The organism is Fictibacillus sp. 7GRE50 (assembly GCF_015903875.1).
GTDB classification, from domain to species: domain Bacteria; phylum Bacillota; class Bacilli; order Bacillales; family Fictibacillaceae; genus Fictibacillus; species Fictibacillus phosphorivorans.
Window position 1 is genome coordinate 518,798 of sequence record NZ_JACZDW010000003.1, and the last position, 57,671, is coordinate 576,468.

At 38.6% G+C, this 57,671-nt stretch carries 65 protein-coding genes (2 of these 65 running past the window's edge); 21 read left to right on the forward strand and 44 right to left on the reverse strand.

The window, feature by feature from the left end:
- On the reverse strand, positions 1-562 hold the 5' portion of the coding sequence (locus tag IHV12_RS13800) for a patatin-like phospholipase family protein (protein WP_197191209.1). The gene continues 233 nt to the left of window position 1, outside the view; only the first 562 of its 795 coding nucleotides appear in the window; the start codon lies at positions 560-562; the stop codon falls past the left edge of the window.
- A gap of 126 nt (positions 563-688) precedes the next feature.
- Between IHV12_RS13800 and ylbJ the strand changes: the two genes are divergently transcribed.
- A complete protein-coding gene (ylbJ, locus tag IHV12_RS13805) occupies positions 689-1,906 on the forward strand; it encodes a sporulation integral membrane protein YlbJ (protein WP_197191210.1) in 1,218 nt (405 codons plus the stop codon).
- On the opposite strand, the gene coaD is transcribed toward ylbJ, so the two are convergent.
- Positions 1,903-2,391 carry a pantetheine-phosphate adenylyltransferase gene (gene coaD / locus IHV12_RS13810; protein ID WP_197127631.1) on the reverse strand — a complete coding sequence of 163 codons (489 nt, stop codon included), beginning with the start codon at positions 2,389-2,391 and terminating at the stop codon, positions 1,903-1,905. The two genes, ylbJ and coaD, sit on opposite strands and share 4 nt — an antisense overlap.
- A gap of 22 nt (positions 2,392-2,413) precedes the next feature.
- Positions 2,414-2,968 (reverse strand): 16S rRNA (guanine(966)-N(2))-methyltransferase RsmD, encoded by a 555-nt coding sequence (rsmD, locus tag IHV12_RS13815; RefSeq protein ID WP_197191351.1) that lies wholly within the window; start codon positions 2,966-2,968, stop codon positions 2,414-2,416.
- Between the two features lie 338 nt (positions 2,969-3,306).
- Here rsmD and IHV12_RS13820 point away from each other — a divergent pair, with 338 nt between their 5' ends.
- The gene (locus IHV12_RS13820; RefSeq protein ID WP_197128211.1) at positions 3,307-3,684 is read left to right on the forward strand and encodes a DUF7147 family protein; all 378 of its coding nucleotides are present in this window, start codon (positions 3,307-3,309) and stop codon (positions 3,682-3,684) included.
- 130 nt (positions 3,685-3,814) lie between these two features.
- Here IHV12_RS13820 and IHV12_RS13825 read toward each other — a convergent pair whose 3' ends face one another.
- Positions 3,815-4,090, reverse strand: a complete 276-nt coding sequence (locus tag IHV12_RS13825) for a YlbG family protein (protein ID WP_066245799.1) — start codon at positions 4,088-4,090, stop codon at positions 3,815-3,817.
- Between the two features lie 69 nt (positions 4,091-4,159).
- Between IHV12_RS13825 and IHV12_RS13830 the strand changes: the two genes are divergently transcribed.
- The gene (locus IHV12_RS13830) at positions 4,160-4,480 is read left to right on the forward strand and encodes a hypothetical protein (RefSeq protein WP_197191211.1); all 321 of its coding nucleotides are present in this window, start codon (positions 4,160-4,162) and stop codon (positions 4,478-4,480) included.
- A 2-nt stretch (positions 4,481-4,482) separates the two neighbouring features.
- On the opposite strand, the gene IHV12_RS13835 is transcribed toward IHV12_RS13830, so the two are convergent.
- The 4 genes from IHV12_RS13835 to ylbD form a co-directional block, all read right to left on the reverse strand.
- Positions 4,483-4,917, reverse strand: a complete 435-nt coding sequence (locus IHV12_RS13835; RefSeq protein WP_197127629.1) for a YlbF family regulator — start codon at positions 4,915-4,917, stop codon at positions 4,483-4,485.
- A gap of 114 nt (positions 4,918-5,031) precedes the next feature.
- Positions 5,032-5,457 carry a hypothetical protein gene (locus IHV12_RS13840; RefSeq protein WP_197127628.1) on the reverse strand — a complete coding sequence of 142 codons (426 nt, stop codon included), beginning with the start codon at positions 5,455-5,457 and terminating at the stop codon, positions 5,032-5,034.
- Between the two features lie 64 nt (positions 5,458-5,521).
- Positions 5,522-5,824 (reverse strand): YlbE-like family protein, encoded by a 303-nt coding sequence (locus tag IHV12_RS13845; RefSeq protein ID WP_197191212.1) that lies wholly within the window; start codon positions 5,822-5,824, stop codon positions 5,522-5,524.
- 15 nt (positions 5,825-5,839) lie between these two features.
- Positions 5,840-6,244: a YlbD family protein gene (gene ylbD / locus IHV12_RS13850; protein ID WP_197127626.1), complete on the reverse strand. Its 405-nt coding sequence runs from the start codon at positions 6,242-6,244 to the stop codon at positions 5,840-5,842.
- A gap of 172 nt (positions 6,245-6,416) precedes the next feature.
- Between ylbD and IHV12_RS13855 the strand changes: the two genes are divergently transcribed.
- Entirely contained in the window at positions 6,417-6,896 is a 480-nt protein-coding gene (locus tag IHV12_RS13855) for a PaaI family thioesterase (protein WP_197191213.1), read from the forward strand.
- Between the two features lie 73 nt (positions 6,897-6,969).
- On the opposite strand, the gene IHV12_RS13860 is transcribed toward IHV12_RS13855, so the two are convergent.
- Positions 6,970-8,001: a CAP domain-containing protein gene (locus tag IHV12_RS13860; RefSeq protein ID WP_197127624.1), complete on the reverse strand. Its 1,032-nt coding sequence runs from the start codon at positions 7,999-8,001 to the stop codon at positions 6,970-6,972.
- 124 nt (positions 8,002-8,125) lie between these two features.
- A complete protein-coding gene (locus IHV12_RS13865; protein WP_197127623.1) occupies positions 8,126-8,554 on the reverse strand; it encodes a CBS domain-containing protein in 429 nt (142 codons plus the stop codon).
- Positions 8,555-8,712: 158 nt separating this feature from the next.
- Between IHV12_RS13865 and IHV12_RS13870 the strand changes: the two genes are divergently transcribed.
- Positions 8,713-9,063: a YugN family protein gene (locus IHV12_RS13870; RefSeq protein ID WP_197127622.1), complete on the forward strand. Its 351-nt coding sequence runs from the start codon at positions 8,713-8,715 to the stop codon at positions 9,061-9,063.
- A 29-nt stretch (positions 9,064-9,092) separates the two neighbouring features.
- Here IHV12_RS13870 and IHV12_RS13875 read toward each other — a convergent pair whose 3' ends face one another.
- The 7 genes from IHV12_RS13875 to cyoE all read right to left on the reverse strand — a co-directional run bounded on the left by IHV12_RS13875 (position 9,093) and on the right by cyoE (position 16,052).
- Positions 9,093-9,809, reverse strand: coding sequence for a nucleotidyltransferase domain-containing protein (locus IHV12_RS13875; RefSeq protein WP_197191352.1), 717 nt, complete (start codon positions 9,807-9,809; stop codon positions 9,093-9,095).
- Between the two features lie 218 nt (positions 9,810-10,027).
- Complete coding sequence (locus IHV12_RS13880; protein ID WP_197191214.1) at positions 10,028-10,900, reverse strand: cytochrome c oxidase assembly protein; 873 nt, start codon at positions 10,898-10,900, stop codon at positions 10,028-10,030.
- A gap of 135 nt (positions 10,901-11,035) precedes the next feature.
- On the reverse strand, positions 11,036-11,380 hold the full coding sequence (locus IHV12_RS13885) for a cytochrome C oxidase subunit IV family protein (protein ID WP_066393364.1): 345 nt from the start codon (positions 11,378-11,380) through the stop codon (positions 11,036-11,038).
- A gap of 4 nt (positions 11,381-11,384) precedes the next feature.
- On the reverse strand, positions 11,385-12,005 hold the full coding sequence (locus tag IHV12_RS13890) for a cytochrome c oxidase subunit 3 (protein WP_144700988.1): 621 nt from the start codon (positions 12,003-12,005) through the stop codon (positions 11,385-11,387).
- Entirely contained in the window at positions 12,005-13,849 is a 1,845-nt protein-coding gene (gene ctaD, locus IHV12_RS13895) for a cytochrome c oxidase subunit I (RefSeq protein WP_332873631.1), read from the reverse strand. Before ctaD ends, IHV12_RS13890 begins: the two co-directional genes overlap by 1 nt.
- 31 nt (positions 13,850-13,880) lie before the next feature.
- Positions 13,881-14,900: a cytochrome c oxidase subunit II gene (coxB, locus tag IHV12_RS13900; RefSeq protein WP_137789773.1), complete on the reverse strand. Its 1,020-nt coding sequence runs from the start codon at positions 14,898-14,900 to the stop codon at positions 13,881-13,883.
- 258 nt (positions 14,901-15,158) lie between these two features.
- Entirely contained in the window at positions 15,159-16,052 is an 894-nt protein-coding gene (cyoE, locus tag IHV12_RS13905; protein WP_197191353.1) for a heme o synthase, read from the reverse strand.
- A 379-nt stretch (positions 16,053-16,431) separates the two neighbouring features.
- Between cyoE and IHV12_RS13910 the strand changes: the two genes are divergently transcribed.
- Complete coding sequence (locus IHV12_RS13910; RefSeq protein ID WP_231620740.1) at positions 16,432-17,319, forward strand: COX15/CtaA family protein; 888 nt, start codon at positions 16,432-16,434, stop codon at positions 17,317-17,319.
- A gap of 44 nt (positions 17,320-17,363) precedes the next feature.
- Here IHV12_RS13910 and pyc read toward each other — a convergent pair whose 3' ends face one another.
- The 3 genes from pyc to IHV12_RS13925 form a co-directional block, all read right to left on the reverse strand.
- On the reverse strand, positions 17,364-20,807 hold the full coding sequence (gene pyc / locus IHV12_RS13915) for a pyruvate carboxylase (protein ID WP_197191215.1): 3,444 nt from the start codon (positions 20,805-20,807) through the stop codon (positions 17,364-17,366).
- A 22-nt stretch (positions 20,808-20,829) separates the two neighbouring features.
- Positions 20,830-21,996 (reverse strand): putative lipid II flippase FtsW, encoded by a 1,167-nt coding sequence (gene ftsW / locus IHV12_RS13920; RefSeq protein ID WP_197127619.1) that lies wholly within the window; start codon positions 21,994-21,996, stop codon positions 20,830-20,832.
- Positions 21,997-22,432: 436 nt separating this feature from the next.
- Entirely contained in the window at positions 22,433-22,702 is a 270-nt protein-coding gene (locus IHV12_RS13925) for a YlaN family protein (protein ID WP_370568668.1), read from the reverse strand.
- Positions 22,703-22,845: 143 nt separating this feature from the next.
- Between IHV12_RS13925 and IHV12_RS13930 the strand changes: the two genes are divergently transcribed.
- Positions 22,846-23,355, forward strand: a complete 510-nt coding sequence (locus IHV12_RS13930; protein ID WP_197127617.1) for a peptidyl-prolyl cis-trans isomerase — start codon at positions 22,846-22,848, stop codon at positions 23,353-23,355.
- A gap of 54 nt (positions 23,356-23,409) precedes the next feature.
- Here the strand turns inward: IHV12_RS13930 and IHV12_RS13935 are convergent, their stop codons facing one another.
- Positions 23,410-24,744: a PhoH family protein gene (locus tag IHV12_RS13935; protein ID WP_197127616.1), complete on the reverse strand. Its 1,335-nt coding sequence runs from the start codon at positions 24,742-24,744 to the stop codon at positions 23,410-23,412.
- Positions 24,745-24,884: 140 nt separating this feature from the next.
- On the opposite strand from IHV12_RS13935, the gene IHV12_RS13940 reads away from it, so the two are divergent.
- From IHV12_RS13940 to IHV12_RS13950, 3 genes are all read left to right on the forward strand, one after another.
- Positions 24,885-25,514: a YhcN/YlaJ family sporulation lipoprotein gene (locus tag IHV12_RS13940; protein ID WP_231618130.1), complete on the forward strand. Its 630-nt coding sequence runs from the start codon at positions 24,885-24,887 to the stop codon at positions 25,512-25,514.
- Between the two features lie 352 nt (positions 25,515-25,866).
- A complete protein-coding gene (locus tag IHV12_RS13945) occupies positions 25,867-26,067 on the forward strand; it encodes a YlaI family protein (protein WP_197127614.1) in 201 nt (66 codons plus the stop codon).
- Positions 26,057-26,503, forward strand: a complete 447-nt coding sequence (locus IHV12_RS13950; RefSeq protein ID WP_197191216.1) for a hypothetical protein — start codon at positions 26,057-26,059, stop codon at positions 26,501-26,503. Before IHV12_RS13945 ends, IHV12_RS13950 begins: the two co-directional genes overlap by 11 nt.
- Here the strand turns inward: IHV12_RS13950 and IHV12_RS13955 are convergent, their stop codons facing one another.
- The 3 genes from IHV12_RS13955 to typA all read right to left on the reverse strand — a co-directional run bounded on the left by IHV12_RS13955 (position 26,504) and on the right by typA (position 28,994).
- On the reverse strand, positions 26,504-26,782 hold the full coding sequence (locus IHV12_RS13955) for a hypothetical protein (protein WP_197127612.1): 279 nt from the start codon (positions 26,780-26,782) through the stop codon (positions 26,504-26,506).
- Positions 26,783-26,795: 13 nt separating this feature from the next.
- Positions 26,796-27,074, reverse strand: coding sequence for a YlaH-like family protein (locus tag IHV12_RS13960; protein WP_231619466.1), 279 nt, complete (start codon positions 27,072-27,074; stop codon positions 26,796-26,798).
- An 84-nt stretch (positions 27,075-27,158) separates the two neighbouring features.
- Complete coding sequence (gene typA / locus IHV12_RS13965; RefSeq protein ID WP_191755268.1) at positions 27,159-28,994, reverse strand: translational GTPase TypA; 1,836 nt, start codon at positions 28,992-28,994, stop codon at positions 27,159-27,161.
- A 150-nt stretch (positions 28,995-29,144) separates the two neighbouring features.
- Between typA and IHV12_RS13970 the strand changes: the two genes are divergently transcribed.
- Positions 29,145-29,315 (forward strand): DUF5325 family protein, encoded by a 171-nt coding sequence (locus IHV12_RS13970; protein ID WP_231618129.1) that lies wholly within the window; start codon positions 29,145-29,147, stop codon positions 29,313-29,315.
- A gap of 28 nt (positions 29,316-29,343) precedes the next feature.
- Here IHV12_RS13970 and IHV12_RS13975 read toward each other — a convergent pair whose 3' ends face one another.
- Entirely contained in the window at positions 29,344-30,138 is a 795-nt protein-coding gene (locus tag IHV12_RS13975; protein WP_197127611.1) for an inositol monophosphatase family protein, read from the reverse strand.
- Between the two features lie 110 nt (positions 30,139-30,248).
- Positions 30,249-30,437 (reverse strand): hypothetical protein, encoded by a 189-nt coding sequence (locus IHV12_RS13980; RefSeq protein ID WP_066393326.1) that lies wholly within the window; start codon positions 30,435-30,437, stop codon positions 30,249-30,251.
- A gap of 165 nt (positions 30,438-30,602) precedes the next feature.
- On the opposite strand from IHV12_RS13980, the gene IHV12_RS13985 reads away from it, so the two are divergent.
- Positions 30,603-31,232, forward strand: a complete 630-nt coding sequence (locus IHV12_RS13985; RefSeq protein WP_197127610.1) for a YktB family protein — start codon at positions 30,603-30,605, stop codon at positions 31,230-31,232.
- A gap of 103 nt (positions 31,233-31,335) precedes the next feature.
- Here the strand turns inward: IHV12_RS13985 and IHV12_RS13990 are convergent, their stop codons facing one another.
- Entirely contained in the window at positions 31,336-32,295 is a 960-nt protein-coding gene (locus tag IHV12_RS13990; RefSeq protein ID WP_197191217.1) for an NAD(P)H-dependent flavin oxidoreductase, read from the reverse strand.
- Positions 32,296-32,419: 124 nt separating this feature from the next.
- On the opposite strand from IHV12_RS13990, the gene IHV12_RS13995 reads away from it, so the two are divergent.
- Complete coding sequence (locus IHV12_RS13995) at positions 32,420-33,895, forward strand: aminotransferase class I/II-fold pyridoxal phosphate-dependent enzyme (RefSeq protein ID WP_191755264.1); 1,476 nt, start codon at positions 32,420-32,422, stop codon at positions 33,893-33,895.
- A 42-nt stretch (positions 33,896-33,937) separates the two neighbouring features.
- Here IHV12_RS13995 and IHV12_RS14000 read toward each other — a convergent pair whose 3' ends face one another.
- Complete coding sequence (locus tag IHV12_RS14000; RefSeq protein WP_082861350.1) at positions 33,938-34,060, reverse strand: GapA-binding peptide SR1P; 123 nt, start codon at positions 34,058-34,060, stop codon at positions 33,938-33,940.
- 112 nt (positions 34,061-34,172) lie between these two features.
- The gene (locus IHV12_RS14005; RefSeq protein WP_197127608.1) at positions 34,173-34,472 is read right to left on the reverse strand and encodes a DUF3055 domain-containing protein; all 300 of its coding nucleotides are present in this window, start codon (positions 34,470-34,472) and stop codon (positions 34,173-34,175) included.
- 210 nt (positions 34,473-34,682) lie between these two features.
- Here IHV12_RS14005 and IHV12_RS14010 point away from each other — a divergent pair, with 210 nt between their 5' ends.
- Together IHV12_RS14010 and IHV12_RS14015 are read left to right on the forward strand one after the other, a co-directional pair.
- Positions 34,683-35,111, forward strand: a complete 429-nt coding sequence (locus IHV12_RS14010; RefSeq protein ID WP_197127607.1) for a DUF1885 family protein — start codon at positions 34,683-34,685, stop codon at positions 35,109-35,111.
- A gap of 134 nt (positions 35,112-35,245) precedes the next feature.
- Positions 35,246-36,739: a glycine betaine uptake BCCT transporter gene (locus tag IHV12_RS14015; protein WP_197191218.1), complete on the forward strand. Its 1,494-nt coding sequence runs from the start codon at positions 35,246-35,248 to the stop codon at positions 36,737-36,739.
- Positions 36,740-37,316: 577 nt separating this feature from the next.
- Here IHV12_RS14015 and lpdA read toward each other — a convergent pair.
- The 4 genes from lpdA to pdhA all read right to left on the reverse strand — a co-directional run bounded on the left by lpdA (position 37,317) and on the right by pdhA (position 42,231).
- A complete protein-coding gene (lpdA, locus tag IHV12_RS14020) occupies positions 37,317-38,729 on the reverse strand; it encodes a dihydrolipoyl dehydrogenase (RefSeq protein ID WP_197191219.1) in 1,413 nt (470 codons plus the stop codon).
- Positions 38,730-38,733: 4 nt separating this feature from the next.
- Complete coding sequence (locus tag IHV12_RS14025; RefSeq protein WP_197191220.1) at positions 38,734-40,065, reverse strand: dihydrolipoamide acetyltransferase family protein; 1,332 nt, start codon at positions 40,063-40,065, stop codon at positions 38,734-38,736.
- 104 nt (positions 40,066-40,169) lie between these two features.
- Positions 40,170-41,147, reverse strand: coding sequence for an alpha-ketoacid dehydrogenase subunit beta (locus IHV12_RS14030; protein WP_137789790.1), 978 nt, complete (start codon positions 41,145-41,147; stop codon positions 40,170-40,172).
- A gap of 1 nt (position 41,148) precedes the next feature.
- Positions 41,149-42,231, reverse strand: a complete 1,083-nt coding sequence (pdhA, locus tag IHV12_RS14035; RefSeq protein WP_066393280.1) for a pyruvate dehydrogenase (acetyl-transferring) E1 component subunit alpha — start codon at positions 42,229-42,231, stop codon at positions 41,149-41,151.
- Between the two features lie 541 nt (positions 42,232-42,772).
- Here pdhA and def point away from each other — a divergent pair.
- A complete protein-coding gene (gene def, locus IHV12_RS14040) occupies positions 42,773-43,324 on the forward strand; it encodes a peptide deformylase (RefSeq protein ID WP_197191221.1) in 552 nt (183 codons plus the stop codon).
- A 96-nt stretch (positions 43,325-43,420) separates the two neighbouring features.
- Here the strand turns inward: def and IHV12_RS14045 are convergent, their stop codons facing one another.
- Both IHV12_RS14045 and IHV12_RS14050 read right to left on the reverse strand, forming a co-directional pair.
- Positions 43,421-44,854: a carbon starvation CstA family protein gene (locus tag IHV12_RS14045; RefSeq protein WP_197191222.1), complete on the reverse strand. Its 1,434-nt coding sequence runs from the start codon at positions 44,852-44,854 to the stop codon at positions 43,421-43,423.
- A gap of 77 nt (positions 44,855-44,931) precedes the next feature.
- On the reverse strand, positions 44,932-45,843 hold the full coding sequence (locus IHV12_RS14050) for a DMT family transporter (RefSeq protein ID WP_197191223.1): 912 nt from the start codon (positions 45,841-45,843) through the stop codon (positions 44,932-44,934).
- Positions 45,844-46,224: 381 nt separating this feature from the next.
- Here IHV12_RS14050 and IHV12_RS14055 point away from each other — a divergent pair, with 381 nt between their 5' ends.
- Together IHV12_RS14055 and rnjA are read left to right on the forward strand one after the other, a co-directional pair.
- Positions 46,225-46,434 carry a DNA-dependent RNA polymerase subunit epsilon gene (locus IHV12_RS14055; RefSeq protein ID WP_197127599.1) on the forward strand — a complete coding sequence of 70 codons (210 nt, stop codon included), beginning with the start codon at positions 46,225-46,227 and terminating at the stop codon, positions 46,432-46,434.
- Positions 46,435-46,437: 3 nt separating this feature from the next.
- Positions 46,438-48,108, forward strand: a complete 1,671-nt coding sequence (gene rnjA / locus IHV12_RS14060) for a ribonuclease J1 (protein WP_197191224.1) — start codon at positions 46,438-46,440, stop codon at positions 48,106-48,108.
- A 43-nt stretch (positions 48,109-48,151) separates the two neighbouring features.
- On the opposite strand, the gene IHV12_RS14065 is transcribed toward rnjA, so the two are convergent.
- Together IHV12_RS14065 and IHV12_RS14070 are read right to left on the reverse strand one after the other, a co-directional pair.
- Complete coding sequence (locus IHV12_RS14065; RefSeq protein WP_197127597.1) at positions 48,152-48,817, reverse strand: potassium channel family protein; 666 nt, start codon at positions 48,815-48,817, stop codon at positions 48,152-48,154.
- Positions 48,818-48,993: 176 nt separating this feature from the next.
- Positions 48,994-49,536 carry a peroxiredoxin gene (locus IHV12_RS14070; RefSeq protein WP_066393264.1) on the reverse strand — a complete coding sequence of 181 codons (543 nt, stop codon included), beginning with the start codon at positions 49,534-49,536 and terminating at the stop codon, positions 48,994-48,996.
- A gap of 252 nt (positions 49,537-49,788) precedes the next feature.
- Here IHV12_RS14070 and IHV12_RS14075 point away from each other — a divergent pair, with 252 nt between their 5' ends.
- Complete coding sequence (locus IHV12_RS14075) at positions 49,789-49,992, forward strand: ChaB family protein (RefSeq protein WP_197191225.1); 204 nt, start codon at positions 49,789-49,791, stop codon at positions 49,990-49,992.
- An 8-nt stretch (positions 49,993-50,000) separates the two neighbouring features.
- On the opposite strand, the gene IHV12_RS14080 is transcribed toward IHV12_RS14075, so the two are convergent.
- From IHV12_RS14080 to IHV12_RS14100, 5 genes are all read right to left on the reverse strand, one after another.
- Entirely contained in the window at positions 50,001-51,320 is a 1,320-nt protein-coding gene (locus tag IHV12_RS14080) for a hemolysin family protein (protein WP_197127595.1), read from the reverse strand.
- Positions 51,321-51,435: 115 nt separating this feature from the next.
- Positions 51,436-51,681, reverse strand: a complete 246-nt coding sequence (locus IHV12_RS14085; RefSeq protein ID WP_197127594.1) for a YkuS family protein — start codon at positions 51,679-51,681, stop codon at positions 51,436-51,438.
- A 292-nt stretch (positions 51,682-51,973) separates the two neighbouring features.
- Positions 51,974-53,098, reverse strand: coding sequence for an N-acetyldiaminopimelate deacetylase (locus IHV12_RS14090; RefSeq protein WP_197127593.1), 1,125 nt, complete (start codon positions 53,096-53,098; stop codon positions 51,974-51,976).
- 25 nt (positions 53,099-53,123) lie between these two features.
- Complete coding sequence (gene dapD, locus IHV12_RS14095) at positions 53,124-53,840, reverse strand: 2,3,4,5-tetrahydropyridine-2,6-dicarboxylate N-acetyltransferase (RefSeq protein WP_197127592.1); 717 nt, start codon at positions 53,838-53,840, stop codon at positions 53,124-53,126.
- Positions 53,841-53,909: 69 nt separating this feature from the next.
- The gene (locus IHV12_RS14100) at positions 53,910-54,779 is read right to left on the reverse strand and encodes a LysR family transcriptional regulator (protein ID WP_197128204.1); all 870 of its coding nucleotides are present in this window, start codon (positions 54,777-54,779) and stop codon (positions 53,910-53,912) included.
- A 116-nt stretch (positions 54,780-54,895) separates the two neighbouring features.
- Between IHV12_RS14100 and IHV12_RS14105 the strand changes: the two genes are divergently transcribed.
- Both IHV12_RS14105 and IHV12_RS14110 read left to right on the forward strand, forming a co-directional pair.
- Complete coding sequence (locus IHV12_RS14105) at positions 54,896-55,636, forward strand: sulfite exporter TauE/SafE family protein (RefSeq protein WP_197191226.1); 741 nt, start codon at positions 54,896-54,898, stop codon at positions 55,634-55,636.
- Positions 55,637-55,642: 6 nt separating this feature from the next.
- Complete coding sequence (locus tag IHV12_RS14110; protein WP_197127590.1) at positions 55,643-56,008, forward strand: VOC family protein; 366 nt, start codon at positions 55,643-55,645, stop codon at positions 56,006-56,008.
- Here IHV12_RS14110 and IHV12_RS14115 read toward each other — a convergent pair.
- Together IHV12_RS14115 and IHV12_RS14120 are read right to left on the reverse strand one after the other, a co-directional pair.
- Positions 56,000-56,890 carry a cation diffusion facilitator family transporter gene (locus tag IHV12_RS14115; protein ID WP_197127589.1) on the reverse strand — a complete coding sequence of 297 codons (891 nt, stop codon included), beginning with the start codon at positions 56,888-56,890 and terminating at the stop codon, positions 56,000-56,002. The two genes, IHV12_RS14110 and IHV12_RS14115, sit on opposite strands and share 9 nt — an antisense overlap.
- A 91-nt stretch (positions 56,891-56,981) precedes the next feature.
- Positions 56,982-57,671 carry the 3' portion of an SDR family NAD(P)-dependent oxidoreductase gene (locus IHV12_RS14120; RefSeq protein WP_197191227.1) on the reverse strand. The gene runs 57 nt beyond the window's last position, so 690 of the gene's 747 nt are visible here — the last part of the coding sequence; its start codon lies beyond the right edge, outside the window — the gene reads right to left on this strand; the stop codon is at positions 56,982-56,984.

Below are 57,671 nucleotides of genomic sequence, written 5' to 3' on the forward strand. Positions count from 1 at the left end.
AAACCTGAAGTTCTGCTTTAAAATGCGAAATATCAACGGCGATTACAAGGTCTGCTCCCATCTCTCGTGCCACAGAAACAGGTACGCGGTCAATAACTCCACCGTCCACCAATAGTTTTCCATCTATTTTTTCAGGCACTAATATGCCTGGGATCGAGATGCTTGCACGAACGGCATCTGCAATAGGTCCCGTTCTAAAAACCACTTTTTCTCCTAGTAGTAGATCAGTTGCCACGATTGCTAAAGGAATATTCGTTTGTTCAATTTGTTTTTGTTTTGTGAGAAGCCTTACGAGTTCTTTGATTTTCTTCCCTGTGATAAATCCCATCTTAGGGACCGTGTAATCCATATAATATTTACGTTTAAAGAGCGTTGCCATCCGGTAAAGGTTTTCATCGCTATGACCCATACTCACCATCGCACCGACCAAAGCTCCCATGCTGCTTCCAGCTATCATATCTATAGGTATTCCTGCATCTCTTATTGCTTTAACAACACCTAGATGAGCAAACCCTCTAGCACCGCCAGATCCTAGAGCAAGTCCGATTTTTGGTTCTTTCATGCTTTGCTCCTCCTTTAGAAGCACCGTCTTTTTTTAACATATGGTCTAAAGAGTAAGGCTATACGTATAAATAAGGATGAGGACAAGTAAGTATAGTGGAATTACGTGAGAGGAGCGCTCCCCTTTATGAACAAAGCTTATTTCAAAACACTTGTATTGTCAGCATCGGCTATTATCATAGCAATATCAATAATCATATACCCAAAAGAAACATATATGGCGTCCGTAAACGGTTTGAAAATGTGGTGGGACGTTGTTTTCCCATCTTTAATGCCATTTTTTATATTATCAGAAGTATTGATGGGGTTTGGCGTCGTACATCTTATAGGTGTATTGTTTGAACCTCTTATGAGACCGCTTTTCCGTGTACCCGGTGCAGGGGGATTCGTTTGGGCGATGGGCATTTCTTCAGGATTTCCTGCTGGTGCAAAGCTGACGGCACGATTATGGCACCAAAAGCAGATCACGACACTAGAAGCAGAGCGCCTCGTGTCTTTTACGAATTGTTCGAACCCTTTATTCATGTTCAGCGCGATTGCAGTAGGCTTTTTTCATAACGCAGCTCTTGGAATTGTTCTCGCAGTCAGCCACTATGTGGGCAACATTTTCGTTGGACTTATCATGAGGTTCCATGGCTGGAAAAAAGAACCAGTTAATAAGGAAGTACGTTATAGAGGAAAAGGTCTTACCAATGCGTTTAAACATATGCATGAAGCTAGATTAGCAGACAATCGTCCCATCGGACAGCTTCTTGGAGATGCTGTTCAGCAATCTACAAAGACACTGCTTATGATTGGTGGGTTCATTATTCTCTTCTCCGTACTAAGTAAGATGATGGATCTTCTTCACGTGGCTCAACTTCTCTCAAACTTTATCAATTATTTATTTATTATGCTTTCCCTATCCGAACAATTAAGTCTTCCTCTGATTAAAGGAATCTTTGAGATTACGTTAGGAAGCAATTTAACGAGTCTCGCACAATCACCCATTTTACAGCAAGCCGTCATCGTAAGTTTTATATTAGCTTTTAGCGGTTTTTCCGTTCAAGCACAAGTCGCTAGTATACTTGCTGATACAGATATCAAGTTCAAGCCTTTCTTTTTTGCAAGAATACTTCATGGATTCTTATCTGCGATCATTTGTCTATTAGTATTCCCTTATTTGTATCACGTTAAAAGCACTACTGCTCCAGCATTTGCATTTCTTACAGAAAAAACCTTGCACATAAGTGAATTTGGCATGCTGGCCCTAATGCACAGCCATTATGTCACACTTGGATTCTTAATGATTTCAATCTTGTTGTGGAATAGAAGACTTATGAAAAAAAACAGCCTCCGTACTTAACGGGGGCTGTTGTATTTTTCTTTTAAAGCTTCTTCCACAACTTCCGGAACAAGATCTGAAACATTCGCATGATACTTTGCTGCTTCCTTAACGATGCTTGAGCTCAGGAAGGAATATTGATTGTTTGTCATCATAAAGAATGTTTCGACTTCGTCATCTAATTTCTTGTTGATCGAAGCAATTTTCATCTCGTATTCAAAATCTGATACTGCACGTAATCCTCTAAGTATCACATTTGCTCCGATATTCTTTACGTAATCGATCAGAAGGCCGTTAAAAGAGTCTACTTTCACATTAGGAAACTGCTTCGTAACTTCCTTTAAAAGGACGATTCTCTCATCAACTGTGAACAAAGGGTCTTTGCTTTGATTATTGGCTACCACTACAATTACTTCATCAAATACTGTTGCTCCACGTTTAATAATGTCCAGATGACCACGAGTTACGGGGTCAAAGCTACCAGGACAGACTGCAGTTGCTGGCATTTTTTTCACCTCATACTTTATGTTAATCGCGTTTATAGATTGTTATTGTAGTTGTTTTTCCGTATGTTTCCTGTCTGACCTGATAAAAGTTTCCGATCTCCTCAGGTAGTGTTACATCCGTACCATGTTCAGTCACAATACTTCCTTCTGGAGAGAGTAGTTCCAGCTTGTCGATCTCCTCCATATCCTTTAATAACATCTGTCTCGCATAAGGAGGATCAAGAAAAATCATATCGAATTGCATCTCTCTTTTATGAAGCGCTTTCAATGCTCTTTTTGCATCATTTCGAAAGACTTCTGTTTTGTCTTCGTAGTTGCATTGTTTGATATTCTCTTTAATCGTATGTATGGCTTTTTGATCTTTATCAATGAAAATGAAGTGCTCCATGCCCCGGCTTAAAGCTTCAAGACCTAAGCCACCGCTTCCACCATATAAGTCGAGACCTGTACCTCCCTCAAAAAAAGGACCGATCATGTTAAAGATAGATTCTTTAATCTTATCAGTTGTCGGCCTTGTGTTCGTACCTGGTACAGCTTTAAGTGGTCTTCCTTTACATTCTCCAGCTATTACTCTCACGTTCTTCACTCAATTCTTTATCCGTTTTCCCTTACTAATCCTATCACAAGTATTCCTGTATTCAAACATCAAATCTTTTTCTTATAAGTATAAGTCAAATTAAATGCGGTCATACTATTTGTAACAACATCAACGAACGATGTTGTTGCCAACCGCGGAGAAGACTTACTCCCCATAAGTTCTTCATCCGGTTTCTCCTCTCCCATCGCCTTTAAACAGAAGTGATTTTGTTTTAAAGGCAACCTGCAGTTTTTGCTGCAGGTTTTTTTTCATGCTTAAAAGTCCTTTAAGCTCATAGATGATTATGCTACATTGTTTTATAGAAAGGGGATTGAATGATGATTCAACGATTTATTGAGCTTGGAGAAGGGTATTCTGATCTTTATGAACTACTTGAGATCATGGAAACGAACAAAGACCGTATCTCACAGTTATTATGTTTAAAAGTTAAGAAAGAAGATAAAATGTATGCGTCTCTTGTTGCTGTCCTGCACCCAGCTTCAGAGGGAAAGTTTCAGCCACTATACATTTGCCGAGAGGGAGTACCTTATCCTTCTAAACGTATTGATCTATTCGAGGCAAAGGCCGCACAGTTAAATAAAGAAGTGGTTACATTTGATGTAAAGCCATCAACAGATTTTGCTGAAACAGAACTCTTTTTTCACTATCTAACAGGGATTCTTCGTTTAAACTATTTAATTCCGCCTTTGTTATAAAATAATTTTTTTTTACCAAATAGGTGAAGACTTATAAAATTTCTTCAAGACTTATAAATTCTTTTGAAGACTTATAAATGGAATTACTGACAAAAAAAACAGGCAGCTATTATTATTAGCGGCCTGTCTCTTAAATCCCCATCTTATAGTCATACTCTTTCGCTTTATCAACAATTTTACTTTCATATTCTGTCTTAATCTCTTGTTTATGAGACCTTTTTACTTCTTTTACAAAATGCAAAGATTCAAGCTTTGCTGCAATCTCATCTATTTTGTTTCCATCACAGTACAAAACAGCATATTTCAACCTTCGAGAAACATAATGCACATTACCATAACGTCTTAACTGTTTTGAAAACTTTAATGAATGGAGAAAAACAGATAGCCCACGACGATTACCTATCATAATTAAAGCTCCTTTTATATACTGTATTGATCAAATAAATGAATACTCCCTGTTAGGAAGTGATGTAGATTGGACTTAAACAACGTTTGGGAACATTTTTTGAATCGAATGAAACAAGACCCTTCAATCATTCATGTTGAAAAAAAAATGATGGCCGGTATCCCTTTCATATATGTAACGGTTTCTTCGCAGTTTTCAATCGATCACTCAACTGATTCTGTAAAAAAATATGCCGTAAAAGCTATGAAAGGGAAACGGCTAACATTGAACCTTACATTTGTAAGATCAGAAGAAAATCTTCATGTATACCGGATGCGTTTTTTAGTACCGCAAGAAAAAATGTTCTGCTGCGGAAACTTATGTTTTGACTGCATTCGGTTTAGAGACTAAGTTTAAGCACAGCCACAGGATCCGCCTGAACCACATCCACCACTGCAAGAGCTCTCATCGAAGAACGGATTGCCTGTAGGAACTTTAATCTGTTGAGATACACTGTAAGCAATGATTTTGCTGCATTCCATCAATAAGTTTTCAAGTTCTTTTTCTGCTTTCTTAAATTGAGCTATATTTTCATGAAAATCAAGCTCCCGTTTAAGAGTACGAACTTGTGTTGAAACGGTATGAAAATCAGGATGATATTTTCCAAATCGCTGTACTTCTTCATACTGTTCTTTCATTTTTGCGAAACGAGCAATCATTTTCTGTGCTTCAACATCTTGCTCTAGGTTATATTTTGACTCTCTATATGCTAATGCAACACTGGAATCAGCAACCATCTCTGCTAATGCTAATGATTCTTCCAGCAATACACTTTGGTCTAAACTCATACGTCACACCTCCCTTTAGGTATGAGGTTTCTAATCTATTATAGCGGATATTGAATAGACTTAAAAGCATAGCAGACTTCTTACAATAAATAAAACTCTTCATAAATTGAAGAGTTATCGAACTTGAACGACTATATTTTTCTTTAATCCGTAATCAGATCCATCTTTCTTCTTCAGCTGCAGAGTAATCTTATGTTTACCGGGATTCATATTCTTTAAGATGAACATGGATTGATTAGCATTCATCTTCCACTTATTGTTTACAAAAACAGCAATGTATCCATCCTTATTTCCTGGTGTCTTCGTAAGACCACCTTGGAAGGAAAACCTTGAAATAATATTCTCAAAATAGATCCGCTGCTTTTTCACATGATAATTGACTGCCCAGTCTTTATCCATGATTGGATATGAAGCAGATACCTCTACAGCTTTTGGTTTGGACTCAGAAGTTCCTTCGTGGAATTTGGTAATCGTAAATAGTGTGAGCACGATAATCACTAATAGACCACCTGCATAGATCCGTCTATTTCTTATTTTCATAAAAAAACCACTCCTTATAGAAGTAGTTTTTTCCTTATTGATTCTTATTATCCCTCAAAAACTCTTAACCGTTGTTTAGAGAGTCTGGCATTGGCTGAAAATCATTCGGCATAGGAGCATCGCTTCCCTTTACTTCATCACCCATTACAGAGATCAATTCCATTAATAAGCCAAAGTTTTGTACCTGTTGATGAAAACGATCCACTCTTTGCCCGAAGGTACGCCCGTAAAACACTTTCGCACCCTCTTCCAGCTCAGACACTGAAAAAGGGTTTCTACTCAGCTTTCTATACCACTCTGGTTTTTCTCTTATATAATATTTCAAGTCAGGTCTTGTATTTAAGTATTCGAGAATTTCTCTTCGCACACCGCACACATCCTTTTAATCCCTATATGAAGGATAATCATTCATTCTATTTTCCGGCTGTTGGTTCGGTCTGTCAGACTGATTGTTAAATTGCTGTAATAGTTCTTGAACCGCATCCATCAGACTACCAAATTGGGATAAATATTTTTGTACATCCGTTATTTGCAGTTTACTTAAACCAGCAACAATATCTCCAACTGTAAGTTCTGTTCTTGTCTTCTCAGACTTAGAGCGATCTTCTTGTTTTTTATCTTTATCCTTATCTTTTGCATACTGATTCCAGCTTTCATGTTCTTCTCCCAAAACAATCCAATCCTGATAAACTTCTTTCCAAGGCCTCTTATTCTTCTTCACTTCCTTAATTAAATCAGGATGTTTATGAACGAACTCCTTGAAACTTTCTATATCAGTCTTTACCACAGAATCCACCCCCAGCCATCCACTGACGAATGATGTTTACTACATGATACATAAGTGCCCATAAATTGGTGCGCCCATTTTTTATTATTCATGCAAAGTTAATTCTGTTTACTTTATTCTCATCCGCCCAAAAAGGTACAATAAAAATAAAAAAAGATTGAGGGAGAGACTATTGAACATTAAGGACGAGTGGAACGAGTATTTCGAAACCAGTACTGAACTAGAGCAACAAGTCATGAAACGTTTCTTAAACAGTTTGAAAACGAAAAGAGAAAAGCAGCATAAGACACACATTGCTTCTTTATTAGATTTTAAAACAACTAGAATCAATGATCATACGTTAGAGATGGAGATGCCCAATTCTCCCTTACTCGACAATGCAATCGGAATCTTACATGGCGGCTTAACAGCAACACTACTAGATACAGCAATGGGTACGATGGCCAGCCTTGTTCCAGGTAACAAAAGAGGTGCTGTGACTGTCGAATTAAAAGTAGACTTTTTAACACCTGGCGTTGGAGAGTTGTTCATTTGCCGTGCTGAAGTCGTACATAATGGCAGACAATTGGTCCGTATGGATGGAAAAGTACGTAACGAAAAAGGTACTTTAATCGCTTCTGCATCAGGTACATTCTTTAAACTTGCCGAATAACAGAAAATCCCTCTAAAATACCTTCTCAAAAAAAAGAGCTGAACCTTTTGAGGTTCAGCTTTACTATCTCTATTTACTTCATAGGTACTAAGAAATTCTGTGTGTAATACTTATTATCTACACCCACTCCTAAATGAGTGTACTCATTGTTTAAAAGTGTGTTCCTATGCCCTTCACTGTTCATCCAGCCTTCTACAGCTGCTATACCGTCCGTATAGTTTGCAGCTATATTCTCTCCCGCTTGCAGAAACTTTACTTGCTTTTGCTGCAGCCTATCTGAAAGCGTTCGTCCATCCTTACTCTCATGAGAGAAATATTGCTGATCTAACATATCTTTTGAATGCAAAAACGCTACTTCCGAAGTTTTCTCATCCCACTGTAACGGATTTTTGTCGTATTTAAGACGGATAATGTTCGTTAACTCAAAAACTTGCTGTTCTTCAGATTGATCTACCTTTTTTTGTTCATCATCGCTTAACTGCCCAAGCGGGGGAAGATCTCCTCGATAAACGATCGAGTATGGCCTTTGTTTTAACAAGACATCCGAAGTAGTATATCTTACACTGGATAGCTGATTCGTAAACTTATCAAAATAAAGCTGTACCCAAATGTTATCTTTCAATTTAATCAGTGGACGCAGCATAACTTCTTGCTCAGACAGTTCAAATCTAAAGAAATCTTCTCCGTCGTTAATAGTGATGTCACTCTCAATCGGAAACTTTTGGATGATCGTGTTTGAATTCTCTCCAATCGTAAATGGTGATGTATTCACATCAGATCCAATGACAAACAACGTAACTACTTTTCCGTTTTCTACACCAGCTTGCAAATATCCTTTTGGACTCTTGTTTCCATATATGTACCAATCATAACCATAGCTAGATGGATCTATCCTTTCAGGTTCTCCCCATTGCTCTTTAAATTCAGATATATCTTTACCAACCCAGTTAGAAACAGCATCATCAGGAATCTTTAATGTTTCTTCTATGTACTCTACTTTTGTATCAGGCTTTTCTTTCTCGACTGTGAATTCTGGTAGTACATCATAAAAAAATAAGCCAATCAAAATAAAAACGGATAGGAAAAAAGTAACCAATCCTCGCATAATGGTTCCCCCTATATCTTTCTTCTCTTCTTAGTTTAGCATAGAGGGTATGTGTTTGGATGAAACCTTTCAAAAATAAAACAGCTCCCCTATAAAAGGAACTGTTTTATATAATCAACATCAATTATTGAATCTGATCTCTTTGCTCAGAAACTTGTGAAAGGGTATGTCCTGCAGCGGAGTCACTCTCTTTAGCTAGGGAAAGATCTCCTAACGAGATAATCCCTACAAGTTTATTGTTCTCTACGATTGGAAGTCTTCTTACTTGTTTGTCTGCCATAAGTTCCGCTGCTTCTTCAACTGTCATATCTGCAGAGCCTGTAAACAGATTATCGCTCATAACATCGGATACCTTTGTAGACCCTGGACGTTTCTCAGCAACTCCCCGGACGACAATATCTCGATCCGTGATTACTCCGATAATTTGATCATTCTCACAAACAGGAATAACACCTACATTATCCTGCTTCATTTTTACGGCTACTTCGTAAACATTGTCTTGTGGTGTTACATAATCTACATTCCTCGTCATGATGTCACTTACCTTTTTCACAAACATTACCTCCTCGTTATTTTAAATCTATACTTCTTTATGCTTTACGAAAGAAAAACAAATATGCGCACTTTTGACAATGATTGCATCTTTAGCGCTTTCATAATATCATTAAGAAGTGATTATTATTTTTTATTGAATTCCTAGGAGGTTTCACAATGAAATTTGAAGAAAGCGGCTTAAACGGGAAGGTTGTTGAGTTTTCACTTTTAGAGCATGTGATGGATAACCATGGCATGATCCGTGCTGGCCAATGGGATTATGAACGTATTACATATGATTACAAATTTGAAGATATGACGAATGGTGACGTTTACTACTTCCGTTTCCCTTGTCATGTTATTGAAGCAGAAACAGAAACACCTCATGCTAAAGTTGAACTTGGAACACCTTATGTAGGGAAACATTACTACCCACATGGTGTAGAATACGACGAAGTATTCCCAAAACACGTAGTTAATCAATGCAACAAATTGATCGAAGCACTGCATAGTGAGTTACACGTTTAAAAAAACCCCTCTTGCATGAGGGGTTTTTTTTATTCAGCAGCTCTTTCTGGAGATTGAGAGGAGTACCCTTCAAATAGCCTGCCACCATATGGAGCGAGCACTTCATCAACAAATCCAATGACTTTTGATTTGGAGCGATTGAAATAATATTCATCAAATACAGAAGCGAATTGTTCAGCAAAAGGTTCGCTATACTCTTTTAAAGCCCGAAGAATCCACTTTCCTTCCCCGATCCAATGTCCATTAACACGTAAAACAAATTCATGTGTACGATCAGCAAGTTTTGAAACGATAAATAAATCCTCTAAGACGTTTGTAGAACCTTCTAGATCGTTTAATAGATCGGTTAAGAAATAACGTGCTTGCTCGATCTCTATCGTCTTCCACGGAGTAGGCCCTGCTTTTAATAACTGTAAAGCTTCATTCTTAATTCGTGACGCATGCCCTGAGTCACGAAGAATGATGCCTTCAGCACACATTTGTGGAAGTGAGGGTCTGGCTCTGTCGATATTTTGTTTGAAAAAGCGTTTGTAAGTAAACATGTTGTGAACAAAAACCTCAATCGGCCAGTCATACTCGGTAAGTGATTCACGATATGACTCACTGATAGAACTATCTATGATGATGATATCTAAATCAGAGCTTTCTGTTTCTTCTCCCCTAACAACACTGCCAGCCAGATAGGCTACATCACAGTTTGGATAATGAGACTCTATAAATTTTTTAGCGGCTTGTCTGGCACTGATTCTCATGATTTTTCTTTCCTTTCTACTCGGCTTTACTATATATTTCGACACCAACGAGCAATTTCTTTTTTTTGTTGTGATTTTGTACGTCTTTTTTAGGTATATTTCATAACATTCGCTTTTCCAGCGCCGTGAGGAGATTATATGCATCTGAAATCATGTTGTTTGCAAGTATAAACTTAGGTTTAGACAAAAAAAATAACCCGCAAAAATGCCGGTTACTTTAATTCAGGTTTCAATTGATTATTTTGTCGTTTAATTAACTCCAAGTCCGCCTTATCACGCAGTCGTTCTTTTTTCACCCATCTCGTAAAGATTAATCCGAGTACAAAGGCATAAATCACTTCTTGGAAGATCTTCATTGTAACTCCACCTACATGCTGATCTTCTTTCGGCGTCATCGTTTCAAACAATTGTGGCACATTTCTATAAGTTTCATAAAGCTGAAAATCTGCAAACATGATCAACGCACAAGCTGGAGTCATTAGTACACCATTAGCAAACACGTATCCGATCTTTTTAATGTCTGACAACGTATCAAGCTCTCTAACCGGACAAAGAACCGGCCACCACATCGTATAAGCCGTAATTAATAATAAAGCATGATACCCATAATGAATTACAGGGTTTGAAACGGCTGCATCAAACACTAAAGGAATATGATACAAAGAAAATACTGCGTTAAAGATAAGCAATGCTAGCAACGGTTTAGTAAGGAAATGAAAAATCCGAGTAAGGATTGTTTTCTTACTTAACCAACTTTTCCATCTCACCTCAGGAATCCCAAGTATCATAAGAGGTGCGATCATTAAATAAAGAACAGCCATCTGTACCATGTGAACACTGAATAAATAATTATGTCCTAAAACCTGAACAGGCGTACCTTTTATAATGATCATCAACAAAAGTGAAGCGATCATTGAAGTCTGCTGCCATTTCGTCGCAAGCTTCTTACCCTGTTTATCTCTCGCAACAAACCGAAAGTAAACGAACGCAAGAATGATGGCTAAAACATATATCGAAGGCGGAAAAAGCTCGTACCAGTTATAATCACTTAAACTAGTATGATGAACATGATGATTATGATGCATGTCTGTCATCTCCTTTATAAAAGTACCCATAAATACTATATCAATCCTAGCTGGTACTTGTACGGAATAATAGTGACAATTCTTAATATTGTAACAAATAAAAAGGGCTGCATACGAGATGCAGCCCTTCCTTGATTACGATGTCCAAATAAGTCCCATTAAGGAAGCTACTGTAATAGCTGCAACCAATATACCACTTGCCATACCCCAGATTGGGAAGTCATGTCCTTTGTGGCTTAAGTGCATCCAAACATATAGCTGGAAGAAAACTTGAACAACTGCCAGTGTTAGGATAAACAAAACAGCAAATGAATCACTAATTTTGTCACTCCAGATCGCAAAGAATGCAACGATCGTTAAAAGAATCATCATGACAAAAGAAACGTTATGATGCTTACGCTCCTCTTTCAAGGCAAGCTTACGCTGAATCTCTTCGTGACGATGAACGGTAGTTTCAGGGTTTTGTGTGTGATTAGCCATGAGTTTAGCCTACCTTTCCCATTAGATAAACAACGGTAAAAATGAATACCCATACAACATCGACAAAGTGCCAATATAGAGCAAACAAATAATATTTTGGAGCATTAGATAATGTAATCCCTCTGTTCCAGTTTCTTGCTAACAATGTTGTGATCCAAAGAATTCCAAACAATACGTGTGCTCCGTGGAAACCTACTAACGTATAGAAAGCTGAACCAAACGCAGAGCTTGTAAACGTATGTCCTTCGTGAACATAATGTATGAACTCATAAATCTCTAGACCTAAGAATCCAAGACCTAATAATAATGTTACGAGGAACCAGCCTTGCAATGAACGTACTTTGTTCTGCTTTAAAGAAAGTACTGCGTACACACTCGTAAGTGAACTAGTTAGTAGCAGCATTGTAGCTAGAAATACTAATGGCAGTGAAAATAGTTCTGCCCCAGAAGGGCCGTCTAAATGCATATTTCTAAGACCAAGATATGTTCCAAAAAGCGTTGCAAATAATACCGTTTCTCCACCAAGGAATAACCAGAATCCTAAAAATTTGTTCTTACCTTCAAGGGTAGCTTTTTCAGGATGAGCAGGGAAATTCGCATCTGTTAAACGTTCTCCAGCATTCATTAAGCTCTACCCCCTTTAATGTCTGCTTCAACTTCTTCTTTATGAATATGATACCCGTGATCATCAATAATAGAACGTAAGAACATGGTGATCAATACAAGCCCTAGACCTGCTCCTGCTACGTACCAGTTCGAGTAGATAAAACCAAAACCAGAAATGAACATTCCTAAAGATAAAATAAACGGCAGGATCGATCCATTCGGCATATGAATTTCTCCTACAGGTTCTGCAGGTGTCATTTCTCCATTACCAGCTGTCTTCTCAACATACAATGCATCTAGACCACGTACTAGTGGTGTTTGAGCGAAATTGTATTCTGGTGTTGGAACTGGCATAGCCCATTCTAGTGTACGGCCATCCCATGGATCTTTTGTTGTTGCATATTTAGATGATGCAGAAATGATGATGTTGATTAAAAGTACAATGGTACCTGCACCCATAAGAATCGCACCGATCGTACTTACAAAGTTTGCTCCATCAAGATCTTGTCCAGACATATATGTATAAACACGTCTAGGCATACCCATTAGTCCTAACCAGTGCTGAGGGAAGAACGTTAAATGGAAACCGATAAAGAACAACCAGAAATTCCACTTACCAAGTGTTTCATTCAATACGCGGTTAAACATTCTAGGGTACCAATAGTATAACCCTGAGAACAATCCTAAAATCAAACCACCAACGATTACATAATGGAAGTGAGCTACTACGAAATAACTGTCATGATATTGGTAGTCAGCAGCAGGTACAGAAAGCATTACCCCAGTAACTCCACCCATTACGAAAGTTGGAACAAATCCAACTGCGAAAAGCATAGCTGTAGAGAAACGAATCTGTCCGCCCCACATCGTGAAGATCCAGTTAAAGATCTTAACACCAGTTGGAATCGCGATTGCCATAGTTGCTACAGCAAAGATTGAGTTTGCTACAGGTCCTAAACCAACAGTGAACATGTGGTGAACCCAAACCATGAATCCTAAGAATCCGATAAGCACTGTTGCAAATACCATTGCGCTATAACCAAACAAGCGCTTATTTGAGAATGTAGAAATAACTTCAGAGATAATACCGAATGCTGGAAGGATTAAGATATATACTTCCGGGTGACCAAAAATCCAGAAAATGTGTTCCCAGATCAAAATGTTACCACCCATATCTGGATTAAAGAAATTAGCATCAAATACACGTTCGAACATCAGTAAGAAGAAGCCTACTGTAAGTGCAGGGAATGCGAAAAGAATAAGCCCAGAAGTAACAAATGAAGCCCATGTGAACAATGGCATACGCATAAATGTCATACCAGGTGCACGCATGTTGATAATCGTTACAAGGAAGTTAATTCCTCCTGCAAGAGTACCAGCTCCGGCAATTTGAAGACCAAGTACATAAAAGTCAACACCTGTATCTTCTGCTACAGTTGATAGCGGAGCATATGCTGTCCATCCAGCTTCAGGAGCTCCGCCTAAGAACCAACTTAAGTTCAATAGCACTCCTCCGAAGAAGAATAGCCAGAACCCGACTGCGTTTACATAAGGAAACGCTACGTCACGAGCTCCTAACTGTAAAGGAACGATCGCATTCATGAAACCAAAGATAATCGGCATGGCTGCCAAGAAGATCATCGTTGTTCCATGCATCGTTAATAATTGATTATAAAGTTCACCAGTGAAAATCTTGCTGTCTGGTTCCATAAGTTGAATACGCATTAAAACTGCTTCAAGTCCTCCGATTAAGAAGAAGAAGCCACCAGCCAAAAGATACAGAATACCGATCTTTTTATGGTCAACGGTAGTGAGCCAATCCATTAACCCACTTCTCTTTTTGTGACTTTCGTGAGTTGCCACGGTGTAACCTCCTTTTTTGCAATGCTTAAGACTATTTCAATTTAAGACCTAACAAGTAATCCGAAACGGCATCAATTTCCTCGTCAGAAAGATTTACTTTAGGCATGTTGTTGCCTGGTTTAACTTCTTGAGGGTCCTTGATCCACTTTTTCAGATTTTCTTTATCATGTTCTAAGATACCTGCTACACGGTCTTTATCCCCAAAACCAGTTAAGCTAGGTCCTGTGTTCCCGCCGTTTTGTCCAACAGCGTGACAAGATAAACAGTTCTTTTCAAAGACTTGTTGTCCATCAGCATTAGCAGAAGATTTGTCGTCAGCCGCTTTATAGCCCGCAACCCAGTTCTTGTAGTCTTCTTTAGAAACAACTCTTACTTTAAAGTCCATCAAAGCATGGGATGCACCACAAAGTTCAGCACACTTCCCTTTGTACACTACGTCTGTCTGACTTCCCGTATCAAACCACATATAGTTCTTGTTTTTATCACCAGGGTTTGTATCTGTCTTACCAGCTAGTGAAGGAATCCAGAATGAGTGAATAACATCAGCAGATGATAATTCAACGTGTACTTTCGTATCTGCCGGAAGAACCAATTCCTGAGAAGTGATCAATTCTTCTTTCGGATACTCAAACTCCCACCAATATTGGTGTCCAGTAACCTTTATGCTTAACTCGTTCTTTGAAGCTGGTTTTGCATCTGCAGAGAATTCAAACGTTCTCATAACAGTTGGTACAGCTAAGATAATAAGCAAAAGAATTGGAATAACTGTCCATAATAGTTCAAGCATGTGGTTACCTTCCACTTGCTTAGGTGTAGAATTGTCACCTTTTTTCTTTCTAAACTTCAATAATACGAATGCATAAAGAACGAAAACTACCACCAGAACCAGAATCATAATACTAATAGAGATCAGCATCAGCTGGAACTGTTTGTCAGCAACTTCACCTTGCGGAATCAAAGTTGATAGAGTCGGATCTCCGCACCCCATCAAAAGAAGAGCCAACATGGCAAATAAGGAAAGAAAACGCCCTTTTTGTAGCCATTTTTTCATCACTACATATACCCCACTTTCTCGTTGTAGTCTGTTTTGACTGAATGTTCTATCTATTCAATTCAAATAAATATGTTATTTGAATGGAAATAGCAAAAGTAGATCTTACGAAAAATTTAAACTTTTTTCTTTATATAACAGGTTCACTCTTAAGAGTGATTACAAACGATCAGCCTTCATCTATACTTTTTTTATGAAAGCCCTTTTATGTAAAGGCGATTATAGGAACAGCACGATCGCGCTGTTCCAGTATAAAATCTATATGTTCACTAAGATCATCGCAACAAACATAATGGTCATATAATTCAACGAATAAACGAACATCATACGAGCCCATTTCATGTCATCCTTTGTCTTTAAGCCTGATAATGCTAGAATCAGCCAACCTGTTCCTAACACAGCAGCCAAGATCAAGTAGACGATACCAAATTCGAACAGGTAAAGAGACACAGGAAGTAATGCAGCTACATACCAGATCATCTGACGCTTCGTTAATGCGAAGCCAGATACAACAGGAAGCATCGGAATTCCCGCTTTTCGATAATCTTCACATCTTTTCATCGCAAGCGCCAAAAAATGTGGCGGTTGCCATAAAAACATGATTAAGAATAAAATCCATGCCACCCAATGAAGGTTAGCATCTACAGCTGCCCAACCGATTAAAGGCGGTACTGCCCCAGATATTCCCCCAACAACGGTATTAATAGAATGAGTTCGTTTCAGCCACATCGTGTAAACGACAACATATACGAAAAGTCCGATCAACCCCATTACCGCTGCCGTTAAGGTAGTCATCGCAAGCATAACTGTTCCGATTGCGGAAAGACTAATACCTACCCAAAGTACTTGATTCGCACTGATCCTGCCCGTAACTGTCGGGCGCTCAATGGTACGTTCCATCAGCTGGTCTATATCTCTATCAATATAGTTATTCAAGCAACAGCCACCAGCGATAACTAGTGCCGCACCCAGAATACAAAGAACTAAAGCACCAATCTTGTCAGAGAACAAATGATTGTTATATTTTAAAGCTAGAAAGAATCCAGCAAATGTTGTAATCAAGTTACTCATAACGATCCCGAGCTTCGCGATGGTCAAAAAATCTTTCCAGGTGCCTGTAGGGTTCGCTTCAGATAGAGGTCCGGGTTCCATTACTTTGTTAGCGACTTCATATGCAGTTGGAGTTTTGCTCAACAGATACACCTCCTTTTAGAGTAAAATGTTCCAAATCTTGCTTTTGCTGTTATTTAAGCCCTCATTCATTCTATATGGGCTTGACTCTAAAATCAACGGTAAAAAAATGTCTTCATCTGTTCACAATATGTAAAGTAGAACGTTTTACCTATATGATAGGATAGTGATATATAAAGAAAATGTCCTCTAACATTATAAAACAAATATAGTGCTTTGTATACTTCGACTAATATAGACAGTATCTTATATTATTTGTACGATGTGGGTGTCTGTAATACTTGTTGAAAATATTACAAATTTGTGAACGGTTATAGGACAAAAAAAGCAGGTGATTGATTTGAAAAGATTTTATCAAATTTATTCTATTATTACTTCACTAGGTATGTTGCTCGTATTACTGATGGGAGCTGTTGTAACAAAAACTGGCTCAGGTGACGGATGCGGTAACTCATGGCCTCTCTGTTATGGAGAAATCTTACCTACTGCACCAAAACTTGAAACCATTATTGAAGTAAGTCATCGGTTTGTATCAGCATGGCTTGGGCTGCTCGTTATCATACTCGCGATTTGGGCTTGGAGACGAGAACCACATAGAAAAGAAATAAAGATATTAGCTGGATCAGCTGTATTCTTTATTATCCTTCAAGGACTTTTAGGAGCCGCTGCAGTAATTTGGAGCCAATCTTCAGCCGTTCTTGCATCTCATTTCGGCTTTTCACTAGTTTCGTTCGCGAGCGTTCTCTTGATAGCGATTCTTTCTTTTGAAGATCCTGATCGTCCATTTATTGCAAAAGTATCACCCGCATTTAAAAAGAACATCTATTGGTTATTCGCTTATCTGTATGCTGTTGTATACACGGGTGCGCTCGTAAGGCATACAGGTTCGAGCATGGGCTGTGGTCCGGAGTTCCCTTTATGTAACGGAACCATATTCGCAACGATAGGATCTCAAGCAAGCATTCATCTGTTGCACCGAATTGCAGCTATCGTCCTGTTTATTTGGATCGTATATGCCTGGTACCACGCTAAAAAGTACTATAGCGATCAGAAAGTAGTCACAAAAGGATTTCAGTTCGCTCTACTTTTCGTCATTCTCCAAGGTGTATCTGGAGCATTGATCGTATATACCAATTTAAATCTGTTCGTGGCTCTTGGTCACGGATTGATCATATCCTTCCTATTTGGAACCTTAAGTTACTTAGCATTGATCGTATATCGAAAATAAATAAAAAACCAAGGTGCACGTTTTGCACCTTGGTTTTTTTATTTTTACTTAATCAATTCTATCAACAGATCCCCAGCAGCGATTCCTTCTCCGTTTTGAACAGAGATCTCCTTAACGGTTCCATCGAATGGAGCTTGAACGGTTGTTTCCATCTTCATGGCTTCAGTTATCATCAGATGATCACCTTTTTTAACCTTTTCTCCTTGTTCAACTAAAACCTTTATCACCGTTCCTGGCATACTTGCACCAATTTGAGCTGGGTTTGAAGGATCTACTTTTTGTTTAGCAGATACGGTTACTTTTGCACTTTCATCGATTACTACGATCTCACGCGATTGACCGTTAAGTTCAAAGTAAAGTACTCTAGATCCATCATTCTGTGCTTCACCGATTGAAACGAGCTTCACGATTAAAGTCTTACCTTGTTCAATTTCGACTTCAATCTCTTCCCCTAGCTTCATTCCATAAAAGAATGTTGGCGTATCAAGAACTGAGATATCACCGAATTGTGAATACATCTTTTCACGATCTAAGAATACTTTTGGATATAGCGCATACGCCAAAACATCAAAACTTGTTACTTGGCGATTGATCTTATGGAATAACGTTTCCTTAATGTCATTAAAATCAGCAGCTTCTAAAAGCTCCCCTGGCCGCTCTGACAAAGGTTCTCTTCCTTTTAAGATGATACGCTGCAACTCTTTAGGAAAACCTTCGTACGGCTGCCCCAGGTACCCTTGAAAGAATTCTACAACAGAGTCAGGAAAATCTAATGAATCTCCTCGATCATAAACATCATCTTCCGTTAAGTTGTTCTGAACCATATATAGAGCCATGTCACCTACAACTTTTGAAGATGGTGTAACTTTAACCACATCGCCAAACATATCATTCACTCTACGATACATCTGTTTGACTTCATCCCAGCGGTCTCCAAGACCGACTGCCTTTGCTTGCTGCTGAAGATTACTAAACTGCCCGCCTGGCATCTCATGCTCATAAACTTCCGGATCTGGTGCAGCCGAATTGCTTTCGAACCCTGAGTAATATTTTCTGATATCTTCCCAATAAGAAGATAGATCTTTAACATGATCAATGTTTAAATCTGGCTGTCTTTCGTTCCCTGCTAACGCGTAGTAGAGTGAATTTGCACTAGGCTGAGATGTCTGACCCGCCATAGAACTTACAGCAACGTCTACGATATCAACACCTGCTTCAGCTGCTTTTGCGTAAGTATAGATTCCGTTACCACTCGTGTCATGCGTATGAAGATGGATCGGAATTTCGACCGCTTGCTTAAGCGCTGATACTAAGTCATAAGCAGCTTGAGGTTTTAATAGTCCTGCCATATCTTTAATAGCTAGTATATGTGCTCCTTCCGCTTCAAGTTCTTTCGCGAGATTCACATAATATTTCAGATCATATTTCGTACGGTTCGGGTCTAAAATATCTCCTGTATAGCAGATGGCTGCTTCGGCAATTTTTCCTGTCTCACGAACAGCTCTGATTGCCACTTTCATTCCTTCCACCCAGTTTAGGCTATCAAAGATTCGGAACACATCGATTCCTGCCATTGCTGACTTTTTAACGAACTCTTCAACGACATTATCTGGATAGTTTTTGTAACCTACTGCGTTTGAAGCTCTAAGTAACATTTGAAACAACACGTTCGGAGCTTTTTCTCTCAGCTTAATCAAGCGGTCCCATGGATCTTCATTAAGGAAACGATAAGAAACATCAAACGTTGCTCCTCCCCACATTTCAAGTGAGAACATTTCTGGCCATAATCTTGCGGTCGGTTCAGCAATGTGCAAAAGGTCATTCGTACGAACGCGAGTTGCTAGCAATGATTGGTGACCATCTCGGAAGGTTGTATCCGTAAGTAAGAGTTTCTTTTGATCCTTTATCCAGCGAGACACAGCTTCTGGCCCCTCAGCGTCTAACAATTGCTTCGTTCCATTCGGAATCGGTTCTGAGTGCTTTATTTTTGGAATACGAGGTTTAGCAAAATTAGGTTTCTCCTGCTTAGCAAGTCCCGGGAAACCATTAATTGTTGTTGCACCAATATAGGAAAGCATCTTCGTTCCTCTATCTTTACGCTTAGGAAAGACGAAGAGTTCACTGCTTGTATCAATGAAAGAAGTATCATAATCACCTGATAAAAACTTCTGGTGTGTTACAACGTTCTCAAGGAAAGCAATATTTGTTTTAATCCCACGAATACGAAACTCTTTTAAGTTTCTTAACATTTTAGATGCTGCTTGCTCATAAGATAAAGCCCACGTAGACACTTTAACGAGTAAAGAATCATAGAAAGGAGTGATAATCGCACCTTGGAATCCATTACCAGCATCCAATCGAACTCCAAAACCTCCACCTGAACGATACGCCATGATCTTACCAGTGTCAGGCATGAACTGATTAGAAGGATCTTCTGTCGTTACTCGCGATTGGATCGCATAGCCATGACAATAAATATCTTCTTGCTTTGGAATTCCAATCTCTTTTCCATGCAACGGGTATCCTTCTGCGATAAGGATTTGCGATTGGACAATATCGATTCCAGTGACCATCTCAGTAATCGTGTGCTCCACCTGAACGCGCGGATTTACTTCTATGAAATAAAATTTGCCGTCTGGCGTTACTAGATACTCAACGGTACCTGCATTGATATACCCTACATGCTCCATCAACGATACAGCTGATTTACAGATATCATGACGAAGCTCATCAGATAGCGAGACGCTTGGTGCAACTTCGACTACTTTTTGGTGCCTTCTTTGTACAGAACAGTCACGCTCATATAAATGCACTAAGTTCCCTTCATGATCTCCGAGTATTTGTACTTCAATATGTTTTGGGTTTTCTACAAATTTTTCAACATATACTTCATCTTTACCAAACGCGGCTTTTGCTTCTGATTTAGCACGATCGTAACTTTCTGCAAGGGAGTTTTCACTTCTGACGATACGCATTCCGCGTCCACCGCCACCCATAGATGCCTTGATGATGATTGGAAAACCATTACTTAGAGCAAAGTCTCTCACTTCTGAAAGACTGTTAACAGGTCCATCACTACCTGGAATTACTGGAATGTTAGCATCAATAGCAGCTTGTCTAGCTTTAACCTTATCCCCGAATACATCAAGATGTTTTTCGTTCGGTCCTATAAAAATGATGCCTTCTTCACTACAGCGTTCTGCAAATTCCTTGTTCTCTGATAAAAAACCATATCCAGGATGAACTGCGTCGATACCATTTGCTTTTGCAATCTCGATAATACCTTCAATATCCAGATAAGCATCGATCGGTTTCTTTCCTTCGCCTACTAGATAAGCCTCATCCGCTTTATAACGATGATAAGATCCCGTATCTTCTTTCGAATAAATAGCTACTGTTCGTATATCTAGTTCGGTACAAGCTCTGAAAATCCGAATTGCAATTTCCCCACGATTTGCTACTAAGACTTTGCTGATTTTTCTACTCATACAAGTTCCTCTCCTTTTACCGTTACATGATAGCTTTTATCTTTCTGTTTACTTCGGGCTTTTTATCTGGGACTTTCTTGTTCAGATTTACTTTTGCAGAAATATTTATAAGAATCCCCATCGATGTTAGAAACAAAAGAAGGGATGAGCCCCCATACGAAATAAATGGTAACGGAACACCAGTAATCGGCAATAACCCTACTGCTGCACCTAGATTGACCACTGTTTGAATACCTATCATTCCAGCGATACCAAAAGCTAATAAGCTTGAATATGTATCATTACTTTGCATACCTATATAAAATCCTTTTAAAACGATATACCCTAACAAGGCGATGATCAAAAATACTCCAATAAAACCTAGTTCTTCTGCGATGATGGCAATTATAAAATCCGTATGTGGTTCTGGGAGGAATCCATATTTCTGAATACTCTCACCTAGACCTGATCCTGTCATTCCACCCGCAGCGATAGAAATATATCCATTAACGAGCTGATAACCGTCGCCCGCAGGATTTTTGAAGGGTGCATAAGCTGCATCGAAACGGGAAAGTTGTTCTGGGGTTAAACGAAGGAATATACCTAACCCTACGATACCCGCTAAAGCTGCCATTGAAAAAATATGTTTAAACTTTATACCTGAACAGAACAGAATAACTCCAGCAACACCTGAAACGATAATGCCTGTCCCTAAATCTGGCTGTCTCAATATCAATAGAAACATGATGGCGAAAATCGTTAGTGGAGGGATGACTCCTTTTTTGAAATCTTGCATCTTCCCTTGTTTCTTTGAATAGATTGCCGCTAAGTAGATAGCTAGTGTTAGCTTAATAAATTCAGCAGGCTGAATACCGATCGGACCTATGTATAGCCAACTTTTTGCATTGTTCACTTCTCGTCCGAACAATAAGACAAATATCAATATGAGAATTGAAAAGACGACGATAGGCATCATTAACTTTTTGTAGATTTGTATATTGAACCTCATGGTAAAATACATGAGTCCTATCCCAACTAGCAGAAAGACAAGTTGTCTCGAAAAGAAAAAGCTACTGCTGTAATCGTATTTATTGATCGTTACCCCTATACTCGCGCTGTAGATCATGACTAATCCAGCACTGCACAATAATAGTACGGCTACTATCAAAGAATAGTCATAGGGTCTTACTGCTTTTTTCACGTTGTTCACCTTTCTCCTCTCTTCTGAAGTCTTGAAACTGCATCTTTATAATTATTAGATATTGTATCACATAAACCTTTTTTATTTATGATACAACACTACAGCTTCAGCTTCTTATACTATTTCGAAGGTTTTATCTTGTTTTTGAATAGGCTTTAACCTACAGAATAGTTGCTTTTCATTTTCAAAGTCATCTTTGAACAGTTGTGTGGAGTGGATGGTGGGTGACTACCACATTAGAAACTTCTTGTAAGCCCTCAGACAAAGAAGCTTACTGCGAACACATCATGTTGAAGACATAGTAGCAAGAGTGACTTCCTTAAGACGACAGGACCAAAAGCTCAAAAGCAATAAAATTTACGAAAACAGCCTATTATTAAAATACAAACTTAGTTATATATATAAAAAAATCCAGTCCAATTTACATTCTCGGACTGGGTGTCGATCATTTTTTCATTGAGGCATCGTGCAAAGCAGTTAACTGCTTTTCAAGTGATTCTAATAATTTCTTACCTGCTTCTTCTTCGACCAGGTTTAAACGGACTGCAAAATCTATTTCACGGGATAAACCAAACATTTGCGTATCCAATACTTCCTCATAGAGGGGACATTGTGGCATTGTTAAGTTTTCCATTTGAACTTCAATTAGTTTCAGGATTTTGTCTGCATCTGCTTTTAATAGTTCAAATGCCCTTTCCCGATGTCCAGTTGCCATCTCAGCTGACAATGATCATCCCTCCGTTCGACACGATTTCTACCTTTAAATATAAAGGTTTGCATAAAAAAAATCAACATATTACAGTATTCTTATAATCGTGCTATGCTTTTTATAGCGTTTTCAAATTCAAGGAGGTTTATATGGAGTTCATCGTTGCATTAAACGGAAAAGTAAACTATCCCCTTACATTAGATCCAGGAGTATGGATTTTTGATGATAGAAAAGAGGATTTACACACATTGTTCGATTTAGATAAATCGAAGGAAAACGAGCAAGAAAAATACTTAAAAGAAGTGTCTGCACATTGGGACCGCGAATTACAAGAGGGTGCCGTTCCCCCTTCAGAGCAAGAGCAAAAGAAAAAAAGTTCAAAAACCACTTTAAAAGAAACATTATTATCAAGTTCATTTGCAATTTCTCTATCCTATTTTATCTATAATGCACAACCGCTCCCTGACGCAGAAAAAGTTAGGCTTGAGTCAGGGGACGGTAGCGTTGAGATCACACTTGAGGAAGCACAAAACGGATACTTTGCTTTTTCTAACAGTGGAAAACCGCTAAAAGAAGACGGCCCTGTACATTTTTATTTTGGTGATGGTCGCAACAAAGAAAATCCGATCAAACACATTTCAGCAGTAACGATTCTTTAATTGAAAATGTAGACAGCTCATAATTGGGCTGTCTTTTTTAATGACCACACAACTTTATAATAGATCTGCAGCAATCTGAGCTAGCGATGAACGTTCTCCTTTTTCTAAGCGAACATGCCCACTCAATGCTTGATCTTTAAATTTCTCTACTACATACGTTAATCCGTTAGTAAATTCATCTAAATACGGATGATCGATCTGTTGAGGATCTCCTAAGAGAACGATCTTACTGCCTTCTCCGACACGTGTTAAAATGGTCTTTACTTCATGCTTCGTTAAATTTTGCGCTTCATCTATGATGATAAATTGGTCCGGCAAACTTCTTCCTCGAATATAAGTCAGTGCTTCAACATGAATTGAACCGATACCAGCTAAAATCTTTTCCAGTTCACCTGATTTTTTTGTATTAAATAAATATTCTAAGTTGTCATAGACAGGTTGCATCCACGGTTTTAATTTTTCTTCTTTTTCCCCTGGCAGATAGCCGATATCTTTTCCGACCGGAACGATCGGTCGAGCAATAAAGAGCTTGATATAATCTTTCAAATCCTCTGTTTGAAGAAGTGCTGCAGCGAGCGTTATCAGTGTTTTTCCAGTTCCAGCTTTACCGATCAGAGTTACGAGTGGCAAATCTTTTCTGAGAAGTAACTCAAACGCCATCTTTTGCTGAACATTTCTTGCTCGAATTCCCCATATTTGTTCTGAATCATATCGAAGCGGCTTTAACGTCTTACCGAATTCATCAACTTTTCCAAGAGCAGAAACCGAAGATCTGAACACATCCTTTAAGATTACAAATTGGTGAGGATGAAATGAGTGACCTGTCAACTCGATCAGTTGAAGTTCATTTTTTTCATAAAATTTATTCAACAGATCACCTTGTACATAAATTTCTTTATAGCCTGTGTACGTTTGATCATTCTTGTCTATAACGCGATCGCTCAGAAAATCTTCAGCTTCTATTCCAAGTGCGTCAGCTTTTACTCGGACGAGCACATCTTTTGAAACAAGTATAACTTTTATTCCGCTTTTCTTCTCTTCTTCTTCTTGTTTTAGGTTTAAGGTAACTGCCAGTATTCGGTTATCGTTTGTTTGTTCAACAAAGGTTTCCTGAAGCCTTTTAAAGGATTTATGGTTGAGTTCTACTCGAAGGGTACCTCCATTTTCTAGAGGAACTCCTTTATGAAGCTGTCCTTTTTGTCTGACTCTATCGATCAAACGAGAAACCTCACGTGCATTTCTTCCAATTTCGTCCATATAACGTTTCTTTGAATCCACTTCTTCTAACACGACTGCAGGAATGATCACTTCACTATCTCCAAAGGATTGTATGGAGTATGGATCCTGCAACAGCACGTTCGTATCTAGGACGTATCGTTTATTCAACATTCAGCCTCCTGACTTAATGTGTTCTAGTCATTGTTCATTTAGCGTCTTTATGGACTGCCTATTAAAAATGTATGTACAAAGGAATAAAGTTAGAAGAATGTACAAAAAATAAGGAAAATGAACTGGAAGGATGAATGTCATTGAAAATATTTCGTATCGTAGCCGTTCTTAGTGCTATATTCGTACTTTTTGGCTGCATGAACAATAATAATGATAACGCTCAAAATGACCAAAACACTCCGAGGCTTACTAAAGTCAACCAAACTGCAAATAGTAAGAAGCCTCACCAGCCAAAAGGATCTCAAGAAATATCGAGACACCTTGTAGGTCTCGCAACTGGTATTCCAGGCGTTGAAGATGCAACTGCAGTAGTATTAGGCCCATATGCAGTAGTAGGGATAGATGTAGATCGCAAGCTTGATAATTCAAAGGTTGGTTCTATAAAGTATTCAGTAGCAGAATCTCTAAAAAACGATCCAAATGGAAAGAATGCACTCGTTACAGCTGATCCTGATACGGTAGAAAGACTTCGTCAGATGGGTAAACAAATCCGACAAGGTCATCCAATCGGCGGAATTATGAAGGAGCTTGCAGGGATCGTTGGACGTCTGATGCCACAAGTACCTCACAGTATACAAACGAAAAAGCCATCTCCAACAGAAACAAACGATAGTCAATTATCAGAAAGAGAACAACAAGAGCTTAAAAACCAACAACAAAAACAAGAAAAATCAGATAAAAATCAGCCTCAACGATTGAATGAAACGTGATTTTTTGAGATATGTAAAAAAGACTCATAGCGCCTTAGCTCATGAGTCTTTTTTACACTTGTTAAACACAGATGTTTTGTCGAAAATCGGATAAAAAATTTTATACTCGTAATTAATCAGAATTACCTCGTAATTAAGACTGCTTTCTACGGATAAAATACAAATTACCTCGTAAAAAACGATATGTGTTCGCTAAAGAAAGACACTCGGTTAATTTTGTTCACCCCAGGGATACGTACATTGCTTTTTATCAAAAACGATCCGTTACATTACTCTCTACTCGCATCCCAAGCATCGTTCGTTTAATTTTCCAATTTCTTTATGGTATACTATTTGAAAGAGGTGAAATACGATGCGTGTAAAATGCGTATTATGCGATACGATCGAAGTAATTGAAAATGAATGCTCACTTGCAAAAAAATTAAGAAACCGTCCCATACACACGTTTATGTGCGAATCTTGCAGAGAACGCATAACGCGAAAAACCGCTCAGCGTGAAGCTACCGGTAATTTCACATTATATCGAAGTCCGGATACAAACAATGATTGGTAATAACATAAGAATTATTTCATGGATTTTATTTGGTTCCCTTGCCGGCATTCTGCTGGCTTGTTTTTTTTACGTTCCTGAAGTGTTATTTGGATTGAATCTTTACACATTCTTATTAAATATTGATTTCCTGCCTCTTCCTGATTCCATTATCTATAATGAACCTTTTCAATTTGTTCTTCATATTATCATAGCGATCATTTTGATTGCATTCGTAGATCTGTTCTGCAGAATTTATTCTCATCCCTATCAGATTTCGTTAATCATAAATGTGATCATGTCTTTTACATTTTTTCCTCTGTACCACCTAGCTGTTGAAAAGCCATTCTCAGCCCCAGTAACCTTACCTTTTATCATTTGGCTACTCGGCCATATACTCTTCGCGATAATCATAGCTTATTTTGTTACACTCCTAAACAAAAAAAGGAGTACTGATTAATCAGTACTCCTCGTTAAATCTTGGTTCACTTTGAATTCCTTCATATAAAGCATCGATACTATCGATAAAAAACTTTTCGGAGTTTTCAATGCCGTTAACTTCATACAAAACGACGTAAAACGGACCTGAAGTCGATACAGTAGAAATGTTTACATGATGATCCTCTGTGAGAATCTCAGTAAAAAACTCAAAAGTCTCCTTAGCTGCTTGGTCTCGGGGTCTCTCTTCATGTACTTTCTTAATGCTCAACCAATTGGATAGAGCGTCAACAAGTTGCATAATGAACCCCCAATCAGCTTTTTTCTTTCTTGCTCTGATGAAGCCGGACTTTATAGATGATCAAGATGAGTGCGGCTACCATCAAACCTTCAGCAACAGGCAAACCGATGCCGAAAAATGCTAGTGGCAGACATCCGATAATCAAAAACAAATAGATGACTATCGCTTTTAGCGGCGGCAGTTTTTTTGCAAAACCTAACTTAAAAACAACGATACTTAACACTGTTATGATGAGATACAACAGCAGAAAAGCTCTGACAGGGTCGTTTTCAATTCCTAGCAGCAATGCCATGGAGGATGAATCTTCCCCTGTCGCTTTCATGATTTCTTGTTCCTCCACGATTCCCACTCCCGATCGTTTTGTTAAGAAATACGTTTAGCCTTGAGCAAGTTTCTTTTTCTTTTCTACTCTTTCACGCTCGTTCTTATCAAGTACTTTTTTACGAAGACGAATGCTTTCAGGTGTTACTTCACAATACTCGTCATCGTTCAAGTATTCTAACGCTTCTTCTAATGACATGATACGAGGCTTCTTCATGCTAACCGTTTGGTCTTTGTTCGCAGAACGCATATTTGTCATCTGCTTCACTTTTACGATGTTAACCGTAATATCATTCTCACGAGTGTGTTCCCCAACGATCATACCCGTGTATACTTCTGTTCCTGGCTCAATAAAGATCGTACCACGGTCTTCAACACCCATGATTCCGTATTGAGATGCTTTTCCGTTTTCCATTGAAACCAGTACACCTTGACGACGTCCACCAACGTTTCCAGCAACCATAGGCTGATAGCTGTCGAACGTGTGGTTTAAGATTCCGTATCCGCGTGTTTGTGTTAAGAATTCAGTCGTATAACCGATCAAACCACGAGCAGGTACCATGAACTCAAGACGCACTTGACCAGAACCGTTGTTCACCATGTTCTTCATTTCACCTTTACGGTCTCCTAAAGATTCCATGATCGCACCTGTGTACTCTTCAGGAATGTCAATTTGAACATGTTCAACTGGCTCACATTTAACGCCATCAATTTCACGAACGATTACTTCTGGCTTTGATACTTGAAGTTCAAATCCTTCACGGCGAAGGTTTTCAATCAAGATTGAAAGGTGAAGTTCACCACGACCAGAAACTGTCCAAACATCTGGAGAATCCGTGTTTTCAACACGAAGACTTACATCAGTTTCAAGCTCAGACATTAAGCGCTCTTCAATTTTACGGCTTGTTACATATTTTCCTTCACGACCAGCGAACGGTGAGTTGTTAACTAAGAAAGTCATCTTCAATGTTGGCTCATCGATACGAAGAACAGGAAGTGCTTCTTCTTGACCTTCAGGACAAACTGTTTCCCCAACGTTGATCTCTTCCATTCCAGATACAGCGATTAAGTCTCCAGCTTTTGCTTCATTGATCTCAATACGTTTCAAACCTAAGAAACCAAACAGCTTTGTAACACGGAACTTTTTAACTGATCCATCAAGCTTCATTAATGAAACGGCTTGACCAACTTTAATCGTTCCACGGAATACACGACCAATACCGATACGTCCAAGGTAGTCGTTGTAATCAAGCATCGTAACTTGGAACTGAAGTGGCTCAGCGCTGTTATCTTCTGGAGCAGGAATCGTGTCAATAATTGTATCAAGAAGAGCTGTCATATCTTCATCTTGCTTGCTAGGATCCATTGAAGCTGTTCCTTTAAGCGCAGATGCATAAACAACAGGGAATTCTAATTGATCTTCTTCAGCACCTAGTTCAATGAATAGATCGATTACTTCGTCTACTACTTCTTCTGGGCGTGCAAAGTCACGGTCAATTTTGTTTACAACTACGATTGGCGTTAACTTTTGCTCTAGCGCTTTTTTCAAAACAAAACGCGTTTGCGGCATACAACCTTCATATGCATCTACAACAAGTAGAACACCATCAACCATTTTCATGATACGTTCTACTTCACCACCGAAATCGGCATGTCCTGGAGTGTCCATGATGTTAATGCGTTTCTCGTTATAATTAATCGCTGTATTTTTAGCTAGAATTGTAATTCCACGCTCACGTTCTAAAGCATTGGAATCCATAGCACGTTCATTAACTTGTTCATTGTCACGGAAAGTTCCTGACTGATGTAGCAATTTGTCCACCAATGTCGTTTTACCATGGTCAACGTGGGCAATAATTGCTATATTGCGTAAATCATCTCTTCTATTCAAGTGTATTCTCTCCTTATATCCTATCTCTTTTTCTTATCATTTTTTGTTCAACTTGACTATTATATCACAAATTTACAGAAAGGCTTTTTCTTTTTATGTAAATTCGGTACACTTATACAGTATAGACAAGTTTTTGGCTTGGAGGTCATCATGAATATCATTTTCTTTTTTATAGCTCTACTAACGGCATTTGCAATATGTGGCATTGGAATAGCTATTGGTGAAAAAAGCTGGTTGATCTTTCTTATATCGACCGTTTCTGTATTTTTTCTTATGGGATACGGGTTTACTCTTAAAAAGAAGCAAAGAGAACGTTCCTAATCGGACGTTCTCTTTTTTGCGTTGCGCTTTATAATAAGTGGTCTAATATTTCTTTATGCAACCCTGGCTTTGCAGCGAGAATACTGTTTTGTTCAAGAAGCTGTACAGGTTCTCCATCCGTTCTGCTTACAATCCCACCTACTTCATTTAAAAGAATTAAACCTGCTGCGAAATCCCACGGGGAAAGTCGAAGTGTCATATAGGCATCGAGTCTTCCTGATGCAACATAAGCAAGTTCAATTGCAGCAGAGCCGTATGATCGAGTCCCTCTAGATTTTCTGATGATCTGTTGGACATGCTCGTGATTGATTCGTCTGTTCGGACCCGCCCACGTTGCATTAACACCAACAACAGATTCTGATAAAGTGACTTCCTCTAATTTCGGTAATTTCTTATCGTTTAAATAAGCACCTTCACCATCTTTAGCAAAATAAAGGTTACTTCCCTCCACATCATATATCAATCCTAGTTTTCCGATTCCATCTTCATAAACTCCAATTGAAATCGCAAAATTAGCTTGTTGATGGATAAAATTTGTTGTGCCATCGATCGGGTCAATAATCCAAATGACACCATTGGAATTCCCTTTTATCTCATCTCCAAAGCCTTCTTCCCCAAGTACTTTATGGTCTGGGAAGGTTTGTTGTATCTTATTAATAAAAAATTTCTCAATACTCTTATCCATATCCGTGACTAGATCTGCGATATGAGATTTATATGTAATCGTTAATGTGCTCTGAAAAGAATCTTTTAAGAGCTGTGCGGCTTCAAGTGTCCATGTCTTCATGTGTTTCTCTATGGTTATCATTTCTTCGTTCGTCATGTTTTCACTCCTTACCTTTACTATAGTATAAGGCAATTTCATTCTCTTCACAAAAAAACGAACCATCCGTTCATGATGGATTCGTTTTTGTTATCCGCTATCAGCTTGGATCATGCTTCTAATCTCACGAGCTCCAGCCTTAATCGTTCGAGCTTACGCTTCGATTCGTTGATCTGTTTTTGATCTTTCGCTTTTAAAGCATCAAACAAAGTAGCTAGTTCATAATCAATCTCAAGTTTTAATACTGGAATTCTTCTTTCTGCATCCGTTCTTTTTAAAGTGTTCATTACTTGTTTCATTTCACGGGCACATCCTTTCTTTTCGTTTTCTTCTTTTCTTCATTTTATGAAGCAACCATGTATATGGAAACGGCACTTTGCGGAATCTAATGCAAACATTTTTTTATAAAGCTTTTCGTATGGTAAAATTCTTTGTAGCACTTGATCATCAGGAGGATTTTTCAAATGACATTTAACGGATTTAATGATTCAGACTTCAATGTTTTCCAAACGCAAGGTCTTGATGAGCGTATGGAGCAAATCATCAGCCAGATTCGGCCAAAACTTGAGTCCTTAGGTAATAAATATGCAGAAGAACTTACTGTTCTTACTGGAGAAGAAATGTTCTTTCATGTAGCAAAACATGCAAGAAGGACTGTAAATCCTCCAAAGGATACTTGGGTAGCCTTTGCACCTAACAAAAGAGGATATAAAATGTTGCCACATTTTCAAATAGGACTTTGGGAATCACATGTATTTCTGTGGTTCGCGCTCATTTACGAAGCACCAATAAAGAATGCATATGGCCAATTGATCCTTAAGAACCTAAACAAGATTAAGAAGAACATACCTAACGATTTCGTATGGTCTGATGATCATATGAAGCCGGATAGTTTTCCACATCGTGAGGTTAAAAAGGAACGACTAGAAGAAATGGCAAGCCGTCTTAGCACTGTGAAAAAAGCTGAATTGCTTTGTGGCGTTCGCATTGAAAGAGACGAAGCGTCAAACATGAGTGAGAATGACTGGTACGAACGAATTGATGAAACGTTTAAGACGCTTTTACCCCTATACGAATTAAAGAAAAAACTGTAATGAAAAAAAGTGGCAGGAAGCAGAGAATACGCTGCTTCTTACCACTAGTATATTGCCGTACAACAGAAATGTATGGGTAAGTATCATCATTGTTAGAAAAGTGTTAGAATAGGTTGTTTAATCTTTGTTTAATGGTTTCAGCTTCCGTATTCATCCTATTGAATAATTCTTCTACTGAAGGTATATCTTTAATCCTTCCGATAATTTGTCCAGCCCACCCAAAGCCTTCTCCACTTTTTCCTTCATGAATAAATTTTTGATTGGCCGCACCACTAATGTAATCCTTTATTTGATCGTACGTTCCACCCAAACCTTCTTCTTTTAAAATGTTGAGTGTGAAATCTGTTCTGAGCGTTCTGCCGGGGGCCCCTAGCGTTCTTTTAATAACCACCGTATCTAGTTCTGAACTTTCAACTACAAGTTTTTTATATGCTGAATGTGCATGAACACATTCTTTTGTAGCTATAAATCTTGTACCCATCTCAACACCTTCCGCTCCTAGAGCAAGCGCTGCCATCAGTCCTTTTCCATCCCCGATTCCTCCAGAGGCGATTACTGGGATCGAAACATTTTCAACTACTCCAGGAATTAACACAATTGTACCCGTGTCATCCTTTCCGATATGGCCACCGCCTTCTTGACCTACCGCCATTACAGCATCCGCGCCTAATTGTTCTGCTTTTATAGCTTGTCTGACACTTGATACAAGGACTAATGTTTGAATACCTGTATCTCTTAGTCGCTCTAATACTGGTGCTGGATTGCCTCCCGTTACACTGATTACCTTTACACCTTCTTCAATTGCAGTCTCAAGCATGTCTTCATATGGCCTACCATGCTGTCCGATTGCAAAATTAACTCCAAAAGGGTTTGAGGTTAATTTTTTTGTCTTCTGAATTTCAGACTTTAATGACTTTGAATCTGCTAATGACATAGCTGTAATCTGACCTAAACCACCCGCGTTAGAAACGGCTGAAGCAAGTTCAGAATATGCCAGATATGCGAGCCCTCCTTGAATAATTGGAAACTTAATTTGTAATAGTTCTGTTAGTCTAGTGTTCAACTCATTTCCTCCTTGAAAATTAAATCATTTACTTACATCTTCATGCATTTTCTGTTATACTTCTTTTGTTTTATAAAAAGATAAAATTTATTATCAGTTAACGATAGATGAGGTGTAGAATACATTGTCTCAACACGAAACTCCTTTATTTACTGGTTTGCGTGAACATGCAAACAAGAACCCATTACAGTTTCACATTCCTGGTCACAAAAAAGGGCAAGGAATGGATGAAGAATTTAAAGATTTTATTGGACCGAACGCATTATCAATCGACCTTATTAACATTACACCACTAGATGACCTGCATCATCCAAAAGGAATGATTAAAAAAGCACAAGCACTTGCTGCACAAGCATTTGGTGCGGATCACACTTTCTTTTCCGTACAAGGAACAAGCGGTGCCATCATGACGATGATCATGTCTGTTGTGTCACCAGGAGATAAGATTCTTGTACCACGAAACGTTCATAAATCGATTATGACAGCAATCGTATTCTCAGGCGCAACTCCAATCTTTATCCACCCTGAGATCGATCCTGAACTAGGGATCTCACACGGAATAACACCAGACAGTGTAGAAAAGGCTTTAAATCAGCATCCAGACACAAAAGCTGTGCTTGTTATCAACCCAACTTATTTTGGTTTCGCTGCTGACTTAAAAGGAATCGTCGATATTGCTCATCGATTTGACGTACCTGTACTTGTAGATGAAGCACACGGTGTTTTGATCCACTTTCATGATCACATGCCACTATCTGCCATGCAAGCTGGAGCAGACATGGCAGCAACGAGCGTTCATAAACTGGGCGGGTCATTGACAGGAAGCTCCATTTTAAACGTGAGGGAAGGTCTTGTTTCACCTGAACGCGTGCAAACCATTCTAAGTATGATGACTACGACATCTACATCCTATATCCTTCTTGCCTCTTTGGATGCGGCTCGTCGCCGTCTTGCTACTGAAGGGTATACACTAATTGAAAAAACAATTCGACTTGCTAATGAAACGAGAGCAAAGATCAATGATATCCCTAACCTATACTGTGTAGGTGAAGAGAAGCTTGGCACATCTGCAACTTTTGATTATGATCCATCAAAGCTTTTAATATCAGTAAAAGACTTAGGCATTACAGGATATGACGCGGAAACTTGGCTTCGTCAAAACTTTAATATTGAAGTGGAATTATCTGATCTCTACAACATCCTTTGTTTGATTACAACGGCAGATCATGAAAAAGATACAATGGTACTCGTTCAAGCGTTATCTCAACTTTCTGATGAGTTAAGCCATTCAAAGAATGAGGAGATCAAATCAATACCTGTACACGTTCCAGATATTCCTGTGCTTGCATTATCACCACGTGATGCATTTTACGCAAATACAGAGAGTGTTCCGTTTGAAGAATCTGCCGGCAGGATTATAGCAGAGTTCGTAATGGTCTATCCCCCTGGAATACCGATTTTCATTCCTGGTGAAATCATCACAAAAGAAAACTTAGATTATATTAAAGAAAACCTTGAAGCCGGTCTACCCGTTCAAGGTCCAGAAAATGCAGATTTAAAGTACTTGAAGGTTATTCAAGAACAAGTTGCCATACGCTGATTTTCTCAAAAAAAGAAGACCTTAAGAGGTCTTCTTTTTTTCTTACTTATCTAAGTTCGTTTGCTCGTGGCAATGCGGGCATGTGTTTGAATATAATGTGGTCACTTTTTCCTCTTCAAAATGTTCAATTGTTGTTTCACACGTTTGGCAAATGATTACTCCCATCCGTTCCATCTCCCTTCACATTTTGAAAGCGCTTACGTTTGTAATCTTATATTATTATGTCACATTAACTTTGTCAACACATTTAGTATAACACATTAAAAAAATATGCTATTTAATCATATTGTTCAATGGTATGGATATTAGGAACAGCCTCTTCAAAAAATAGTGCTAGATCTTCCGCTTCTTTAAGGGTTTTAATATGAAAAACCTGTTTGATGTATTCCAAATTCCGCATATCGTTCGAGTCCAATAAAGCCGATCTTCCCGTTTGCATACATACTACTAATGGTTTACCGAAGAACATATTCGTATAAACAATACCAAAATCATACCTGACAGTATCTGTAGTAAAACCTACAAACCTGACATTAACGGATTCACTCTCGTCATACAATTTCTCAAACCATTCCATATTACCCCTCCTCGTATGATTGCCTCTTTCATCGATCGGGTCGTCTATTACTGGAATTAAATAAGTTATACTAATAAGAGTGTCATTGAATGTAAGAGTAATTCCCTAATTTAAGAAGTTTCAAACTCGATTTGTCAAAATCTTCTTAAAATATGATATACTATTAGTATGTTTGGATGACGTTAAAAATTACAAATTGGAGTGGATTACATGTCTCAAAGCGCCTATGTAAAACTTGTTCCCGCATCTGAAAAACAAGTGATCACAATAGATGAACTGAAAGACCTTCTGCTGTATTACCGTTCCATCACGACTAAAACAGGTGAACAATTATCATGGGGCTATGAAGATGCAGCGTTTCCGTATACGATCGAGGAAAAAGCAGAAGCTGACGGGCGATGGTTTTATTTAAAAGGTTTAGATCAAAGGAAAAATAAATATATTTTAGTTGGTATCGGAACAGAAAAAGAAAGTGACTCAGATCTTGAAAAACATTACATACAATTTACCCTAACCGATATTTCAACTCACGGTGACAAAGGTAAGGCCAATGAGTTCTGTAAGTTTATCGCATCAAAACTAAAAGGAGAACTTCACCTTTTTAACGGCAGAGTAATGTATTATTACCCCAAAAAATAAGGAAAGTATAGGTAATTTGCTATAGGAAGCCCAATCATATGATTGGACTTCCTATTTTATTTTTACTACAATGTAAACTTTCGGGCCCTTAGGGAAAAATAAAATGGATACATATCATGAAAGGATGTGAAGAAATGAAAAAACAACCAAATACTGTTTTTATCGTTTCACTAATAATTTCTGTCGTTTTTGTTATCATAGGAAGTTTATTTCCTACCGAATTCCAAGCTAAGGCAACCGTCATTCAAAATTTCTTACAAGAGAAATTCGGCTGGTTCTATCTACTTTCTGCTACAAGCTTTTTGATTTTTGTACTTTATCTAGCTTTTAGTAAGTACGGAAAAATTAAACTTGGAGAACCAGATGATAAACCTGAATACTCTACTATCACGTGGTTTGCTATGCTGTTTAGTGCTGGTATGGGTATAGGACTGGTCTTTTGGGGTGTAGCTGAGCCAATCAGCCATTTTTATACTCCACCATCAGGCGAAGGAGGAAATGCCGCCTCTGCTCAAGCTGCGCTTCGTTACAGCTTCTTTCATTGGGGATTGCACCCTTGGGGGATATACACGTTAATCGGGTTGTCACTTGCTTATTTTAAATTTAGAAAAGGTGCACCTGGATTAATCAGTTCAATCTTTACTCCTTTATTAGGTGACAAAGTTCATGGACCAATTGGTAAAACGATTGATATAATCGCCGTATTTGCAACGATCTTTGGAGTAGCAACTTCCTTAGGTCTTGGAGCTGTCCAAATAAGCGGTGGAGTATCTTATTTAACGAACATTGCAAATAACTTTACGACACAATTGATCATCATTGGCATTGTGACTGTCTTATTTACGCTTTCTGCTCAAACAGGATTAAACAAAGGGATTAAATACTTAAGTAACCTGAACATTATTATAGCTGTTCTGTTAATGGCGTTCTTGCTTTTTGCGTCATCAACAAACTTCATCATGGATGTTTTCGTACAATCTCTTGGGAACTACCTGCAATACCTTCCAAGCATGAGTTTAAAACTAAGTCCTTTCAGACCTAGTGAAGCAGGCTGGATTCAAGGTTGGACAGTCTTTTATTGGGCTTGGTGGATCGCATGGGCACCATTCGTTGGTACATTTATCGCTCGTGTTTCAAAAGGCAGAACAATTCGTGAATTTATCATGGGTGTATTGCTTGTCCCGACTGTTTTTGGTGCACTTTGGTTTTCTATTTTCGGCGGAGCAGCCTTGCATCTAGAAATTTTTAATAATGTCGGTCTAAACAAGATCATTGCGGACAAAGGTACAGAGGTCGCTCTTTTCGCACTTTTTGAACATCTTCCGTTCGGAACGATCATGTCCTTATTAGCCATTTTCTTAATCAGTACGTTCTTCATTACATCTGCTGATTCTGCTACGTTCGTTCTAGGTATGCAAACAAGTGACGGTCGATTGAATCCTACTTCTATGACTAAATTCATTTGGGGTATCGTTATCGCAGCAGCTTCATCGATACTATTGTACACCGGCGGATTAGAAGGATTGCAAACTGCATCGATTATAGCAGCTTTCCCGTTTGCATTCGTACTGATCTTTATGATGATCTCTCTTAAAAAGGCACTTTCTGAAGAGACAAAATTAAAATAAGCTGTTTATTTTATTCAATGTTGCTCTGAAAGTATAATTTAAGCTCACACTAACTCGCTATCCATGCGGCCTAAGGTGAGCTTCCTGGTGCTTTCTGCCAAAGGAGTCTCTCGCCACATTGCGCTATATTCAGCATGCTTAGGAAGCATCTATGAGCTATCCAATCATCATTTTACCTGTAACATAAATAAGAGTTAACGATATCGTCATGTTTAAAGCTACTGATTTGTTTATGTTTAAACGCTGTGCTACCAGAAAATTAAAATACCCAAACATCAACATTAATATTGTTTCAAAAAAATTATGGTCATGATGTGAGAGAAACAGTACGATTGAATAACCGCACCACATTACAATCTGAATGAAAGTGCATAATAAAACTCTCATCGCTTCCTCCATTTTAACGATATGAATTATTTTGATAGGGCTTAATCAAATTAGAAAAAACCACTGTCTACATTCATCTGTTTAGACAAGTGCTTCTAAATAAAGATTATGATGCGTTTACTTATATATGATTGAACAGAAAAAAACCCCTTGTGAGCTGTAAAAACAGTCACAAGGGGTTTTCACTTATTTATTTTACAATGTGTACAGGAAGTCCAATCGCAACTTCAGCTGCTTCCATAGAAATTTCTCCGAAAGTCGGATGAGCGTGAATAGTCATAGCGATGTCTTCAGCAGTCATACCTGCTTCGATTGCTAATCCTAATTCTGCGATCATATCAGATGCATTTCCACCAGCAATTTGAGCTCCTAGTACAAGTCCATCTTCTTTACGAGTGATTAGTTTCATGAAACCATCTGTCTCGTTCATAGATAGAGCACGACCATTTGCTGCAAACGGGAATTTAGAAGCTTTCACTTCGTATCCTGCTTCTTTTGCTGATTTTTCATCATAACCAACAGAAGCTAGTTCTGGGTCTGTGAATACTACAGCCGGAATCGCTAAGTAATCAATTTCTGCCGCATGTCCTGAAATCACTTCTGCTGCTACTTTACCTTCATAAGAAGCCTTATGAGCAAGAGCTGGACCTTCTACGACATCACCGATTGCATAGATGCCGTTAACACTTGTTTGAGCTTTCTTATTGATTTTGATAAGACCGCGTTCAGTCATTTCAACACCAACTTGCTCAAGACCTAGTTCTTCAGTGTTTGGACGACGTCCAACAGTAACAAGAACATAGTCAGCTTCAAATGTCTTAGATTCACCTTTGATCTCAGCAGTTACAGTAACTCCGTCTTTTGTTTCTTCAACGCCTTTTGCCATTGCTTCAGTAAATACTTCCACATTGCCTTTTTTCTTTAAGCGTTTAGAAACGACTTGACTCATTTGCTTTTCGAAACCTGGAAGGATTTGTTTTCCACCTTCAAGGATTGTTACTTCAGTACCGAAGTTAGCATAAGCTGTTCCAAGCTCCATACCGATATAACCACCACCGATAACTACCATCTTCTTAGGAATTTCTTTAAGAGCAAGAGCTCCTGTAGAAGAGATAATACGGTCACTCCATTTGAATCCTGGGATTTCAATAGGACGTGAACCCGTAGCGATGATCGCATTTTTAAACGTATAGGTTTGAGAGTTCTTCTCATCCATAATACGTACAGTGTTTTCATTTACGAAATAAGCTTCACCACGAATGATTTCAACTTTATTTCCTTTTAGAAGCCCTTCTACACCGCCAGTAAGCTTCTTAACGATGCCTGCTTTCCAGTCTTGAACTTTGCTGAAATCTACTGATACGTTATCAACAGTAATCCCCATATCTTCAGAGTGATTAGCATGTTCTACACGGTGACCTGCATTAATTAAAGCTTTTGATGGAATACAACCAACGTTCAAACAAACGCCGCCCATTTCTGCCTTTTCCGCAATAGCCACTTTTTGTCCTAATTGTGCTGCACGAATTGCTGCAACATATCCCCCAGGACCTGAACCTATGACAAGTGTGTCTAACTCAATTGGAAAATCTCCTACTACCATCGAATTACGCCTCCATTACTAATAGTTGTGGATCGTTCAATAAACGCTTAATGTGATTCAATGCATTTTGAGCTGTTGCACCATCGATCAGACGGTGGTCAAAGCTAAGAGATAAAGCTAAAACAGGAGCTACTACTACTTCTCCGTCTTTAACAACTGCTTTTTCAGCAATACGGCCGATACCTAAGATCGCTACTTCTGGGTGGTTGATTACTGGAGTGAACCATTGACCGCCTGCAGAACCGATATTTGTAATCGTACAAGATCCGCCCTTCATCTCTTCACCAGAAAGCTTACCATCACGTGCTTTAGTAGCTAGTTCATTGATTTCAGAAGAGATTTTGAAGATGGATTTACGATCAGCATCTTTAACAACTGGTACCATTAGTCCGTTATCTGTATCTGCCGCAATACCGATGTTGTAATAGTGCTTGTATACGATTTCTTCGTTCGCATCGTCGATAGATGCATTAAGCACAGGGTATTCACGCAATGCAGAAGTTAATGCTTTTACCACGTATGGAAGATAAGTAAGCTTGATGCCTTTGTCTGCAGCAACTTGCTTAAATTTCTTACGGTGTGCAACAAGATCAGTAACGTCCACTTCATCCATTAGTGTAACATGCGGAGCTGTATGTTTGGAGTTAACCATCGCTTTTGAGATCGCTTTTCTAATACCTTTGATCTTTTCACGAGTTTCCATTTCTCCAGCAGGAATTGCTTTAGGCGCTTCTTTCTTCGCTTCAGCTTTTGGAGCTGCTTCGGTTTCAGTAGCTTGTGGTGCTGCTTCAGCTGCTCCGCCGCCGCTTACGAATTTATCGATGTCTTCTTTAAGTACACGTCCGTTATCTCCAGAACCTTGTACTTTACGAATATCTACTTCTTTTTCACGCGCATATTTACGAACAGAAGGCATTGCGATTACACGCTTAGATTCGTCTGCTGGTTCTTCTTTAGCTGTATCTTCAGTTTTATCTGTTTTAGCTTCTGATTTGTCAGCTTCTTTAGCTTGATCAGCAGTTACGTTCTTTTCTTCTTCAGCTTTAGGTTGTTCTGGAGCTTCCTCGCCACCACCATGAGCATCAGCAGGAATTTCACCTTCTGCTTCAATTGTTACCAGAACATCACCAACAACAGATACTGTTCCTTCGTCTACTTTTAGTTCAAGAATTTTACCGTCTACAGGTGATGGAATTTCAACTACAGCTTTATCGTTTTGTACTTCAAGCAGGATATCGTCTTCTTTAACTTCATCCCCTGCTTTTACAAACCACTTTACGATCTCACCTTCGTGAATTCCTTCTCCAATATCGGGAAGCTTAAATTCAAATGCCACGATTAACGCCTCCTAGTTAATAACAATCTTTTTTCGTCATTGATGTGAAAGAGCTGAAAGAAACAGTCTAATACAGACGTCTCTTTCAGCTAACATTCATTTTTTTAGAAATTGTAGACTTTCTTTGCTTTGTCTACAATATCACGATGATCTGGAATCCAAACATCTTCTGCAGAAGCATATGGGAACACTGTGTCTGGTGCAGTAACACGCAGTACAGGTGCTTCTAAGTGAAGGATTGCACGGTCGTTGATTTCAGCTACAACGAACGCTCCAATACCAGCTTGTTTTTGTGCTTCTTGTACAACAATCGCTCGACCTGTTTTTTCAACAGAAGTCATGATTGTTTCGATATCAAGCGGGCTGATTGTACGAAGGTCAATCACTTCAGCAGAGATACCTTCTTTTTCTAATTCTTCAGCAGCTTTTAGTGATGCGTGAACCATAGCACCGTAAGTAATGATAGAAACATCCTTACCTTCACGTTTCACATCTGCTTTTCCAAGTTCGATCGTGTATTCTTCCTCTGGCACTTCGCCACGGAAAGAACGGTATAATTTCATATGCTCTAGATATACTACTGGATCATTATCACGAATTGCAGAGATTAATAGACCTTTTGCGTCATATGGAGTTGAAGGAATAACAACTTTGATACCAGGAGTTTGGTACATTAAACCTTCAAGGCTGTCTGCATGAAGTTCAGGTGTTTTAACGCCTCCACCAAATGGTGAACGGATTGTTACTGGAGAAGTGTAAACTCCGCCTGAACGGTATCTCATACGACCCATTTGGGCAGCAACTGAATCAAATACTTCAAATACAAAACCAAAGAACTGAATCTCCATTACTGGACGGAAACCTGTAAGCCCAAGACCTATTGCAAGTCCCCCAATTCCAGACTCAGCTAGCGGAGTATCAAAAACGCGATCTTCTCCAAATTCTTTTTGAAGTCCTTCAGTAGCACGGAAAACCCCACCGTTTTGGCCAACGTCTTCACCGAAAACAAGAACTTGTTCATTGCTTTTCAATTCATTGCGCATAGCGTCTGTAATTGCTTGAATCATAGTCATTTGAGCCATATTATTTCGACTCCTTTGCTGTGTATTCTTCTAACTGCTCACGAAGGTTGAACGGAAGGTCTTCAAACATGAAGCCGATAAGGTCAGTAACCTTTTGCTTAGGCGCTCCGTCTGCTTTCTTGATCGCAGCTTTAATATCTTCTTTTGCTTCTTCTACAACTTTGTTTTCTTGTTCTTCAGACCAAAGGTTCTTCTTCTCTAAGAACTTACGGAAACGAACAAGTGGATCTTTCTTTTCCCATTCGTTATCAAGATCTTTTGTACGGTAACGAGTAGGATCATCTCCTGCCATCGTATGTGGTCCGTAACGATAAGTAAGAGTTTCAATTAATGTAGGACCTTCACCAGAAACTGCACGTTCACGAGCTTGTTGAGTCGCTGCATAAACGGCAAGAACATCCATTCCATCAACTTGAATCCCTTCAATACCAGCTGCAACTGCTTTTTGAGCGATCGTTTTTGCTGCAGATTGCTTTTCAACTGGAACAGAGATTGCAAAACGGTTGTTTTGAACAACGAAGATCGTGTTAGCACGGTATGCTCCTGCAAAGTTTAAACCTTCGTAGAAGTCACCTTGTGATGCTCCACCGTCACCAGTGTAAGTGATACATACGTTCTTTTTACCTTGTTTCTTAAGTCCGAAACCAACACCAGCCGCTTGAATGATTTGAGCACCGATGATGATTTGAGGCATCAATACGTTTACACCTTCAGGAATCTGTCCACCTTGGAAGTGTCCGCGAGACCATAAGAATGCTTGTGTTAATGGGAAGCCGTGGAAAACCATTTGTGGAATATCACGGTATCCTGGAAGAATCCAATCTTCTTTATCTAATGCATAATGAGTTCCTAGCATGGAAGCTTCTTGTCCTGCTACTGGAGCATAGAAACCAAGACGCCCTTGTCTGTTTAGAGAGATAGCACGCTGATCCCAAATTCGTGTGTAAACCATGCGGCGCATTAGTTCTTGCAGATCTTCATCAGACAAATTCGGCATTGCCGATTCGTTAACAACTTCTCCATCTTCAGAAAGAATCTGGAACGTTTCAAATTGATCTTGAACTGCATCAATTGTTTTCGTCATGAAAAGTCACCTCTTCCTTTCTTTTACCCTGTCAGTTTTCCCTGATCTTAAAAACATGCACATATTTAATAGGTTGCCCAAAGTGAAACATTTTTAAGACAGGTTTATATTTTTAAAAGGCTTTTAGGTATGCCTTTGTATACCCACTGAAGTTTTCCCTTGTATCAAAGAGCTAAACCATCTTGCGGCATCCTAACTGTATTACTAATTTACATATCTAGAGTAACACAACAATCCTTTTCACGTAAATTAGTTTACACCACTGCTCATACACAGTCAATCTATAGGTTGCATATAGTTGCCACATCTTTTTTACTTCGTTCATATGACGTTTACAACTCTCATCCCCGTAACTGTTTCATTATAATTTTACTGCTGTATCAGTCATTGTATGCTTTTATAGATACGCTTACAGTCGAAGGGTAAAATAGAAGATGAAGCAAAATATTTTATTCCCGTTCTTTTTTATTAAAAATCCTCTATGTTATGATAAGGGGAAACTAAATTAACTTAAAAGTATATCGGCACGGAGGTTTTGCTTGTGTTAACAATGAAAGATGTTATAAGAGAAGGTCACCCAACACTTAGAGAAAAAGCAGTCGAAGTACCTTTTCCTTTTTCAGATGAAGATATTAAAACAGCTAATCAACTCCTGGAATTTGTAAAGAACAGCCAAGATCCGGAACTTGCGGCAAAATACAATTTAAGACCAGGTATTGGGATTGCTGCACCTCAAATCGGAATCTCAAAACGAATTTTTGCTTTTCATGTATCTGATGAAAACGGAAATCTATACAGTTATGCACTGTTGAATCCGAAAATTATTAGTCATTCGGTTCAAATGACTTATTTAGATGGAGGAGAAGGATGCTTGTCTGTAGACAGAGATGTGCCTGGACTTGTACCTCGATATGCCAAGGTTACTGTAAAAGGGTTCACACCTGACGGCTCAGAAGTTAGCTTGAAGTTAAAAGGGCTTCCTGGCATTTGCTTTCAACATGAACTTGACCATTTAGACGGTATCATGTTCTATGATCGAATCAATGAAAAACAACCATTTGAACCTCCTGCAAATTCTGTTGTTATCAGATAACGATTAACTAAAAAAACTCACTAAGTCGAAAGATCGACTTAGTGAGCTTTTTGTTTTTACGCATAAATTGCTACCTGAATTAGTTACTACATTTTATTAAGCTACATCACGATCATCATCAACGAGCATTACATCTTCATCGCTTGTTTTACTTCGAATGAATAAGATAGATACAAATACAGTCGTTATTGTAGCAATCGTGTAGGATATTCCATTCGACAGCCCAAGACCTATTGGAGCATTACAAATGTAAGTAACAGTCACCATCGTCATAAAAATTGCAGGCAGTGTAGCGATCCAATGATTTTTTTTCGATCTTTTCAAATACATAGCTCCTACCCAAAGAGCTAGCATTGCCGTTGATTGGTTCGCCCAAGAAAAATAACGCCATAATAATGTAAAATCAATCTTAGTTAATAGAAAAGAAATAACAAACATTGGTATAGCAATCCAAAGCCTCGAAGATAATTTCTTTTGACCAATGTTAAAGTAATCAGCTAGTATCATTCTAGCACTTCGGAAAGAGGTATCTCCCGAAGTAATCGGTAAAATGATGACACCGATTACCGCAAGCGTCCCTCCGATTGCTCCTAGCATCGTTACTGACACTTCACTGACAACTGCAGCTGGTCCACCTTCTGCAATAATTCCAGATAACGATTTTCCATCAAATAAACTCATTGCAGCCGCTGCCCAGATCATCGCGATTACAGCTTCTGCAATCATCATGCCATAAAAAATTTTTCTACCTTCTTTTTCATTTTTAGTCGTGCGAGAAATAATAGGAGATTGGGTAGCATGAAATCCTGAAAGTGCTCCGCAAGAAATCGTCAAGAATAAGAGCGGAAATATAGGAACATTATCTGGATGCATATTTTCAAATGAGAGTTCAGGGATCGGTGCCCCTGTAACTACTAGACCCCCACCTATTCCAATAGCACTTATAACAAGCAATGCACCAAAGATCGGATAGACACGACCTATTATCTTATCGATCGGTAAGAGTGTAGCTAGAATATAATAAACAAAGATCAAACCAATGATGAGACTTATGCTTAACCAGTCTCCAGTAAGATCATGAATCAATGCTGCTGGAGCACTAACAAAAACAGTCCCTACTAACAACAAGAGTAAAAGAGTAAAGCCATTTACAACATGTCTCATCGCATTCCCTAAAAATTTACCAGCTAGTTGTGGTAAATGTGCCCCTCTATTACGAATGGATATCATGCCAGTCAAATAATCGTGAACCGCTCCAGCAAATATGGCACCAAGTACAATCCAAAGAAATGCAACCGGACCGTATAGCGCACCCATAATGGGACCAAAAATAGGACCCACCCCGGCAATGTTCAATAACTGGATCAGAGAATTCGTTTTTGTACCCATCGGGACATAATCGATACCATCTTCTTGCGCATATGCAGGAGTCTTTCTTTTCTGTTTTACTCCAAACACTTTTTCAACGTACTTTCCATACGTAAAATAACCTACGACCAATAACACGATTGAAACTAAGAATGTAATCAACCAGATTCCTCCTCACGTTGTATACGCTTACATTCTACACGAAATAAAAAAAACACTCAATTTTCAATTGAATGCTTTTAGGCTGTTCTGTCATGTTGAAGATGTAAAGATTTCTTTTTCTTTCCCCTCTTGCCTGTTAAATAGACTCCGGTAAAAATAAGCAGCAAGCCCCAAAATGCACTGAGATGAATTTTTTCATCTAATAATACGCTTCCCCATATAACCGCTGAAACTGGGACTAAATAGGTAACAAGAGTAGCAAACTCTGCCGAACCTGCAGATATCATATAATAATAAAGCAAGTATGCAATACCTGAACCAAAGACTCCAAGACCGACGATAGATAATAAAGAATAGTAATTTAAGGAGTCTTCAGGTAAATGCCATCCATCCGTGAATAACATCATCATGGCACTTAAAAGCATACCTGCAAAAAGTGTAGAAGAGGCCGTGATCCAAACCGTCGTTTCTTGAAGATGTTTTTTTGCGTACTGTGAACTGTATCCATAACAACACGTAGCTATTAACATTAAAACAATCCCTAAACCTAGCTGACTCTTTGTCAATCCAGGAGCATCAACATCCATTAGCAATAGAATACCAACAAAACCGACTATTACACCAATCCATTGTTTCCACCGCAATGTAATGGAAAAAAAGAATACGCCCATTATTGACGTCCAGATCGGTGTAGTAGCATTTAATATAGCGGTGTACCCGCTATCTAGGAAGGTTTCGCTCCAAGCAATAAGCCCCCAAGGAAGACCAGCGTTCAAGAAACCTACGAAAAGTAACTTCTTCAAAGGAAGTGTTTTCCAGTTCACTGTCTGCCTGCTTATCATGAACAACGGAACGATCATCATTATTCCTAACAAACAGCGAATAAATACAATTTGCCAAGGATCGAATACACCGAGCAGGACTTTTATAAATAAGAAAGACATTCCCCATATTAAACTTAAAACAAAAAGCGCTGAATATAGCTTCATTTGTTCACCCCCGTTCATATAAACACCGCAAATAAAGAATTGTAACAATTTCCCTCTAGCAATATCGATTCAAATACACATACTAGTAATAAAAATTGGCATGGAGGGCAATAAATGAAGATGAGAACGCGCTTATTAAAAAGACTTAGGAAATGGGTAAGACAACAAAATAATAACGGGAAATTAATTCTTAACTAGGTTAAGTTTCTCTCTTAACTAAAGTAATTATAAAGGATAATACCTATAGCTTAACAGTTATTATTTTTATATTTTTGTGGTTTTCCAATGAAGCATTATGAAAAAACATGAAAAACATGTCACTTTCCTTTATAATAGGACGAAGAAACTCAAAAACTACAGACCGGTAAGGAGACATGAAATATGATTTATAAAGTATTTTTTCAAACTAGCTTAACAGAGGTTCCTGTTCGTGAACACACTCAAACAGTATATGTAGAAGCAGAAACGATCAACGACGTACGTAAAAAACTCGCTGACCGCAAATACAACATTGAATACATACAAGAAATTAACGGTAAATTTCTTGAGTATGAAAAAGACACGAATTCATTGGAATTGGAGAATGTATAATTTATGAAATTTGTAAAAAATCATCAAGCCGCTGTTTTCGCACTTGGCGGTCTAGGAGAAATCGGTAAAAATACGTATGCCGTTCAGTTTCAAGATGAGATCATCCTTATTGATGCAGGAATTAAATTTCCAGAAGATGAACTCCTAGGAATTGATTACGTAATACCAGATTACACGTATCTTGTTAAGAACGAAGAAAAGATCAAAGGGCTATTTATCACACATGGACACGAAGATCATATTGGCGGTATTCCTTATCTTTTAAGACAAGTGAACATCCCTATCTATGGTGGTAAACTCGCACTTGCTCTGATCAAGAACAAACTAGAAGAACACGGTTTGCTTCGTCGTGCACAATTACATGAAATCACTGAGGACGATGTGATTAAATTCCGTAAAACATCTGTAAGTTTCTTCAGAACGACTCACAGTATTCCAGATTCATATGGATTGGTAGTGAAAACACCACCTGGTAACATCGTTCATACAGGTGACTTTAAGTTTGATTTCACGCCTGTTGGTGAACCTGCTAACTTAACAAAAATGGCTGAGATCGGAAAAGAAGGTGTACTCTGCTTACTTTCTGATTCAACAAACAGTGAAGTTCCTGGGTTCACTCTTTCTGAGAGACGTGTTGGAGAAAGCATACAAGACATCTTCAGAAAAATGGAAGGCCGAGTGATCTTCGCTACATTCGCTTCGAACATTCATAGATTGCAGCAAGTCGTTGAAGCTTCTGTTGCAAACAATAGAAAAATTGCTGTGTTTGGACGTAGTATGGATTCTGCGATAACCGTTGGACAAGAGCTTGGATTTATTAAAGCACCTAAGAATACGTTTGTTGATGCAAATCAGATCAATCGTTTGCCTGATAATCAAGTTACGATTCTATGTACAGGAAGCCAAGGTGAACCAATGGCTGCTCTCTCAAGAATTGCTAACGGAACTCATAGACAGATACAAATAATTCCTGGAGACACGGTTGTCTTCTCATCCTCACCTATCCCAGGAAATGCTCTTAGTGTCAGTAAAACGATCAACCAGTTGTTCCGTGCAGGTGCAGAAGTGATTCATGGGTCATTAAACGATATCCATACTTCCGGTCATGGCGGACAACAAGAACAAAAGCTTATGTTACGTCTTATGAAGCCTAAATTCTTTATGCCGATTCATGGTGAATATAGAATGCTTAAGATGCACACGAAGCTTGCTTCTGATTGTGATGTTCCATCTCAGAATTCATTTGTAATGGATAATGGCGAAGTTTTAGCTCTTTCACAAAATGAGGCTATGGTGGCTGGTAAGATCCCTTCAGGTTCCGTCTATGTAGATGGAAGTGGAATTGGTGATATCGGGAACATCGTACTTCGAGACCGAAAAATTCTCTCAGAAGAAGGCCTTGTAGTTGTTGTCGTAAGCATGGACATGAAAGAGTTTAGAATAGAAGCAGGACCTGATATCATTTCACGAGGTTTTGTTTATATGCGTGAGTCTGGAGACTTGATTCACGATGCTCAAAGTCTTCTTAGCAAACATTTAGAAACGATCATGAACGAGAAAAGAACCACACAGTGGTCTGAGATCAAGAATGAAATCACAGATACGTTGGCTCCTTTCTTATATGAAAAAACAAAAAGACGTCCAATGATCCTTCCTATCATCATGGAAATTTAGTTTCATAATAAAAACCGTTCCCTATTCAAGGGTAACGGTTTTTTTATTCTTCATTAGCCATTTGTTTTTCTAAGCGGTTGATGTCCTTATCTCCACCGATTACAATCAATACATCTCCTTGGTGAATGTTTTGATCAGCTTGTGGAGAAACGAAGATGTCTTTTCCTCTTTTAACAGCTACAACGTTACAGCCATACTTTGCCCGAATGTCTAACTGTATCAAAGATTTATTGTTCATCTTCTTACTTGCTACTAATTCAACGATGCTATGTTCGTCGGATAGCTCTAAATAATCAAGAACGTTGTTTGATACGATTTGATGAGCAATTCTAACACCCATGTCTCGCTCAGGGTGAATAATTTTATCTGCTCCGATCTTTCTTAACACCTTTTCATGGTAATCATTTTGAGCTTTAACCGTAATCTTTTCTACACCCATCTCTTTTAAAATGAGTGTTGTAAGAATGGACGACTGAAGATTGTCACCAATCGCGACCACTACATGCTGAAAATTCCGTATCCCAAGACTTTTCAATACCCCTTCATCTGTAGAATCTGCAATTACAGCGTGCGTCACAACGTTTGAAAACTCATTCACTCGATCTTCATCAATATCAATCGCAAGAACTTCCATTCCTTGATCGGCCAATGCTTTACACATACTACCGCCAAAACGACCTAGTCCGATTACAGCATATTGCTTTTTCACAGTCCCTCACTCCAATCTTTCGCGGTATAGCCTTATTTTACCACATTATTTACAAATCAATATCTAACTACTACCTCTTATGTAAAAAATACAGAATATGTTCACGTTTTCATTATTAATTATAAAAATAACCCAAGAACAACGTCTTGGGTTATGAAATATACACGATTTGACGATTAAAGAGTCTTTTGACCAGGCTTCCAGTTTGCTGGGCAAAGTCCACCTGTTTGAAGTGCTTGAAGTACACGTAATGTTTCATCAACATCACGGCCAATGTTGTTATGGTTAACAACAGAGTACATTAATTCACCCTCTGGAGAGATGATGAATAAACCGCGAAGAGCAATACCTTCTTCTTCGATTAGAACACCATAATCACGAGCTACAGTGTGGTTTGTATCAGCTGCTAGAGAGTATTTTAACTCACCAAGACCGTTCATGTCACGTGGTGTGTTGATCCAAGCTTTGTGAGTGTGGATTGTGTCTGTAGAAACACCAATTACATCAGCATCTAAATCTTCGAACTCGTCAAAACGGTCGCTAAGTGATGTAATTTCTGTAGGACAAACGAAAGTGAAGTCCATTGGATAGAAGAAAAGAACAGTCCACTTGTCATTCTTCATGTTTTCTTCTAAGCTAACTTTTCCAAATTCTTTGTTTGGTAATACTGCATCCATTTCAAATCTAGGTGCTTGTTTTGCTACCATACGTTCTGCCATAGGTGAAAATCCCTCCAAAAAAACTGTTTTATTTACATGGGTAATTATAGTACAGTCCTTATTTTTAGTCAATGTTAAATAATAATTAATTTAAATAAGGAAAGGTATTCCCACGACTTAATTTCTCCTTAATCATAGCAACTTAAACTATAAATGTGAAATTATCCGCTCATTTCAGATGCTTTTCATTCTCAATAAAGAGTTTACATTGAGGATTCCACGGGAACGCTTTATCGTATAGGAGGGATAAATATGCCGTATGATTCGCTTAAAGATCTACCTGAGGGAGTAAGAGATCATCTCCCCCACCACGGTCAGGAAATCTATAAAGAGGCTTTTAATTCTGCACTCCAAGAGTATAAAGAAGAAGAAACCGCACACAAGGTAGCATGGAGCGCAGTAAAACACAAATACGAAAAAACAAAAAATGGACAATGGAAAAGCAAAGACTCCTGAAACATCGTTCAGGAGTCTTTATTTGTATCAGTATTTTTATCTTCTAATATTTTTTCAATTCCGATTTTTTTTATCTGTCTGCCATCCAGCTCCAAAATCGTAAAGCGATAACTTTCATAATTAAACGAGTGATGAGTTTCTAAATCAACTGATCTTGTTAGAACCCAACCTCCAATTGTATCGATTTCACTATTATCAATATCCAGTGCGAATAGTTCATTGATTTGTGAAATGAGCACTTTTCCATCCACTACCGTTTGATTTTGATCAACTTGTTGAATCTCTGGTTCTTCATCAATATCAAATTCATCTCTAATTTCCCCGACGATCTCTTCCAATATATCTTCAACCGTTACAATTCCTGCAGTCCCACCATACTCGTCTACGAGCACCGCCATATGAGTCTGATCTTTTTGCATTTTGACCAAGAGCTTTTGGATCGGTATTGATTCATGGACCGTAATGATAGGGCGAATATAATCATTTAAATCAAAATTTTCTTTGCTGAAATTTTCATTGAAAAATTCCTTAATGTTTACAATACCAACGATATGATCCTTATCATCATGGCCAACAGGATATCTCGTGAACTTTTCTTCACGCATGATCGCCATGTTCTGTTCACAACTATTCTCTAAGAATAAACAGACCATTTCAGTTCGCGGTATCATAATCTCTTTCGCTACACGGTCATCAAATTCAAAAATTCTGTTCACATACCGGTATTCGGATTGATTGATCTCTCCACCTTGTAAACTTTCTGAAAGGATAAGACGTAACTCTTCTTCCGTATGTACGACCTCATGTTCACTAGCTGGACTTATACCGAAGACTCGTGTTAAAAGATTCGCTGAACCATTTAGTAAGAAGATAAAAGGATACATGACCTTATAAAATAGGATTATTGGTTTTGCTGTAGCCAACGAGACCATTTCAGCTTTTTGAATCGCGACTGTTTTAGGTGCTAATTCGCCTAGTACGACGTGCAAGAATGTAATTAAGAAGAAAGCGATTGAAAATGAGAGCGTATGCGTTAGTCCTTCATTCAATCCTGCATTTTCAAACAATGGTCGTAAAAAAATCTCAACAGTCGGCTCACCCAACCAACCTAGTCCTAGTGCTGTAATGGTTATCCCTAACTGACAAGCTGACAAATAGCCATCAAGATTACCGATAACTTTTTGTGCAGCGATCGCTTTACTATTACCTTCGGAAGCTAAATGGTCTATTCGCGTCCTACGTACTTTAACAATGGCAAATTCAGTTACTACAAAAAATGCGGTTAAGACGATAAGTAAAATAATCATGATTACATTAAAGATTGGCATATGGACCTCCCCATCTGCTGCTAAACAACATATTTTTTATGATTGGTCAATTAATTCCCTGTTAAAACGTGCGTTAAACAGAAATAAAGGGGCAGCATGGCTGTCCCCAGGAGTGTTATGATTGTAATCTGCTCTCAACAGCCTGACATACTTCATCTGCTGACATACCATGAGCGTTCAATACAGATCCTTGTGTTTCTGCATTTTGAATGCCCATAATGTTCTGATCCTGTCCGGAAATTACACAGCAATCACAGCCGTTAGCGTCTTGCTCTTGTCGAAGTTCTACAACATCATGTCCCTTTGATCGCAATGCATCTGAGACGTTTGATAATGATTGTTCTACACCAATTCTAGCCATATTCCCACCTCCTTACCTTTCTTAATGTTTCCAACTCATAATGGGAATATGTAATGCAGAAATGAAGTGTTTCTGTTGAGACACGCATGTAGATATATGGCGTAAAGTGTCGACTCGCGGATAAATCATAAAAACTTTTGGATTGAGTCCCGAAACTTGTGGATTGCGTATTAAAACTTTTGGATTGACGGTTAAAATTTCTGGATTGGAGGGAAAAATTCGTGAATTGAGTGTGATTAGGAGACTGAAATTAGGGAAATGAGCAAGAAAAAACGGCCGATTGGCCGTTTCCCTACATTCTATTCCCTTTAAAGTGGAAATATTGAACTAATAGATCTACCGCATGCTGAATGGCTTCTGCTTGCGGTTTTAACTTTGAATGGTGAAGACCATATTGGGTATCAACCCCTAGCCAGAACATGAAACCAGGGATTTTTTCTAAAAAATATCCATAGTCTTCCCCGGTCATAGCTTCTTTACATTCAATAACATTCACAGTTTCTTGCTGTTTTGCAAATTCCATGAATTCTCTAGTTAGAATAGGTTCATTATCAACTTGACGATAGTTTGAACCGTAATCTATTGCAGTCTCACATTCAAAACTGCCTGAAATACCTTTAACGAGTGCTTCAATTCTCTTTTTAACCTTATCCATCGCTTCTGGAGATAACGTTCGAATAGTGCCTTCGAGTCTTGCTTTTTCTGCAATGATATTTTGCTTCGTTCCACCAGTGATCTTACCGATCGTTACAACAGCTGAATCCAGTGGATCAATATTACGTGAGATGATCGACTGCAACTGTGTAACAAGATGGCTTGCTGCGACTACCATGTCATTACTTAAATGCGGATAAGCAGCATGGCCGCCTTTTCCGATCAGATCAACAAAAAGTTCAGAAGTATTAGCAAATAATAATCCTTCTTTTACAGCGATCGTGCCGACCGGATATTCCGGAGCTATGTGAAGTGCTGTGATCATGTCAGGTTTTAACTGCTTAAACAGCTCACTCTCTCGCATTGGGAGAGCTCCCCCTGGTCCTTCTTCAGCAGGCTGAAAGATAAATAACAGATGATCATCTATTGGGTTCTCCGCAAAATGTGCCACTAGCCCTAAAGCGATCGTCATATGAACATCATGACCGCAGGCATGCATCATTCCTTCGTGAAGAGAGGAAAATTCATAGCCAGTTTCTTCACTGATAGGTAGACCATCCATATCTGTTCGATAAGCTATCGTTTTAGATGCATTTCTTCCGATTACTTTTACAAATATGCCTGTTTCCCATGTATGAATTTCTAAATGGTCCTGAGGAAAAGTGGAGATGAGATCAAGGATATATCTCTGCGTTTTAAACTCTAAAAATCCTGGCTCCGGTATACGGTGCAAGTCTTTTCTTATCTCAAGCAATGATTTCATCTTCTCTCATCCCCTACACTAAAAATTAGTCGTTTAACTGACGTAGCTCTTGTCTGATTTCTGTTTTTGATTTTGTTTTTTCGTCGATCTTTTTTAATACGCGAGCTGGAGTTCCACCAACCACTGTGTATGGTTCTACGTCTTCGATCACAATGGCACCTGCAGCTACAACTGCGCCCTTACCTACCGTAACGCCTTCAAGAACAACTACGTTCGCTCCAATGACTACATCGTCTTCTACAACTACTGGTTTTGCTGAAGGTGGTTCGATTACACCTGCAAGAACAGTTCCTGCACCGATGTGGCAGTTCTTTCCTACAGTAGCTCGTCCACCAAGTACAACGTTCATGTCGATCATCGTTCCTTCACCGATTACTGCTCCGATGTTAATGGAAGCACCCATCATGATTACAGCATTGTCACCGATCTCGACTTGGTCACGAATGATGGCACCTGGTTCAATACGAGCTTTAATGTTTTTCATATCTAACAATGGAATCGCCGAATTACGACGATCATTTTCGATCACGAAGTCTTCAATGTTGCTTTCATTTGCTTTTAACGCAGCTTCAATATCTTTCCACTCGCCGAATAAAACAGCCGTGTTGCCTGAAGGGAACACTTTCGTATCTTGTCCGAATTCGATATTTTCAAGATTTCCTTTTACGTAAACTTTTACGGGTGTAGATTTTGTTGCATTTTGGATAAATGAGATAATTTCGTTTGCATCCATCATTTTCATGTTTGGTAGTTCCTCCTTAAAAGTCATTCTGTATTGTATTAAACCACTAAATATAGAAAGATTCAAACGTTATTCATTGGTTAGTTTTCGAATCAAATCCATAAACACATTCACTTGTTTTAGCTCCGATCCCGTACCGTGATGAATGAGCCAAGTATCTCGTTTAATGGCATTACCCTTTTTATCTGTTAATGGAATCTTAAACATATCATCCTCTGGTCGAAGACTGATCGATGGGAGAATCGCATAACCAATTCCATTTAGCGCCATCTGCTTACACGTTTCAATCTGGTCAACAACAATCGTCTTTTGCGGTGTTGTTTTAAAATGAGTGTGCCACCAATCTTGTATTTCTTGATAATAAGTTGAATGGCTCTTGAATTGAATAAATGGTTTAGTCGTATCTGAAAGCTCGTCAATGGATGAAATCGTCGTATCTACTAAGTATAAATGATCTGACAAAATATGCTCTTTACTGCCTCTCCACTCTGGATTTCCTCTTACAATGCCAAGATGGATCTTATCTTCATAAAGGTGTTTAATGATTTCAGAACTCCAACCCGTAATAAGTGATATATTTACATGAGGGTATAGATTTACATACTCCTTTAACACATGGGGCAACCAATATTGACCTATGATTGAGGCAACCGCAAGCTTTAATGTGCCGTGAACATGCTCTGAAAGAGATTGAAGTTCTTCTTTTACAAGTTCTTCTTTTTGAAGAACTTCCGTTACAAAAGCAAGAATCTTTTCTCCAGAGGGCGTTAAATTCAATCCTTTTTGAGAACGAATGAAAATGATGGTTCCCCAATTATTTTCAATCGTTTGAAGTCGCTGACTAAGAGCTGGTTGAGATACATAAAGCCGCTCAGATGCTTTTCTCATGTTTAATTCTTCAGCAAGAACTTTTAAAATACGAAATTCAGATAACTGCATCATTTCTCCTTCTTTTACTATGATAAGTTTTACTTATTGAAAAATATCTATTTTATGTAATTTATTTTAAGTATACCTTAACATAGGATAGATATGTAAAGGGAAAATGAAGGGATGTGAAAACACTGTATATCCTAATATTCGTTGGGTTTGTAGCGACTTTTATCGGCACTCTTTCTGGAAGTGGCGGCATGATCAATTTTCCTATCATGTTATTGTTAGGTGTTCCAGTCCACTCTGCGATTGCAGCGAATAAATTTGCCAATATGTTCAGTTCTTTTTCAAGCTTTTTTGTTCTCTTACGAAAAAATGATACAAAGCTTACCCCTTACATCATTTCTGGTGTTATCAGTCTACTAGGAGGAATTGCAGGTGGCTTGACTGCTTCCTTAATCTCTAGAGAGAATTTAACCATCATCGCACTTTTCTTACTCACGTCTGCACTCTTCTTAACTTTTCTAAAAACAAAAAGAGAAAAAGATCCAAATGATGAGATCAAACAGCTCCCTCCGAGTAAGTATCCATACCTTTTTGGCATCGGGGCATATGACGGCTTATTCGGTCCAGGTCAAGGTACCTTGCAGATGCAGCTTTTTATGCGAAACGGCTTTTCCTATATTCGCACCGTCTCATTTACACGATTCAATACGTTCTTAAGCTGTACAGGGGCTGTATTCACTTATTTATGGGCAGGACATTATATGTGGAGTGTGGCTATACCGCTTACGATTGGAAGTATATGCGGTGCTCAAGCTGCGGTAAAACTTGCACCTCATTTAAAAACAAAACAAGTTACAATCCTTATGAGGACTGTAACTGTTCTGCTAATTATTCAATTAATTATTCAATGGAGGTAATAAACCATGAAAATAACAGGTATCCATCATGTCCAAATATGTATTCCACGAGAAAAGGAAGATGAAGCACGAGCTTTTTATAAAGGAATCCTGCAACTTGAAGAAATTCCAAAACCAGATGCTCTTCGAAAAAATGGTGGGATGTGGTTCCAATTCGGTCATCAACAACTACACATCGGAGTGGAAGATCAGGTTTACAAAGGTAAACATCACCCGGCCTTTTTAGTCGATGACCTCACAAGTTTCAAAGATCATTTGGCTCTTCATCAAGTACCGATACAACAAGAACTGCCGTTTCCTGGATTTTCACGCTTTACGATACGAGATCCCTTCGGAAATCGGATAGAATTCATTCAGCCCTCTTCACTTTAATGAATTATCTTTGTTCTTTCCGTCCTCTGGTTCAACGTGAACTTGTATACTCTCGACATTATAAGCTTCTTTAATCGTGTCTTCTATCTTTTCTGTGATCTCGTGACTTTCCACTACATTAAGGGAAGGATCAACTTTAATCGTTACATCGATAATAGCTCGGTTACCGTGTTTACGAGCTTTCAGGTCTCCCACGTTCTCTACACCTTCAACATCTAAAATCTTGTGTTCCATTTCCTTGCCTTCTTCATAATCAAAGCCATCTGAAAGGTTATGGGAGGTTTCAGTGAAAATCTCCCAACCTGTCTTAATGATGATCAGACCAACAAGAACTGCTGCTGCTGGATCTAGCCACGGTAAGCCGATCTGTGCGCCAAGAATTCCGACTGCTGCTCCAATACTGACAAATGCGTCTGAACGGTTATCAAGAGCGGCTGCTTTCAGCCCTTGGCTGTCTGTTTCTTTTGCAACTTTTATATTATACAAATAAACGATCAACATCACAGCTGCACCGAACAGAGCGATCAAGGCCGCCGTAAGTGAAGGCTCCGTTTCCACTCCGTTAAACATCTTTTTAATAGATGAAATCAATACTTCAATACCAATGACTACCATAATAAATGAAGCAACCATCGATGCAATCGTTTCTGCACGCAAGTGTCCATAAGGATGATCCTCATCTGCTGGCTTCCTTGAAATTTTCAATCCTATTAATACTGCGATAGAAGCGATAATGTCAGTAGCATTGTTTAATCCGTCAGCAACTAATGCATCGGAATTATAAAAAATACCTGACACAAGTTTAACTATTGATAGAAAAATATATGCTCCTAGACTAAGATAAACACCGCGTTCCACTCTTTTTTGCTGATCAGATTGCATTCTCTATTCTCCTTCGTTAAATAATACCTTTTACATCATAAAGAATGGATTGGGGGTGGGTCTAGAGCAATCTTTTTCCCTATAGGAAACATTAATGTTCATAGATCATTTTTCTAGTCATCCCGCCATCGATCGTAATATTTTCCCCGGTAATAAAATTATTGTCAGACTGCGCTAAAAATAAGCATGCCCTTGAAATATCAGCTGGCATACCCACTCTTTTTGAGAGATGCTGATCGTGATCAACTTCACGCAGCTCTTTATAATCTCCTGTATGTATCCAACCAGGACTAATAGAATTCACGGTAATAAAATCTTCAGAGAACGATGCAGCCAAGGCGTGAGTTAAAGCAACAATTCCACCTTTAGTTGCCGCATATGCTTCGGAATGAGGCTCAGACATTACCGCACGAGTGGAAGCCATATTGATGATAGAACCTCCTCCAGACTGGGACATGTACTTAGCCGCTTCTCTAGAAAAAAGAAAAACACTTCGCAAGTTCGTGTTTAAAATGTCATCCCATTCATCTATTGTTAATTCATATGGCGATTTCCATTTTGAAATACCAGCGTTGTTGATAACACAGTTCAGACCGCCTAATCTATCATGTGTTTCTGATACTGCCTTAATAATTTCCTCTGGATTTTTTACATCGCATGTAATAAAGATGCTATCTGCTTGAATTTGACGGACTTCAGAAAATGTAGTTTCAAGCTCATTTTTATTGTAATCAATTAGCGAGACCTTCCATCCTGCTTTGGCAAAATCAATTGCTATCTG

Coding starts and splice junctions, on each gene's coding strand:
- ylbJ (WP_197191210.1), top strand. CDS start 689: ATGAACAAAGCTTATTTCAAAACACTTGTATTGTCAGCATCGGCTATT.
- coaD (WP_197127631.1), bottom strand. CDS start 2,391: ATGCCAGCAACTGCAGTCTGTCCTGGTAGCTTTGACCCCGTAACTCGT.
- IHV12_RS13820 (WP_197128211.1), top strand. CDS start 3,307: ATGATTCAACGATTTATTGAGCTTGGAGAAGGGTATTCTGATCTTTAT.
- IHV12_RS13825 (WP_066245799.1), bottom strand. CDS start 4,090: ATGATAGGTAATCGTCGTGGGCTATCTGTTTTTCTCCATTCATTAAAG.
- IHV12_RS13835 (WP_197127629.1), bottom strand. CDS start 4,917: ATGAGTTTAGACCAAAGTGTATTGCTGGAAGAATCATTAGCATTAGCA.
- IHV12_RS13840 (WP_197127628.1), bottom strand. CDS start 5,457: ATGAAAATAAGAAATAGACGGATCTATGCAGGTGGTCTATTAGTGATT.
- IHV12_RS13860 (WP_197127624.1), bottom strand. CDS start 8,001: ATGCGAGGATTGGTTACTTTTTTCCTATCCGTTTTTATTTTGATTGGC.
- IHV12_RS13870 (WP_197127622.1), top strand. CDS start 8,713: ATGAAATTTGAAGAAAGCGGCTTAAACGGGAAGGTTGTTGAGTTTTCA.
- IHV12_RS13880 (WP_197191214.1), bottom strand. CDS start 10,900: ATGCATCATAATCATCATGTTCATCATACTAGTTTAAGTGATTATAAC.
- IHV12_RS13885 (WP_066393364.1), bottom strand. CDS start 11,380: ATGGCTAATCACACACAAAACCCTGAAACTACCGTTCATCGTCACGAA.
- IHV12_RS13890 (WP_144700988.1), bottom strand. CDS start 12,005: ATGAATGCTGGAGAACGTTTAACAGATGCGAATTTCCCTGCTCATCCT.
- coxB (WP_137789773.1), bottom strand. CDS start 14,900: ATGAAAAAATGGCTACAAAAAGGGCGTTTTCTTTCCTTATTTGCCATG.
- cyoE (WP_197191353.1), bottom strand. CDS start 16,052: ATGGAACCCGGACCTCTATCTGAAGCGAACCCTACAGGCACCTGGAAA.
- pyc (WP_197191215.1), bottom strand. CDS start 20,807: ATGAGTAGAAAAATCAGCAAAGTCTTAGTAGCAAATCGTGGGGAAATT.
- IHV12_RS13925 (WP_370568668.1), bottom strand. CDS start 22,702: ATGGCAACTGGACATCGGGAAAGGGCATTTGAACTATTAAAAGCAGAT.
- IHV12_RS13930 (WP_197127617.1), top strand. CDS start 22,846: ATGGAGTTCATCGTTGCATTAAACGGAAAAGTAAACTATCCCCTTACA.
- IHV12_RS13935 (WP_197127616.1), bottom strand. CDS start 24,744: ATGTTGAATAAACGATACGTCCTAGATACGAACGTGCTGTTGCAGGAT.
- IHV12_RS13945 (WP_197127614.1), top strand. CDS start 25,867: ATGCGTGTAAAATGCGTATTATGCGATACGATCGAAGTAATTGAAAAT.
- IHV12_RS13950 (WP_197191216.1), top strand. CDS start 26,057: ATGATTGGTAATAACATAAGAATTATTTCATGGATTTTATTTGGTTCC.
- IHV12_RS13955 (WP_197127612.1), bottom strand. CDS start 26,782: ATGCAACTTGTTGACGCTCTATCCAATTGGTTGAGCATTAAGAAAGTA.
- IHV12_RS13960 (WP_231619466.1), bottom strand. CDS start 27,074: ATGGCATTGCTGCTAGGAATTGAAAACGACCCTGTCAGAGCTTTTCTG.
- IHV12_RS13970 (WP_231618129.1), top strand. CDS start 29,145: ATGAATATCATTTTCTTTTTTATAGCTCTACTAACGGCATTTGCAATA.
- IHV12_RS13975 (WP_197127611.1), bottom strand. CDS start 30,138: ATGACGAACGAAGAAATGATAACCATAGAGAAACACATGAAGACATGG.
- IHV12_RS13980 (WP_066393326.1), bottom strand. CDS start 30,437: ATGAAACAAGTAATGAACACTTTAAAAAGAACGGATGCAGAAAGAAGA.
- IHV12_RS13985 (WP_197127610.1), top strand. CDS start 30,603: ATGACATTTAACGGATTTAATGATTCAGACTTCAATGTTTTCCAAACG.
- IHV12_RS14000 (WP_082861350.1), bottom strand. CDS start 34,060: ATGGGAGTAATCATTTGCCAAACGTGTGAAACAACAATTGAACATTTT.
- IHV12_RS14005 (WP_197127608.1), bottom strand. CDS start 34,472: ATGGAATGGTTTGAGAAATTGTATGACGAGAGTGAATCCGTTAATGTC.
- IHV12_RS14010 (WP_197127607.1), top strand. CDS start 34,683: ATGTCTCAAAGCGCCTATGTAAAACTTGTTCCCGCATCTGAAAAACAA.
- IHV12_RS14015 (WP_197191218.1), top strand. CDS start 35,246: ATGAAAAAACAACCAAATACTGTTTTTATCGTTTCACTAATAATTTCT.
- lpdA (WP_197191219.1), bottom strand. CDS start 38,729: ATGGTAGTAGGAGATTTTCCAATTGAGTTAGACACACTTGTCATAGGT.
- IHV12_RS14030 (WP_137789790.1), bottom strand. CDS start 41,147: ATGGCTCAAATGACTATGATTCAAGCAATTACAGACGCTATGCGCAAT.
- pdhA (WP_066393280.1), bottom strand. CDS start 42,231: ATGACGAAAACAATTGATGCAGTTCAAGATCAATTTGAAACGTTCCAG.
- IHV12_RS14050 (WP_197191223.1), bottom strand. CDS start 45,843: ATGAAGCTATATTCAGCGCTTTTTGTTTTAAGTTTAATATGGGGAATG.
- IHV12_RS14055 (WP_197127599.1), top strand. CDS start 46,225: ATGATTTATAAAGTATTTTTTCAAACTAGCTTAACAGAGGTTCCTGTT.
- rnjA (WP_197191224.1), top strand. CDS start 46,438: ATGAAATTTGTAAAAAATCATCAAGCCGCTGTTTTCGCACTTGGCGGT.
- IHV12_RS14070 (WP_066393264.1), bottom strand. CDS start 49,536: ATGGCAGAACGTATGGTAGCAAAACAAGCACCTAGATTTGAAATGGAT.
- IHV12_RS14075 (WP_197191225.1), top strand. CDS start 49,789: ATGCCGTATGATTCGCTTAAAGATCTACCTGAGGGAGTAAGAGATCAT.
- IHV12_RS14080 (WP_197127595.1), bottom strand. CDS start 51,320: ATGCCAATCTTTAATGTAATCATGATTATTTTACTTATCGTCTTAACC.
- IHV12_RS14085 (WP_197127594.1), bottom strand. CDS start 51,681: ATGGCTAGAATTGGTGTAGAACAATCATTATCAAACGTCTCAGATGCA.
- IHV12_RS14090 (WP_197127593.1), bottom strand. CDS start 53,098: ATGAAATCATTGCTTGAGATAAGAAAAGACTTGCACCGTATACCGGAG.
- dapD (WP_197127592.1), bottom strand. CDS start 53,840: ATGAAAATGATGGATGCAAACGAAATTATCTCATTTATCCAAAATGCA.
- IHV12_RS14100 (WP_197128204.1), bottom strand. CDS start 54,779: ATGCAGTTATCTGAATTTCGTATTTTAAAAGTTCTTGCTGAAGAATTA.
- IHV12_RS14110 (WP_197127590.1), top strand. CDS start 55,643: ATGAAAATAACAGGTATCCATCATGTCCAAATATGTATTCCACGAGAA.
- IHV12_RS14115 (WP_197127589.1), bottom strand. CDS start 56,890: ATGCAATCTGATCAGCAAAAAAGAGTGGAACGCGGTGTTTATCTTAGT.